This window comes from Paraburkholderia rhizosphaerae (assembly GCF_004366595.1).
Lineage (GTDB): Bacteria > Pseudomonadota > Gammaproteobacteria > Burkholderiales > Burkholderiaceae > Paraburkholderia > Paraburkholderia rhizosphaerae.
In genome coordinates this window covers 56,937-112,098 of sequence record NZ_SORE01000011.1, presented here as the reverse complement: position 1 = coordinate 112,098, position 55,162 = coordinate 56,937, and the positions used below count along the sequence as shown (strand labels likewise).

Sequence of the window (55,162 nt, the reverse complement as noted above, 5' to 3'; positions counted from 1 at the left end):
GTAATTTTCCACCAGATATGCAGACCACCGCGGCGACCACGCCCAGGACGCAGGCGAGTGCAGCGGCGCTCGCAAACCCGCTGTTAGGCGCCCGCGTCTGCCTGCGTCCGCACCTGAATGCAGCCTCGTGTCCAACCGAGGAAACGATGCTCACGCAGATTGACGCCACGAACAGGAAGACGGCGGCACCGAGTGCGCTGGCCGCGACGGCGCTCGCGCCGAGTTGTCCGAGTAGCACGGTATCGATGGCAATCGTTGCGACCACCGGGACTTCCGTTGCAGCGATTGGAAGCGCAAGTCGAAAGATGCGGACGAAGCGCCCCTGCATCCGGATAGGCGTCGATTCAGGGCGGATCCCCGCAAGAGTTCGGAATGGCTTCGAATCCTCACCCGCTTCGACTGGTTGGTCATTCATTGCTAACAGACAGCCAGATGAGCGTCGTTGCGAGCGTGTTGATACGGATGAGGTTCAACGCGGCGCGCGCGCGGCGCGCAAAAGTGCGGCACCAGCGAGACCGGCGGCAAGCGCCACGTACACTCCGGCAAGCGAGCGTTTCGACAGGTGTATGTCGAAGCCCGGTGTAATCCTCTCCGGAACGACATGGTAGTCAACGACGTAGGCGGCCGCCGCAGTCGCCGTCGCCGCAGTTACTATCGCTACCGGGCTAACAACCTCGGCATCGCGCGATAGTCGAGCGTTGAGAGCCTCACAGAGAACCGCCCAGAAGATCGCTGAGGCCTGATGGATCGCAAGTCCTGTGAGGGTAAAGCGGGCACTAAACCGCGTCTCACGAAGCGCGCGCCGTGGCCACAGGCAGTGGGTAACGGCATTGAGCGGTGCGAATACGGTCGAGCCTTCCGCTGATGCTCGCCATCCCGCGACAGCAGCGGCCGCCGTTCCAGCGACGAGACCCGTAGTGAGCGCATGTCGCAAGACGGGTGAGGGTGTCGCGACTACAGAACTGCTGACAGTGCGAGCATTCGATTTCATCGTAAGGGCCCGGTAAAGGCACGTTGAGGTGTGCGTCCCATCGGAAGGAGCATTGTGTCCATCATGAAACGTGATGGAGACGTGTACACGATGGCTGACGATGATCGGATTGATGATGGAGTGGTGCGGGCAATAGAGCGTCGCAAACACAGCCGGGAATTCAAGGAGATGGTGGTGCGCGCGGCGATGCAACCGCACGTGTCGATTGCGGCGGTGGCGCTGCATTACCGCCTGAACGCAAACCTGCTGCGCCGATGGGTGGTGGCAGCGCGACAGCATGTGGGTGCCCATCCGGCGCCGGACGAAGCGCAGCCGCCACCGACGACGGCATTCGTGCCACTACAACTGCAAGCGCCAGTTGCTGCAACTGATCGGGGCGAGATCCGCATCGAGGTTCGCCGCGGAGCTGCCACGATTACGCTTTACTGGCCGGTGTCGGCGGCCGATGATTGCGCGGCCTGGCTACAGGGGTGGTTGCGATGATCCACATCGACGCGATCTGGCTGGCAACTGAGCCCGTGGACATGCGTGCGGGCGCCGATACGCTGCTCGCACGCGTGGTCAAGGTATTCGGCGCGGCGCGCCCGCACCATGCTTACCTGTTTGCCAACCGGCATTCGACGCGAATGAAGGTACTGGTCTACGACGGCCTGGGGATCTGGCTGGCCACGCGGCGCCTGAATCGCGGGCGGTTTATATGGAGCAACGGCGAGCAGGCCGTTGCACTGCCGCTGAACCAGGAACAGTTACGGGCACTGGTCACGGGACTGCCGTGGCGCACGCTGGCCAGCGATCACGCCATTACCGTGGTGTGAAGGCGACGCGCACGTAAACAGTTTCGCTTCCTGATGCGTGGTGTGTCTGGCAGACTCGATGTCATGGACCTGCCCGTCGATCTCACCACGCTCAGCCCTGACCAGCTTCGCGCACTGGCCGCACAGCTGGCCGTCCAGCTTGCAGACAGGGAGCGCGAAGTCGGTGAGAAGGAACGGGAGCTGCAATATCGGCAAACCCGTATCGACCAGCTCACGCATGAACTCTCGGTCATCAAACGGCAACAGTTCGGCAAGCGCAGCGAGCAGCTCAATACGGAACAGATGAGCCTGCTCGACGAAACGGTCGATACGGATCTGGCCGCGATCGAGGCCGAGCTCGAGCAGCTTCAGCCAGATACGCCCGAACGCAAATCACGACAGCAACGTGCGCGACGCGCACCATTGCCGGCGCATCTGCCGCGCACCGACATTCATCACGACCCGGATACCACGACATGTCACTGCGGCTGCGAGCTCGAGCGCATTGGCGAAGACATCAGCGAGAAGCTTGACTACACGCCAGGCGTGTTCACAGTCGAGCGACATATCCGCGGCAAGTGGGTGTGCCGTCAATGCGAGACGCTGACACAGGAACCCGTGCCCGCGCACATCATCGACAAGGGCATCCCGACGGCCGCGCTGTTGGCCTGGGTGCTGGTATCGAAGTTCGCAGATCATCTGCCGCTGTACCGGCTTGAACGCATCTGCGCCCGCGCAGGGCTGGCGATTCCTCAGTCGACACTGGGCGACTGGGTGGGCGTGTGCGGCGTGCGACTGCAGCCGCTGGTCGATGCACTGCGCGAACAGATCCTGCGTCAGGATGTACTGCATGCGGATGAAACGCCTGTGCAGATGCTCAGTCCGGGCAAAGGCAAGACACATCGTGCGTATCTGTGGGCGTATGCCACGACCCAATACGCGTCGCTTAAGGCGGTCGTGTATGACTTCGCCGACAGCCGCGCTGGCGAGCATGCGCGCGCCTTCCTGGGCGACTGGCAGGGCAAGCTGGTGTGCGACGACTATAGCGGCTACAAGAACAGCTTTACCCGGGGCATCACGGAGATCGGCTGTGCTGCACATGCGCGACGCAAGTTCTTCGAGCTGCATGCAAACCATCAGAGCGAGATCGCCGGGCAGGCATTGAAATACTTCGGCACGCTATACGAAATCGAACGGGAAGCCGCGGTGCTTGATCCCGATGCACGGCGTGCGTTGCGCCAGAGCCGTTCGAGGCCGGTGATGGATGCTTTGCATGCGTGGATGAGCGCGCAGCGGTGCCTGGTTCCAGAGGCCTCAGGAATTGCGAAAGCCCTGGACTACAACCTCAATCGCTGGGCGGCGCTCACGCGCTATCTCGACGATGGGCACGTGCCCATTGATAACAACTGGATTGAGAACCAGATCCGTCCTTGGGCGACGGGGAGGAAGAACTGGTTGTTCGCGGGCTCGCTTCGCGCCGGCGAACGTGCCGCTGCCATCATGAGCCTGATCCGCTCGGCACAATTGCACGGGCACGATCCGCTCGCCTATCTGAAGGACGTGCTCACGCGCCTGCCAACACATCGCGCTTCAGACATCGAACAGTTGCTTCTTCACTGCTGGGCTCCCGCGTTGCCCGATTGCAGCTAGCCAGCTCGCTCCCGTGCCTTCACCGGGCGCTTACGACCGATGCGGTGTTGTGCGGCCAAACACTTGGTGGAAACGATGACATCGGAATTCACCTCGGCGTGCAATCGATACACGGCGAAAAGCGGGCGTCCTCATCGTCGGTGCATGCCTGCTGACGCTTTTTCGTGGAATCAGCGCGGCATGTCACGTGAGGCGCAGGTAAGGTTGGAGCACCGGGGGCGAGGAAGGTGGCGTGTTTGACGCAAATATTTCCGGATGACAATTTGCCACGCAACATCAGCATGCCTGGCGGTTGATTGCTATGGGTACGATTAGTAAAATTACTGACAGCAAAACGTAATAAAGACAGGCAACGCAACGAACTCACCTTTCGGCATGTCTGGTTTTGCCCTGTCAACTTTATGGTGAGCTCTATGAAGTTAGTAAACCTATTTAATTGAGGAAACGTTATGAAAAACACTGTCAAAAAATTCGGCGCAGTCCTTATGGTTGTTGGCATGCTCACAGCCGTGCCTGCAATGGCCCAGCAATCGGCCGTCGTGTCTGAGCACTCAACCGCGACAATCACTCATAACGATCCAATCGTTCAAAAGCGGATGGAGGTTCGCGAGGCTAACCGGGAGCATCGCGCAAATCGGGCCGAAGCGAGACAGACCTTCAGGGGAGAAGTCAGCGAATCAAGAGCTGAGCGCAATCAGTCCGTACAGGACTCCCGTGCCCGCGCGCAGGAAGCGCTGAATGCCGCCAATTGATGTTGTACAGCGCCTGGATATCCGGTGGGTTCGCACCGGAGTCCAGTGCTGACTTCGCGTCAGCTCTGGATACGCATGCGGACAATTACATTGGTCTCCACCTCTACTTTGTAACGCGGACCGAGAACGCATCCGCTTCGTGTCGCATTGATCGCCGAGCCTTCGTCCAGCAAGGGCGCGGGGAGATGCCGAATCGCAACCCGAAGCGAAAAGCTTCAACGAAATATATCTTCCTTGTCCACCACGTCCATACCTGCGGTGCCACCTCCCTCACATGAGACTCATCGCCTCCGGCCGATATTTTTCTTGAGAAAGAACGTAAGGGCGGCAATCACGAGCGCCAATGCGCCACCAAAGGCAGCAAGGTCACGGGTACCATCCCAGGCTACGGCCTCACGCAAGAACAGTACGGCGAGAACCGCAATAACGACGCTGACCAGATGTCCCTTCAGGTCATCAAGGTCGTTGATCTCCAGCCAGTTCGGCAACGCAAACTTGTCATCGACGAACAGCGTATAGAGCCCAATACTGATGATGTAGACAGCGATTGCGATCAGAAACACATCAACGGCCTCAACGATTCCGACCGCCAGATTTTTTGCCGACTTGGCGGAGAATGAACCGCCTATAAGGACCTCCCCATTTCTGCAAGCAGGTTTTGATGATTCATTGGTCAAGCACCGATATCACTCGAGGCGTGAGTGGCATGGATGGCGAAGAGACAGACTGCATGCCTATAAACGGCCTTTCTGGGCGTGATGAGATCTGCTTCGCCCGGGCCCTGATAGTAACCGCGCAGCGGGACTCCATCCCCGGGTCGGCGATTCGATGCGCTGTGGCGCCTGACGGTTCATCGAGTTCGCCCGCTGCCGGTCTGACCTGTTCGCTATCCTTTACCTATGCGTCTTCGAGTGGGAAGTAACTTCTTGTCGGCTCCTGGTTCACATGTCTGTTGCGCGATTCACCACACGCGGAACACCGTTTACATGCGATGGATCGAATTTTTCGCCCTTCGCGAGCACGGCCCAGAGAATGCGCGCATGCTTGTTGGCGACGGCGACCAAGGTCTTGTAATAGCCGATGCGGGCCTGCAGTTGAACGATCCAACGCGAGAGCCTATCGACGCGTCGCGGTGCAGTAAGAATGGCCGAACGCGCGCCTTGATATAGCAACGTTCGCAGATAGTCGTTACCTTGTCTGGTGATGCGCCCGAGCCGTTGTTTGCCGCCGCTGCTATTCTGCCTGGGTACGGTACCGATCCAGGCTGCCATCTGCCGACCATTTTTGAATTGCCGTGCGTTGACAACGGTTGCGACAGCGGCAGATGCGGTCAGAGGGCCTACGCCACACACCTCCATGCAGCGTTGCGCCTGTTCGTCGTGGACGGCGTGTTCAGCGATCTGTTTGTCGAGCCAGGCGATTTCCTGATCGAGCACCTGGCACTGCACCCAGCCCCGCATCAGCGCTTGGCGCGCAGGACCTGCAAGTTCGTTGCTACCGTCCTCGAGACGGTCGACGAAGTGCTTGTGTAACGAACCGATGCCTTGCGGCAGAAACACGCCGAACTCGGCAAGAAGCCCGCGCAACCGATTCACCAGTGCGGTACGCTCCTCGACGAACCCGGTCCGCATGCGGTGAAGTACAAGCACACTTTGCTGGGCAGGTGACTTGATCGGCACGAAGCGCATCTGTGGGCGGCTTGCCGCCTCGCAGATCGCTTCGGCATCCTGTGCATCATTCTTCACGTGTGGACCTCCTTTGCGATAGGGGGCAGCGAATTGTGGTGGAATGAGCCGGACATCGTGTCCGAGCGCGCGTAGCTTGCGGGCCCAATAATGGGCACCGCCGCACGCTTCCATCGCGACCAGGCAAGGCTCAAGATTGGCAAACCAGTTCACAAACCGTTCGCGAGAAATCGCCTTGCGTGCAACTACACGTTCGGCACCGTCAACTGCGTGGACCTGCATGACATTCTTCGCCAGATCTACACCAACGCGAGTAATCCGTTCCATGACTTCCCCCTTCACTGAAGGTTGCGTAGCAACAGCCATGATGACACCGATAGATGCCGCTCTGGCGATGGGGGAGGTCCTTACCAATTTCCGGATTGTATTTACCGTGCCCAGGACTAAAACGATTACCTCATATAAAGTCAGCGCCACGGAACACAACAACATCCCGACGACGGGAATGATCATGATGTAGCGGCTCGGGGCCAGGATACGTCGCAGCATCAGCGGAACCTCCGTTAGGGGCCAGCGTGCATCGGTGGACATCGCGTGCGTGCGGCGTATCCCGCCAGAGCCTGCTGATGGAGTGCAAGCCGAAGTCCTGTATTTTCACACATCGGTGCAGGGCGTTACTGGAAAACGCACCAAAGCCGCAGGCGTAGTCCGTATTGAATATGTCACCGTAGATATGGCTTGGGCTTGTACGACAAAGCTAAGATGCGAAAAATAGCTCCCTCTGAAAAATTTGCATCGAAGATTGACCCACATGTTCAAATACCTGCTTGGACGCCCGCAGTGACCCGCCTGATTTCTTCGGACGGTTTCAATCCTGGAGTACGGCGTCGATTGCTTCACCTGAACAATACCGCTGCTTGAACGCGTTGGGTGTCAGATGGGCCAGACTCGAATGCGGCCGGACGGCATTGCAGTCGTGCATCCGCGATGATGAAGCGGGCAGGCAAAGGTTGGTATTCGCAGGATGTGAGGGCTCATGTGGGACGCCGAAAACACCCAAAATGGAAGTTTTCTGGTTAAGTTTCCGGAAGCCAATCGAGGTCGCCCACATCTATAGTCGATGCTCGCGCGCGGCAATCCACCCGCTGTCCAATAAAGGGATCGTCAAGACACATGGAGAATCTTCTCGTCGAAATCAGTCCGGACAGATGGGCCTTCCTGCTGGATGCGCTCACCGTGTTTTCTATTCGTCTGTGCGCCGCTGCGGCGATACTGGTGATCGGATGGTGGATCGCGCGCCGCGCTTCGGTGTCGCTGAGCCGGCTGCTCGCGCGTCAATCACGCATGGACGCCACGCTGCGACCGATCGTCTGCGACATTGGTCTGTGGGGCATTCGCATTGTCGCGATCGTCGGTGCGCTGTCGCAGTTAGGCATCCAGACGGCTAGCATCATTGCCGTGCTTGGCGCCGCCGGTCTTGCGATTGGTCTCGCGCTGCAAGGCACGATGCAGAACATCGCGGCCGGCATCATGCTGCTGGTGTTGCGCCCGTTCAAGGTCGGCGACTATATCGAGGGCGGAGCCGGCAGTGTCGCGGGTACGGTCTTCGAAGTCAATCTGTTCACGACGCGCCTCACCAAACCCGACGGCATCTGCGAATACGTGCCGAACAGCGCGTTGTGGAGCAATTCGATCCGCAACTTCAGCCGCAATCCGATGCGCCGGCTCGATCTCGAAGTGGAGATTTCGATCGGTGACGATGTGGATCGCGCGCTTGAGGTGCTGCGCACCCTCGCCGCGGCCGACCCGCGTGCGCTCCGCGATCCCGCACCGCAGGTGATGGTCATCCGCTTCGACGACAGCACGGCGGTGCTGAATATCCGCGTCTGGTCGAAAACGGACATGTTCTGGACCATGCGATGGGAGCTCGCGCGCCAGGTGCGTCAGACACTGACCGACGCGCAATGTTCGCTGCCGTTGCGCACGCGAGAATTGCACATCGTGTCGAGCGCGACGGCTGAGACGGCCACCGATACAGCCGCAGGTCAGGCAGGGTCATCCGCGATCAGAAAACCGGATCAGGGGCCGTAACTCCAATTCTTCGAACCCGTGGATTGTTGACAAGCCGGCACCTGTCTTCAAAACAGGTAACGCGCATAACGTATTAAACGTGTCTCCACATGTACCGGCCGTATCTGTTGGTGATCTCTTCGACTGCCGACGAAGCCGCGTTACACGAGGCCGTTCTCAACTGGCGCTTCTATCCGGCGGTGCATGGGCCTGCAGACCATGCGGGGCGTGCAGTTTACCACCGCGGTGGGGATGTTCGCGGAGCTGGGCGATCTTCACGCTTCGCACCCCCACCAGTTGATGACCTGGCCAGGCGCCACGCCGGTCCGAACACTTCTCAGGCGAGAAGCGGCAACAGCTATGCCAGAAGGCTGCTCGTCGAAGCAGCCTGGAGCTACCAGCACCCAGCCCGCGTAAGTCCTGACATTCAGCGACGCCACGAAGGGAGCCCACGCCCGTCGTTGACCACGCCTGGGATGCGCAGGCGCGCCTATGCCTACGCTATCGCGAGCTCGTCGCACGCGGCAAACAGGTTCCAGCTTGCTACCGGCCAGAGCTCCCACATCGGGTCGACAGGCAGTTGTGGGGTCGTTCAGCGACATTCGGAATCGCCGCCCAGGCGCTTAACGTACGAAAAAGTCCGAATCTTGAGTGCACTCCACCACGCGCTCTTCGTAACGCATGAGCGCCCCGATTTTCGGGCAGACCGCCTTCCGTCGCCCGCGTCCTGTGCCGCTCATGTCTTCGCGCCGCGTTTTCGAGCAGCAGCTTTCGCCGGGCTGGAGGACTGCCGGGCCATGCGCCGCGGGGCACGTCGTGCAGCACCGTCCGCACTGGACGCTTTCTGTCGCACGGATCTAACTTCCTGCGCCTGGGCCGCATGGCTTGCGCGCATCGCTTCAAGCCGACCTTCCAGCACGCCCGCCTGATGACGCAGATCGCCCACCTGGGTCTGCAGCGACTGGATCTCGGCCTGCGCCCGCTCGACGTCGCGGGCCGCGCGTTGCTGCGCGCTTTCCATGGCGCGTTGCAGACGCGTATTCGCGCTGCGTTCCCGCTCGATCTCTAGTAGGGCGCGCCTTTCCGCCGCCTGCAGACGTGTCTCGGCCAGATCCGTGCTGGCACGCTGCTTCTCGAGTTCGGCCGCGAAATCGGTGCGGGCCTGCGCCAGGGCCATGTCCCGCTCACGCAATACCTGCTGTACGCGCGCCAGCTCGCCCTCAAGCGCGTCACGTGTGGCCGCAGCCGCCGCCTGCGCCTGCTCGAGTTCCTGAATGCGAACCTGCGCGGCGAGCAGCGCATCCGTATGCTGACCCAGCGCCGACTCGGTACGCGCCAGATCCGCCTGCAGGGTCGCGACCGAGGCCTCGGCCGCGAGCCTGACAGCTTCCACTTCGTCCCGCAGGGTCGTTAGCGCATCCCGCGCCGCGCCGGCAGCGCGTTTCCACAGCATGGCCACCAGCTCGCCAGCGGCTTCGCGCAGTTCCTCGGGGAGATCGGCGTGCTCGATGCGCACGCGGCTTTTCTCGCGCAGGTCGGCCCAGAATCCGGCCAATACCGCGACGGGCGTGCTCATGCTGCCCCGCCGGACCAGCTGGTAGAGGCGGTTCGCCGTCGGCGTGACGCCATAGCGGAAGAACAGCAACGCACAGACTTCCCGATACAGGTCGCGGGTCCCCGGGAATTCGGCCTTGAGCTGCTCGATCTCGGCCCGCAGGCCGGCTTCGTCAGGAATGGCGTCGGACATGGGCATGCAGGGTAGAAGATCGATAATATTACTGTATAACTCATGAATTCCCTACTCTTTTTCGCCGGAATTTTGACATTAATCCTGTAATGTTGAAATAAACGGGGCGAGGTGCGAAAATCACCGCGCCACATCCTCGTAGCGGCCCAAATCCATGCAAACGACCCTGATCGCACCGCGCCCGCTGGACGTACTCGACCTGCCCGATGATCTCGACGGCCGCACCGGCGTGAACCGCGCCACCGGCCGCCGCCAGATCACCGCCGATGACGATCTCGCGGCCGTGCGCGCATGGCTGGCCCGTGTTGCCGATACCCGCACCACGTTCGAGAACTACCGCAAGGAAGCCGAACGGCTGCTGTTATGGTCGATCGTCCAGCTCGGCAAGCCGCTGTCATCGCTCACACACGAGGATCTGCTCGTCTACCAGCGCTTTCTCGCCGATCCGCAGCCGCGTGCACGCTGGGTCGCCACCGGGCGCAAGTTTGCCCGCGACGATCCGCGCTGGCGACCGTTCCACGGGCCGCTCGCCGCGACCAGCCAGCGTCAGGCGATGGTGATCATCAACGCACTCTTTTCGTGGCTCGTCGGTGCGGGCTATCTCGCCGGCAACCCGCTGTCGCTCTCGCGCCAGCGCGCGCGGCGGGCGGCGCCGCGTGTCACGCGCTTCCTCGGGCGCGACCTGTGGCAGGAGGTGAAGGCGTACATCGACTCGCTGCCCCGCGAGACGGACCGGGAGCGCGAGCGTTACTGGCGTGCGCGGTGGCTCTTCACCCTGCTCTACCTGGGCGGCCTGCGCATTTCGGAAGTCAGCGGCAATTCGATGGGACACTTCTTCTGCCGGCGCGACGCCGACGGGCACGAGCGCTGGTGGCTCCAGGTACTCGGCAAAGGCGACGTGGAGCGGCTCGTGCCCGCCTCCGCCGAAATGATGGTCGAGCTGGGCCGCTACCGGCGCGAACGCGGCCTGTCCGTGCTGCCCACCCCGCATGAGGACACGCCGCTTGTGCTGCCCCTCGGAAAATCCACGAAGCCACTCACGCGCTCGGCGTTACACACGATCGTCAAGGACATTTTCGCCGGCGCCGCCGGAAAACTCCGTCTGCGCGGTGACGAATATGTCGTCCGCGCCGCGCAGCTCGAGCGGGCGTCCGCGCACTGGCTGCGCCACAGCGCAGGCTCCCACATGGCCGACGGCGACATCGATCTGCGACTCATCCGCGACAACCTTGGTCACGCGTCGCTGACCACGACGAGCCTCTACCTGCATGCCGACGACGACCAGCGGCATCAGCAAACCGAGGAGAAACATCGCATGGACTGGTAGATGAACCTGCTGTGATCGCGACGAGGCGCCGGTCGGAAGGACAGGCTAGACGTCACAAAGTCGAGGTCCTTTACACCGCCGCCGCGGCGTTCCTCAACAATAGTTATTTTCCTTTGGCCCAAGGCGAGCGACGCATCAGAGCGCTGAAGTCCCGGCGAACGAACCGTGGATCCTTATAGGCCATCACATCGGCCAGACCCGTTCCCTGTGTAGTTTCAGGACGATGCTTGAGGCTGTCGTAGAGCGATTGCATAAATTCCTCTGCAAATCCGGGAGGATGTGGGTAAGCGGCCTCGACCGCGCTTCTCTGTGCGCTCGTGAAGTCGTCATATCCGGTGCCCACCAGGTCCATGTTTGCACCATCCGCCACAAGCGCAGCGAGCGGGAACAGATTTGCCGAGATCCCGTTCGTCGTATGCAAAGCAATGGCAAGCCAGACCGTCTGGCTATCGGCTTCGGGAATGGCGTGACTGCGCAGGAAATCACGAGCTGCATTTGCTCCGTCGACTTCATATCGCAAATGGCTTTCCTGATATCGCTGAGTCAGGCCAAAATCATGAAACATCGACGCGACATAGAGAAGTTCCGGATCGATTGCGAAGCCCTTGCGTTTCCCTGCCATCGCGGCCCAATAGTAGACGCGCAGGGAATGGTCAAACAGGAACTCGCCCTCAGACTCCCGAACGAGCTGCGTTGCATCGCGCGCGAGCTGACTATCAGGAACAGTTATGCCGGCAAGAGCATCCTCTGCATCACGATGAATCGAATTGGCGGCTGAAGGTAGAGGCGCCGCGCTTGCGGATGCTTGAACGGTGCTGGCAAAGGCGGCCGCGATGATGACAAGCCCGGCGATGATTGTGGGTCGGATTTGCATGTTTATGCTCCTAATGAATACATGACGAAGAAAGCGTCGTTCTCGACAGCGACGTCATTAAAGTAGGAATGCTCATCGCTACATCAACGCCAAGTAAACATGCAATTCATGCCACCTTTGGCACGAAACACCTGGGCCCAGAAAAGCAGCTTTTATTTATCGACCTTCGTCTTCCGAACACGCTGGCCGGATTGTCAGCTAATACGCCAGCGTCCGGCGCCTCACCAGACTTAGCGACGGAGGCACACCGACAAACGGGATGTCAGCGCCGCCATGCGATCACATGCGTCATTCAGGAAATGTCCCGACTAGCGCCGAAGTGTAGGTGGACACTGCAATGGAAGATAATCCGGTTGCAAACCGGGGCAGCTATCCCCCATACCGTCGGCCAGTGCGCTACATGAGCACGCAACCATGATGCCTTTCCGCCCGGCATATGGCCTGCGACCCAGACGCTCTGCCTTGACCCAAGGTCGCGCCATGAGAATTCCATTCCGGTCGTGTTGCATCTCTCCGACCGTCGGAGCGGGTATCCACAGCGGCGGGGCGCAAGCCGGTAGCCCGCAGGCTCCTGCGGTTTGCACCTCGCAAGTGCATTGCGCCGCAGGATGTCTGTCACACCGTTGATCTGTGATCTGTCTCTCAGACGTACTCGCTCGCTCAGTCACAGCGCACGATCCTGACCTTTCTGAAAGAAATTCAGTCCCGCATCAGCTCACATCTCGAGCACTGCACGTGGTGTGTTGCGGAAGCTTATCGCCATGCGGTTGTACACGTTCATGAGGCTAATAGCGATCGTAAGGTCAACGATTTCCTGTTCGCTGAACACCTTCCTTGCGGCGTCGTACTCGTCGTCCGGAACACCGGTATCGGCCACGAGCGTTACCGATTCAGCCCACGCAAGCGCCGTGCGCTCCCGCAGGTCGAACAGTTCCCCGGCTTCGCGCCATGCCTGCAACAAAGCAAGCCGCTCGGTTTTTTCTCCGCGCTCCAGAAGGTCACGCGTATGCATGTCGAGGCAGTATGCGCATCCATTAATCTGCGACACCCGTAAGTAGACGAGGTCAACCAGAATTGGCGAGAGCGTGGTGCTTGACACATATCCGTAAACGCCTGCCAGGGATTTGGCGCCGGCAGGGGAAACCTTGTTGTAGTCAAGTCGCTGTGACATTTCGCTATCCTCTCATTTCAAAGGTACAGTCAATTTCTTGTCGACGGTGTCGACAAGAAACACGGCCAGCATCCTGGCGGGCTCGCTGGAGCTTGCATTGCGACTTACCGGATGGCGCGACCCCGGTGCCTCGTAGAAGCTTTCGCCGGCATGCAAAACGCGCACAGGCCCATCGTCGACCTGGCTTTCAATCGTGCCCGACAGCACGTACGCGTAGACGAACGCAGTCGGCGCATGGCGATGAGGCAAAGATGCGGCGCCGGGCGGATAGTCCACGAACACAGCCGTAACAGACTTGCCCGGCATATTGGGCACTGCGTGCGAAAAGGCGAGCGTCACTGTCTCGTGCTGTTGCTCAACCGCTGCAGGCACCGCGGCAGCGACAGTGATCGTCGCGGACAGCACCATAAGCATCCATCGAACGTAAGTCACGTTGTTTCCTCCTATGACAGACCCTACTTGGCGCATTCAGCAATTGAGTGCCGGCCTTGGAAATACCTAAACAATAGGGACGTTGATCGTGGCAGGAAATGACGTTTTTGATATATTTTCAGGACATCGCGCATCGGAGATGCTGAGCGTCGAGGTCCGGATGCGCAGATGATGCTTCGAGAGCGACGCGAGCTCCGTTTCTTGTAGCGACTCGCCGCGATCCACGATCGTCGTGGTAGGCGAGCCTCGCCTTCAATCGAATATGCTGCATCCTCGCGAGAATAACGCTGTTAAGGTGATCTGCGCGACTATGGCCCGGGCGAATGGGTTAGTGCTGCGGACCATCTCCTCGCCATGGCTTGGCACGACGGTGATACTTGCGGGACTCATCGGTCGAAAGCATCACGTCGAAGCGTACCATTCGCGCGCGCACCAGATCTTATGATCGGTTCAGAGAACTCAGTCAAGCAGTAGTTTGTATAGCAAGCGGCGCAATTCGTCGTGCTCGGCAGGGGAAAAATTCCGCAGCCGCGCATTGAGGACGTTCGGCGCGAGTTCCGCAATTCGCCGGGAGGCAGCACGTCCTGCGGCGGTAAGCTGCAGATTGACTACCCTGCGGTCCATTGTATCGCGCGAACGATCAAGCAAACCGAGTGCATCCAGCCTGTCCAGCATGCGAGTCATGAGGCCCGAATCCACGCCCAGCTGTCGCGACAAGCCTGCCGGCGTAGCAGTCGGCTCGCGCATTAGCGACATCAGAATTCCAATGTACTGGGCTTTCACGTTCAGCTCCGCCAACGCGGCATCCATGTCCGCGACGATCTGGTTACGTGCCTTGTTGAGCAGAAACCCGACGCTGCCAATGTGATGGAAATTCTCTGCCGTGTAAAACGACATCTTTGGCTCCTCGTACCATGTAATGGATAGACTGCGTCCGCCTGGCGGCACCCATTCGCAGCAGCTATGCGCGACTCGAAAAATTCTCCGATTCCTATTCAGGCAGTCAGGGGTAGCCTCGTCACCGCGTGTGGCTCGCCTGACCCTTCGCATGTGGGACAAGACCAGTCACCGCCCGGACGGATTGGCGACTTTCCGGCGCGACGCGATGCCGTTGTTCAGATGCGAATCCCGGCAGACAATACGAGGCACTCACGGACCCTCAAAGAGCGTGGCGAAACTCCTGATCGCAACTTCCGCGCATAGGCCAAGCGTGCGTGCGTCTCGCCATCTCGACTGCATCTCAATCTGGTCGTCGTCCGTCTTGCCATGGCAGATGCTAGCCAGCGAATCGACCGCCGTCAGAATCAGGTGGCCAGCTAGAACGGCGGTGCGACGGATACCCCTGCATTCATCCGTTACCAGTGGCACATTGCAGATTGCACGTACCTGCATCCTTTGGAGCAGCCCTGAAAGCATGTGTGTGGCCGCGTCGATGTTGCGTAAAGCTTCGAGAGTCACACGAGTATCCCTCCGTAATACCTGACGCCCTGAAGCGGGCGCTCTCGCAGCGGCAGCCACGCCATAAAGAGGCAAGACTGCGTGAATGGTCAACAAGGCTGCAGCGGATAGCCGATATTGCCAATAACCGGCCTGAGCGTTCCCATCGCCTCGCATCAGTGCTTTCAAAGATACGGTGCGGTGTTTGGGTACGAATACAGACCGGATAAGAATTTCGGGATTCGCGCCGGCATCGAATCCGAATGTTTCCCGGCCGCCACGCAGCATAATGTCAGAAATGGGAATGAGCACAATCGCCACTTCTTCGTGTTTTTTTCTCTTTCGTGGGTTCGGTATCACCAGGATGTTCCATCGAGCGCGCCAGTTCCAGACGACTGGCTTCCAAGTCCCATTCTTTATCAGGATGCCGCCCGTGGCGCGTTCGGCGCTAGCATCATATGGCAAAAGGGCCATTGAGACGAACGGGCGATGGAATTCGTCCGCATGTGCACTGCCTATCTCATCCGGAAAATATTTGTGCGCGAGCCAAACCGCGACGTTGCCCCACCCCGCTTCCCACGCCGCGCGGCCGCCATCACGGTGGCCGATCCCCGCGATCTCTTTCGCGTAGTCGCCCAGGGACAACTGCGTTTTCCGATCCTTCTTCGGAAGAAGCATGTCGAACAGGCCTTCGCTACAAAGATCTGTTGAACCTGCACACACTTCTGCATGTTGACTTGATCGGCCAGATCTCAAGAATGAGAACGCAGCGATGTTGAATCCACCTGTCCTGTCTGCCATGAGCTTCCGACATCGTGAAAGATTGTGCTGAAGCTGAAACCCATGCGTTGCGATTGCAACGACCGGAGTCAATCACTGCAGCTCCGGCTCGCCAGGGCATCCTGTTTTATCAAGTTTACCTTACTTCTGACCTGTCAAATATACATCCAAAGTGCGGCGCTCGGATTCAAATGCTGTTGATATTTGCTGAGCGCGCGTCTCTTGTGAAGAGGGAGTGGATGATTCAACGCGAGGCGCGAAAAGGCAATATTGATATTTTCTGGACAGAAAAGCCGATTGTGGTCGAACGGCTATGGACCCTCGCCGGCTCCTCCAGGAGATGCCGTGAATACCCCGTATCGCACCGGTGGCGCGATCCGTCGGCGGAATCTGGTAGCTGGCGTTGCGCGTAAATGCCATCTTCGCGATGGCCCTGTACGGTGACTGGCAACGCGTCGTGCTCGTGATCGCGGCTGAGACGGAAGTGAAACCGATCCTGATCGACTCGACATCTTCGTCGCCACGCTTGAATTGGAGGCGCGGCTCAGGATGAAACTAACAATTCGGCACTTACATTCGAGGATTTACGAAAGCGACGCCTGTTGACGCATCTTTGCTCCCTGAGCTTCAGCGGTCGATGCCGTTCACTCTACGCCTTCAGGTTTGGGGCTGGCAGCCGGCTTTACCTTCTCTCCGGAGGTTTTAGAAGCTGTGCAGCTGGCACCTCGTACCAGCCCCAGTGAATTGACGAGTTGGTGCGCCGTGAATCCGCACAGCTTGCTGCTTCGATGTAGGCGTTAGGATGCGATCTTCGCAGCAAGCTCTGCGACGTGCTTGCCCTGATAACGCGCGATTTCCAGTTCGTTCTCGCTGGGGCGGCGGCCGCCGTCAGCGCCTGCAAGGGTCGTTGCGCCGTAAGGCGTACCGCCGGTAATTTCGTCCATCTTCACAAGACCCGGGCATGCATACGGCACTCCAACAATCACCATGCCGTGGTGCAGGAGAGTCGAATGGAACGACGCTATGGTCGTCTCCTGCCCGCCATGCTGAGTGCCGGTAGACGCAAACACACTGCCAATCTTTCCGACCAGCGCACCTTTCATCCACAGACCTCCCGTCTGGTCCAGAAAGTTGCGCATCTGGGCAGCCATGTTTCCAAAGCGCGTTGGAGTTCCGAAGATGATGGCGTCGTACTCCCCAAGTTCTTCAACAGTCGCAATCGGAGCGGCCTGATCAAGCTTGATGCCGGCGGCCTTCGCCTGCTCGACCGGGATCGTCTCCGGCACTCGCTTAAGCGTCACAGTCGCACCGGCTGCCGATCTCGCGCCCTGGGCGACGGCGTCCGCCATCGTCTCGATATGACCATAGGACGAGTAATACAGGACCAGAATCTTTGCCATTTGGGTTCCCCAAGTCTTGACAGGAAAATTTGAGAAGACGCTGACCGAACAGCAAAAGCACGAAGGCGCCCTGCAAACCGTACATCCCGAGAGATGCGCCCGACCGGAGCGCGGCCAGCGGACAACAGGCGAAGCTTATACGAACCTGTTGTGTGATCAATTCCGTGTAAGGAGACATTCCGTCACACTGTTGTTGACGATGACGATTAGAACGGACTTGCGAGAGAGCCTCGAACTCTCTGAGTGGCGGCGTTCATTTGTTGCCACCGCCAGCTCGTAGATCCGGGCGAGGCTAGTACGCCGCTTTTTCATGGTCGTCGCGTAGCGGGTGGGTGCGATTTCCCGAGGAACGCAGCCTTGCTGTCCCGGCTCAGCCGAGGGTGGAAAGTCGACGTTGTCACCGTCGCTTCAGGAACATATCCGCGTGTAAACGAACTTCGACGTGAAGAGCCCGCCTATCGAACGAGGTTGCTCTACGTCGCAGACTGCCAGTCATAAAGTGCTGGGACAAGTCGCCGGTTCAGTATGCGCGTCCTGCGGACGGCCATTATCTCAACTGGAACGCTCATGTCCCGAAACTGACGCAAATGTGTCGTCTTCCTAGCGCGCTTGGCCCTTATGATCTGCAGATCGGCGTCTTTCCGACCCGAACGGGACGGACTGTGTACAAGCAGATCTTCATTGCGCAGTGCATTGCCGCTGAGCCAGTGCGAACGTGCCGCTGAGAAATACCCGGGTGGATGCCCGCCATCCAGGCGAACATCTTCCGGTGACTCGCCGTAAGAACCTTGCAGCGATTGCGCTCGCTGTTTGCGGTGATTGCCGAAATTACATTTCAAGGGAAGCATGAAAGTTCTCATCGTTTCTACGCCCGCTCCGGGCCTGTTCAACCCGCTGCTTGCTATCGGGCGTATCTTGCTCTCCGCTGGTCACGAAGTCGCTTGCTTGACGTGTAGCGCGTTTCGCCAGCGCGTCGAAGGCATTGGTGCAAAGTTCCATCCCCTTCCTGCGCAGGTCGATCTCGATCCGGGAAATATCCACGCGGTGGCTCCTGAACTGAAAGACATCCCTCCTGGGCCGCAGTGGCTGCGAGTTTCTCTGGAGCGAGTGTTTGTCGATAGCATCCGCGGCCAGCACGACGGAATACAGCAGGCACTTCGGGACTTTCCAGCGGACGTTATCGTGGCTGACGACATGTTTTTTGGCGTGCTGCCGATGCTTCTTGGGCGGCGTTCGGACCGGCCTCCCGTTATTGTTTGCGGGACCTCCGTTCTGCACTGGCGCCGCGAAGACGGAGCGCCAGTATTTTCCGGACTTCCGCCTGCAACCACCAAGGCTCAGTTCGATAAGTACGCAATCATTGCGCAGGACTATGACCGCATTGTCAACCAGCCATTAGCATTCCGGTTAAATCAGGTACTCGCCGGCCTGGACCTCGGGCCCGTATATACCCCTCTTCTGGAATCCGTTGTGGAACTCGCAGACGTTGATATGCAGCTTTCCGTTCCGGGTTTCGAGTTTCCGCGTGCCATGCCGGCTACGGTAAATTTCGTCGGCGCCCTGCCGATCGTCCCAGACCAAGCCCCGCTTCCTGCCTGGGCTCATGAACTGGACGGTTCGCGCAAGGTCGTTCTGGTTACGCAGGGCACGGTGGCCAATCGTGATTTTGGTCTACTGGTTGCCCCAACGCTGGCGGCCCTCGCCAACGAACGCGATCTGCTCGTAGTAGCCACAGCAGGGGGCCGGTCAATCGACGCGATACCTGGCCCCATTCCTGCCAACGCGCGCCTCGCGAGCTACTTGCCGTTCGAATGGATCTTGCCGAAAACCGATGTGTTCGTCACCAACGGGGGATATGGCAGTGTCAACCAGGCGATGAGCTACAGCATCCCTCTCGTCACTGCAGGCCTGACCGAAGACAAAGCCGCTGTGAACGCGCGCGTCGCATGGTCGGGTGTAGGGATCGATCTGGAGACAAACCAGCCGTCGCCCGAGGCACTGCGCGAAGCAATCCGGACTGTGCTCGAAAACCCCCGGTACCGCGGACGCGCGTCGCTAATGGCGGAACAATTTGCCGCGATCGATACACGATCTGAAATCCTCAGGATCGTCGCAGCCATCGGCTCCCGTTGATACCGATCGTTACCATGTACCGATGGCAAGTTGAACTCGGTGAACAGCGCCCATAATGCGGCAAACAGATTGTTGGTGCATGGCAAAGCGCTGGCGGTCCGTTTCGATCGTATTGGGCGGCTTGAAGGTATAGGCTTTTCGGACACGATAACTTCCTCAGTCAGTTTAACACATCGCCAATACAGACAATAGCTCGCATACCTTATCAAATCACTCGATCCCCGGTACCTTATATTCCCCGGGGCTCGATACGTAGTGACCATGGTCGCACGGGAAGTCCACTTGACAGGATTTAGTTGTTTCTGCCATGGCACGATAAGAAACGATCAAGGCTTCGTCCCTTCGCGACAGCGGTCCTACGACCGGATTTGTGCCGGCATTCCCCGCCCGATTGAGGCATGAGCCTTGGAATACTCCCCGCCATGCGAGTGTTCTACAACATATAAACGCAATCGCAAAATGTAGCCGCGAATATCTTCGCACTACTGTCTCAATGTCTGAATTCTGCGTAATCGTCCGCTGAACAAAATGCACGCGGAGCGCCTTCGCTATACGGATTTCGGCCTCTAATTACAGGGTATGCATGTATGTCTTTGAACGATTTGTCACTGCCTCCAGTATCTCCAGCGGATGCCGCGTCCCTCGCGGTCATGGTCACGGGCTCGGTTCTGCTGCCGGGCGACGCCGGCTTCGATGACGAACGCGCGGTCTGGAACCTGAATCACGAGCTGAGGCCCGCGATAATCGTAGTGCCGCAGAGCGCGGCCGACGTCCAGGCCTCCATTCGTTTCGCAGCAGAGCAGCATCGGCCGGTCCTCGTGAAAGCCACCGGCCACCAGATAGTCGGCCAGGCGCACGGCGCCGTCGTGATCGCAACCCGACAGATGAACGATGTCACCATCGACGTAGTTGGCCGCACGGCCCGGGTCGGTGCCGGCGCTGTCTGGTCGGAGGTCGTTGAAAAAGCGGCCAGAGCCGGACTGGCTCCGCTGAACGGGTCGAACCTGACCGTGGGAGTTACCGGTTACACCTTGGGTGGTGGGCTCAGCCCTACCCTCGGCCGCTCGTTCGGCTATGCCGCCGACCATGTGCGATCGCTCGATGTGGTGACTGCCGACGGCGAAGTGCGACACGTCGATGCGCAATGCGAGCCCGACCTGTTCTGGGCGCTACGCGGGGGCAAAGGCAACTTCGGGGTGGTCACCGCCCTGGAATTCAGCCTGTTTCCGGTGGCTCGGCTCTACGGCGGCGCAATATATTTCCCGGGTGAACGCACGGCCGATGTGCTGCGCGCCTGGACCGAGTGGCATCCGGGCACGCCGGAGTCCATGGTTACGTCCATCGCCGTGATGCGGATGCCGCCGATTCCTGAGGTGACCGAGCCCCTGCGCGGCAAATTTCTGGCGGCGGTGCGCATCGCCTACAGCGGCACGACTGCGGACGGCGAGCGGATGGTAGCGCCGCTGCGGGCGGTCGCGCCTGCAGTCTTCGATACAGTTCGGGACATGCCGTACACCGAGGTCGCGTCGATTCACGACGAGCCGACCGACCCCGTGCCCTATTACGAACGCGGCCTCACGCTGCGAGCGTTCCCCGCGCAGGCGCAGGACAAGCTGATCGAACTCGTCGGGCCACAGGCGGATACCGCGCTGGTGATCGCAGAGCTGCGCGCCCTGGGCGGTGCGTGGGACCGGGAGCCGGCAGTACCGAACGCCGTAGCGACCAGAGGCTTGCCGTACAGCCTGCTGGGCGTCGCGGCGGGTCCACTATCGCAGGAACAGCACCTCAAGAGGTCAGTCGCCGAATTGCTCGACGGCATGAAACCCTGGCAGGGTGACCGGCGGTACGTAAACAACGTCGCGCCGGAAGAAGCTGGCGACGCCATTGCGATCTACGGCCCGGAGCGCTACGCGCGCCTCGCGTCCGTCAAAAAGACCTACGACCCGGCCAACATGTTCCGGCTCAACCATAACGTGATTCCCGCCGCCTGACCAGACATTCGCTTGAAGCTGCTGTGCAGAAACGTCTATGTATCCGGGATCACGCGCTCCCGTCGTTTCTACTTGCGGTTCGTAGTTGGCGGCCGTGCCGTCTATCAGAGCAGGAATCGCGGGCAAACAACGCTCGGCGTTACGCTCGATAAGCGCGCCGGCGTGCCGGATGAAGAACGCAAGCGACGGAAATTCGCCATTCGGAATAAACCGTTCAGGTTGAGTCAGCTCCCTGGCTCGATCGGCTCGATCAGAGAGACGCAAATGCACATCGGGCGGCGGAGGAGGCACCGATTAATCAGGATGTCTAATGACATGTGATCAGCGGTATCGAATGACACGAAACCGAAGCTCTCGGATTTGCATACCGCCCCAAGCGGAGGCCGCCCCGATTTCCATCGCGGCACCGCCCAGAACCTGCAGATAATAGCGATGGCGACCCAAAACATATCCCGCCCGGTTCGGATGAAGAGCGCTTGCCGGGTATTTCGCTTCGGCGAGCGTTCTTCCGGAGTAGCCAGTCTGTCGCCCAATCGCGACCAGCGCTCAGCCTCCGTATAGCGAACGCGATCCCAGCGCTATGTCTGGCAGCCACACCGGGGGAAACGTCTCATCAAACAAGTGCACCGCCTTCTCGCGCCTTATGGAAGCCAAGGGAGGCAATGCCTGCAGCTTATCGCCCTGCCGACAGGCGAGCGATGCGTCAAGTCCTTCGTCGGTCAGGAACGGGCGATTTTCCCGTAAAGTCCACGGGTCGCGGTATCCTGGCATCGATAGACCACGCCTGAAAGTCCCAGTTCCTCATTCGGACTCTCCTCTCGCCGAAACTACAAGCCAAGAATCATTGAGCACACGTTTGCCCTCTGAAATCCCGGATCCTTATAAGCGAGGAAGTCGTCGTTGAACGTGCCGAGTGTGCTTTGCGGCCGATGCTTCATACCCTCGTAAAAGGCGTCGACCATGTCGTGCCTGAACGTTTCCGCGCGCGGATGACCTGTTAGCACGGAGACACGCTGTTCTTCGGTCAGTTCATCCGCGCCCAACCCGATGAGATCCATCGCCGCTCCCGCCTGCGTCAACGCGATCTCGGCGTGCATATGTTCGGGGATGCCAGGGGTGGTGTGCAACGCGACCGCTGACCAGACGATCGAGACATCCTGCACGGAGATGCCGCGGCGAAGCAAAAATTCGCGCACCGCATTCGCTCCATCCACTTCAAACCGTAGCTGGCTCTGGCGATAGGCTTCGGTGAGCCCGATATCGTGAAACATCGCCGCAGCATAAAGAAGTTCGGGATCGAAACTGAGACTGTTAGCCTCGCCTTTCATGGCGCCCCACAAGTAGACGCGAACAGAATGATGAAACAGGATCTCATTTTCGGTATCGCGAACAAAATCTGTTATCTCGCGAGCCAATTGACTGTCGGGAATCCATAGGCTCCAATCTTTTCTCGCTATCACTTTAGCGCTCCATCGTTCGATTGAATACAAGCCGCTGTGCATCGGAATTGACGCGTAGTGGGAAATCCGTGCCCTCTATATCCGCACCCATGATTCTGTTAACTTTTTCCGCACAGGCAGGAGGCACCTGCGATCGAGAGCCGACGTGCGCCCTGTGTGAACTCGCAAACCGCTCTGGCCGGGGACGCGCATACAGGCGCTCGTCATCACCCCTTTCCAGAAAGCCGCCTTTGCAGCAAGAAGGCTTCGACTTGATGGTGCATCCGCACAGATTCATTTGGTTGGGTTGCCGTTCGAATATCAATGGAAGCGCTCTTGTATTTCATCAGCCGAATAAACGCCCTACACCTGAATCGTGCTATCGGCTTTCTCCAACATCGTTACACTTCATGATTAGTACATCTGCGCGGATAACTACGACTAGATGCACGCACGCCGGGAAACGACGCTTTCATGCGAGGCGACAATCCGCCATCCGCCATGCAATCCAGCCTCAGGCTGCGAATCGGGACCGACACGCGCCCATACCAGAGTCCGCCTGCCATAAAGCTCCGAATCTTCACATCCAAATTCCGTGCTTACGGTGGCATTGTCATGCCCGAACGTAGTGATTGTCGTGGATGCAGCCACGACTCCGTTGTTAAACGGGTGGCGGAGCGCGTTCAGTTTCCGGATTTCGGCGCTGCCGTATTGCATATCGTCGAAGCCGTAATGAACCGTATGTGGACTTTCCCATGTCAATGCGTAAAGCAGTAAGACATCGTTGTCCGCTAGAGCTTTTTCGTATGCGGCGTAGGCAGCGGCCACTTCCACCACGACGTGAGCTATGTTGACGTTCATTGAAGGATCACAATGTCGGAAATGTTCAAAGCATATCTTTCGCCGGACCATCCCGGAACGCCATAATTGCGATGCATTCAGGACATGCAAAGCGCGCTATTCGCACCTCCTCGCGATATTTGTATAGAACCTGCAACGCTTATCGGCAGCCGCGTAGGCCCGTGCCGTTTCAATTCGAAAGCCGTTCTCCGTGAGGAGCTTCGGCATCGCGCGCATGACTCTGTCCTGAATGGGCCGGGTCGTTGCCCACAGGAAATCGGCACAACCAGTACCTTCGTCGCCGCTGCGTGGATCGGGCTCCTGCGCAAGCGAATAGTTACGGTCGAACACGACTACGCGGCCAGCCGGTCGAAGCACACGCCGCGCTTCCTTAAGAACCATTCCAGGATCGCCTACGCGGTGCAGCACCATATGCAGGATCACGACGTCGAATTGCCCCTGTGGTCCGATGATCCAATGCGGGTCCCCGGTCAGAAAGCGGATGCGCTCCGTTACCTGCTCCTCACGGGCGAGGCGCTTTGCGGCTGCGATAAGCGTGGGACTGGAATCGATCGCCGTAATGCGCGCTTTCACGTCGCCTCGTCTGGCAACGGTACGGGCGACAATTCCCGTGCCGCATCCAAGATCGAGAACAGCCGCGCAAGCGTCAAGCGACAGCGCGTCGAGGTAGTCCGAGATGGCCCGCCGGAAAAGCATATGCTTGCCGCGGACCTCGGGCGCAGATGCCATTGCTGTCTGCACACGCTCATCCGCACCGAAACCCTGTGTATCGGCGTCGTTGCATGTCATCCTTGCCTGCATAACCCGTGCTCTCCTGAACCGCACGACAAACACGCGCGCCGCGCCTGAGCGTTTGTTGCGCTAAATGCAAAACGTCAGTGACCGTGTGAGCAACAGGCGGTCATGTCGTATCTGGCGACCCTCTACCGTCAGGAAGGATAAGATCAGCCAGGCGCGGTTCAAATGTCAGATATACGGTCGATTTCGGACGCACGTCCAATGTACGGCCGCTGACCAGCCGGGTTAAGCGTCGCTCAGGGTTGCCGGGACACCGGAACGCCGCTATCGTCTTCCGCTTCGAGTTCCGCGGCCGCACGGCCCTCTCTTCCCTTGCGCCGGACCGATTGCGGCGGCTGGCCCAGGGTCCGGACGAACGCGCGCCTCATACGCACGCGGTCAAAAAAGCCCACCTCGTTGGCAATGACATCCATCGAAAGGCGCCCCTGCTCGAGCATCAATCGGGCGGCTTCCACACGCAGCCGTTCCACGGCCTTCGCGGGTGACTCGCCCGTTTCCGCAGTAAATGCCCGGCTGAACTGTCGCGGGCTAAGACTTGCCACCTCGGCCAGTTCCTCGACGGACAGCGCATTGCGCAGGTGCGCAACTGCATAGTCGATCGCTTTCTGGATCCGGTCGGATTTAGGCTCGAGTTCGAGCAGCGCAGAAAATTGCGACTGACCGCCGGCACGCCGGTGATACACGACGAGCTTGCGCGCGACCGCACGTGATACTTCCTTGCCGTGATCTTTTTCAATCATGGCAAGCGCCATGTCAATCGTGGCCGTCATGCCCGCCGATGTCCAGATCGAACCATCGACGACGAAAATCTGATCTTCGTCGACCGCCACTTCGGGAATCTGTATTCTCGCCGGAGGCAATCATGCTGCTCTACCAAATTCAATCTTCCATGGATGGAAAGACACATGCGGAAACCGAGCGCATCGTGTCCGAAAGCGACTTGGCTCAACTGAAGGCGTGTGTTCATTTGGCGACGGTAACGCCGCAGCAGCGAGCGATGGTGGAAACTCTCTCGAAACGACCGCTGTACTCGTCGACGCCGAGCAGATCCCGCCTGACGTTGTCACGATGAACACGACCATTGAGTGCACGGTTGTCGGCAGCGCTAACACTTATCATTGGACGCTGGTATATCCCGATAGGTCGGACTACCTGATGGGGCGTCTGTCCGTCCTGTCGCCTGCCGGCATTTCACTTTTGGGTGCGCGATGTGGTCAGACCGTGGTGTGCAGACCACCAAGCGGCGCGCAGATCCGTTACGTGATCAAAGCGATACTGCTGCAGCCGGAGAGTCGCCACCTGGCTCAGTGACGCCGTGGGCTACCGCCTTGCTCGGAAGGCGGTAGCCCGGCAGTTGCAACCATCAAGCAGCTAACCGTTGTGGATGGAAGCGCACACACCCATAGTCGGAGGTTCAACGGCAAGTCCCCTTCCGGCCACCGAGCAAAGCGAGCGACAGCTTTCCGCATAAGAGTCGTTTCAATGTCCGGCCGCATGAGCGGGCGAACGGCTGAACATGGCCGAACCCGGAAGAACATCGCCCGTTGGTTCAGCGGCGGATGCGCTGAATCGTCGCCTGTGCTGTCGGGATAGCCACGTACTGAGCGGGACGCGGCACCGCGTCCGTGCCGACCGTTGACAAATTTATCTCGCTCCCCCGAACCCTCATGCGGCAAGACTCTGTGGGCGCTGACCCGCTGCATGGCCATCGATTGACAATTTCATTGTCGCAACGGTGACGAAATTAATACGGTCTACGATCGTCCGAAGGTTCTCCATCATGTTGTTCTCTGCAGCGATGTCCTTGATCCAAGGAAATAGCTTCCTCCGTCACTCAGAAAGTCGTTGTACAGATCCACGCAAAGAACTGCTGTGATCTTGGGGTCGTAGCTGGTCATCGAAATATCCGCTGTTGAACTGCGAGCCGAACCGGCCAGAGGCGACGCCGGCACTTGCTGCAAATAGAATTAGCAGGCGATCTGTACGGCTGCTGCCTTTTTTACACGTGTCATGAGAACACCTGTGTCAAAGAAATTGGTCAGATCGTCGTCGGATCGGCCCTCACCGGAATATCGAGCGTTTATGCGAACTTGAGTCCGATCACGCCACCGAGAATCAGCAGGATGAAAAACACCCGCAATGGTGCGGCCGAATCTCCGAGCAAAGCGATACCAAGAATTGCCGTACCCGCCGCCCCGACTCCAGTCCACACGGCGTAGCCGGTGCCGACCGGCACTGTACGAAGCGCCACGGAGAGCAGAATCACGCTCGACAGTCCGGTCGCGACCGTAAGCAGCCCGGGCGTCAGTCGCGTGAAGCCGTCTGAGGCCTTCATCGCAAAGGCGAAAGCGATCTCAAGCACGCCTGCCAGGCTAAGTAGTAGCCATGCCATCAGTGAAAACTCCGTACAAGGTGTGCAATGTCAGGCTTTAGCGTAAGCTGCGGCTGGAACGGTGCGGAAGGCGATGCCAAGACGATTGAAAGCGTTCATCAGGCTGATCGCATAGGTGAGGTCGGCGAGTTCCTTGTCATTGAATTCGGCCGCCGCCGCTTGATAAGCGTCATCGGGGGCGTGCGTTGCCGCCACATCCGTGACCACTTCCGCCCAGGCGATCGCTGCTTTCTCGCGCGCGCTGAATAGCGTGCCGGCGTCGTGCCAGACCTGTAGAAGGGTGAGTTTTTCCTCCGATACCCCGAGCTTCTTCAGGTCTCGCGTGTGCATATCGATACAGAAAGCACAGCCATTCATCTGCGAGGCGCGCAGGTACACGAGGTTGATTAGATCCTTCGCAAGGCCGCATGTCTGAATTATGGAATGTACGTCACCGAACGCCCGATACGCGTCCGGCGACGCCTTGCTGTAGTTGATGCGTTGTGTCATGAAGAACCTCTCTGATTGATCGTTTAAGAGGCTTCATCTTGTCTCACCTTGGTCCAGTTCAAAAGGACCATGAACCTGCATCCGTGCTATGCCATGATTTTTAGCGTATGCGTTGTTCCGGTCACATCAGCGACAGGATTCGCTTGCCGAGTTGCGCTGCGGTTGCCTGACTGTCAACGTTCGTGAACCCGACGAGCAGCGCCGATCCGACTTGCCGTCCTTCGCCCCAATCCGAAAGTGCTTCGGCGTACAGGCCGTTTTCACCCATACTCGCAACGAGCCGGCGGTCTGACCGGCGGCCGCGTAAGCGCAAGATCAGATGCATGCCGCCAGGTTGTGCATCGATGTCCACGTAATGGCCGAGAGCGCTTTCCAGACCCGCGACTGTTGCCTCGCGTCGTTCGGCATATAGCCTGCGCATTCGCTGAATATGCCGTGCAAAGTGCCCCTCTCTCATGAACGATGTCACCATTGCCTGAACGAGGTGGGACGTGCCTGTGCCAAGCGTTCGAACGACCTGCTCGAAGCGTTCGACGAGCGCGTCGGGGACGACCAGATACGCCAATCGAAGGCTCGGCATCAGCATCTTGCTGAAAGTGCCTGCATAAAGAACTCTTCCGTTTCCATCCAGACTTTTCAGCGCTGGCAAGGGCCGGCTGATATAGCGATATTCGCCATCGTAGTCATCTTCGATGATCCATCCTTTGCTTTGCGCAGCCCATTCCAGCAGGGCTAGCCGGCGGGGCAACGAAAGTGTTACGCATAAAGGGCTTTGGTGGGCGGGAGTCACGATCGCCGCCCGTGCGCGGGGTGCGAGTTCGATGCCGCAGGCTACATCTATCCCTTCTTCGTCCACCGGAATGGGAACACCGTTCAGATTCAGCATACGCATCAACTGCCGGGTCGGCGGGTATCCCGGATTTTCGTACCACACCTGATCGCCCGCGTTGAAAAGCGCGTGAGAAATGAGTTCGACTGAAGCGCCGTCGCGCACAATCAACTCCATCGCCGTTTTCTGCGGCTCGAACTTCGGTGCTTCTGAACAATACGCACAGGACGCACGCAAGCTTGGCCTGGCCTTGGCAGGTGCGTGCATAAAGGTAGTGTATGGCGGGACGACCAAAGGATTGATGGGTGCCGTAGCCGATGCGGCAATATCGGCAGGAGGCCAGGTGCACGGCGTCATCACAGAAAGCCTGCATCGGCGCGGCCATTCGCATTCGGCGCTAACTCATTGCGAGATCGCATCCACGCTAAGAAAGCGCAAGGAGCGGATGGTCGAGCTTGCCGACGCATTCATTGCACTTCCCGGAGGAATCGGAACGATTGAAGAAGTGATGGAATCCTGGACGATGAATCAGTTGCAGGAAATCGACAAGCCGTTAGGCTTGTTGAACACTGCGAACTTCTTCATGCCCTTCATGGGTTTCATCGATCACATGGTCGAGCAGAGATTTTTACCCTTCGAACATCGTGAATCCATAGCTATCCATAGCGACCCAAACGAGTTGATTGAGTCGTTACGTCGCCAGCCACGTATCGATGTGCCCAAATGGATTTAGCGATGAGACCGTCATCTGCAACATGAATATGATCGGATGGCCGCTTACGAGTCTCGAAGAGGCACTCGCATGATCTAAAAGCGGAGGAACTATACGACCGCTTGTGGCCGAACCCGGAAGAACTGCAACACGAATTTGGCTAACGCATCATCGTGCGCATCGCCCGACGGCTTAGCCTGGCGCAAGGCCAGAATGGCTTCACGGTCAATGCCGATCTTTTTGCTCAGCACAGTGTGGGCGGCGAGGCAATAGCTGCAGCCGGTCGTATGGCTTACGACCAGTTTCACGACTTCGATATCCCGCGCGCTCAAGCTGCTCTTTTTGAGCGATGCCTCGAGATTCAACACGGCCTCGAGTGCGACGGGACTATTACCGCCGATGCCGATATAGGAATTCGGAACTCTGCCGACCGCGGCTTTAACGCCTCTGAAAATTCCGGCTGCGTGACCGGTGGCTTCGGACATTTCGATGGTATGGAGACGAGGCATGATGTTGACCTTCAGGTTGAAGAAAACCGGTGAATGACGCGCGGTACGGCGCCTGCAGATTAGCGAGCCTAAGCAGCTTCCTCGCGTGCCGCGAGGGACTCGTAGCGACATGTATCCGTCGCTCTATCTTCTGTTCGCCGAAGTCCGCAAGACCTCGACGGTCGCGCTCTCCGGCGAGGCGGCCGCCGAGGTGTTCGGCGGCTATCGCTGGTTCCACTCTCCCGAAGCGGTCAACGCGGCCACGTTTCCATGGCTGAGGGGCCGTGACAGCGTGCCGTCAATGTGGTCGGAGAGCGTTAAGAAAGAGCTCTGCCTGTCCGAGTACGTGGCCGATTTCTACACCCACGCGATCGACGCGACACCGCTGCTGCCCGGACAAACCGGACACGAGAAACGCATGCGGGAGATCTGCTTCCTCGGCCTGACCCACTGGCTGCCTATCTTGCTGGACCGCAAGGACAGGCTCAGCATGGCCGTGGGCCATGAAGACATTCGACGGACGTGAGAAGAGCCTGCTTCGCGCTGAAGCTGCGCATAACGTATGCAACGGAAATCCTGCAACGCGCAAAAAGCCCTTAATCTCCCGGCAGACGATCGTCGACAAACGGTTCGCCGTCGGCGTAAAAATGATTGCTGTCAAAGCGCAACGGCCCGGTATGCGGGCACCGCGACGACGGGTCGTTCATGCCCGACTGTTGCCCGACGGCGATCCGCGCTCGCCGATGAAACCGCTCCTGCCTGGCGGTCCCAGTTACCAGCGATCCCGATCCGGTATGCCGTCCACAGCTAGCGCAGTCCGAATTGGGCAACGGGTCGAACGCGGCGCACGCGGGCATCGGTCAGAATATGGGGCTGTTTGGAACGGGCGTACTGGATCTGGGTCTGCGGTTCATGTACGGCAAACGCATCACCTTCGGCATGCCGGGTGGCGACGATTTCTCGACGGGCACGCAGCCGTTCTTTGCGATTCAGTCTTGATCGGGCGCTTGTAGGCGGGTGCTAAAGCGATAGTCGGCTTTCGTGCCGGCTATCGCTTTTCGCCTGAAGCGCTGACCCGGGTGAACAGGTCACTGTGCGGGCGCGTCGGGAGACGTTGGCGATGTGACCTCCAGTGTTGGCTCTAACGGCAGGGTCCAACTGCGCATAGGTGAGCCGACCGGAGCGTCGGACTGCGTCGGCACCGATAAGAATGAGTTTTGAGGTGAAACGGGAATTGCCGGCCCGAAAGTCTGCCTGCGAGATCTATCGGCGAGTCCTACATCCGTCGGTGCGCGCCGCGCCAGTGGCGAGGGCGGCAGGCTGGCACCCTGAACCGAAACAGGTGATTGCGACGTCGACGCCGCCGATGATGGCCCCCGGGATATGGGCAGTCGCGGTGATTTTCCGCTAACGCTCGTTGTGTCCACCGATGGGCGTCGCGACAACGACTGCGGGTTGCTCGCACCTCGTGAAAACAGCGCCGATTCCGGGTATGGAGGCGGCACCCGGGGAGACGACGAAGCAATGGAAGGGCGCCGCGACCCGCCATTGCCGCTTGCGTCCACGGACGAGCGTCGCGACCGCGGCGAATCATGCTGGCTGACGCTAGTGCGCGGTGATGCCCAGGACTCCTTGAGGCGCATGCCGAAACTCTTGTATGCTTTAACGAGACCTTCCTCATTCTCGATGATGTTCCATTTCTTATTCGCGTACAGCGCGCAGGGAAGGCTTGCCTGTGCCGCCTCTGGATTTATTGGATCGCCATGTTCCTGGAACAGCTTGAATGCGAGGTAGCTTGCCTGTGCACCGTGTCTCACGACGTTCGTTTTCACGGCACCGGCGGGCCGCGCCAAATCGGCAGTGCCGACCGCGCTATTTATCGCTTTTAATGCTGCGGCTTCCTCCCCACTTCCCTGAGAAACCGGTGCTCTTCCGTTGATCGAAAACAGGTGGTGCAAATCGTAGTCTCCGGTTATCAGTAGCGATTGATATCCGTCAATTGCCTTCAGCGGATCGAGATCCTCTTTTACGCGGCTGAAATTGATGGGCGACTACGTCCATTCGCATCCATTGCCAAACATGCGTTCGGCGCCGAACGCGCTGAGGTCTGCCGGATGTGCGTGCTCCGGCTGCGGATCCCAGCTGTAGCAGTTCGTTAATTCCGCGAGCCACGTTCACGGCGGGAAGCGCCGTTCATGGATAGGATGCCTGAAATTCGAAGGCCCGCTTGCATGTCAGACGAGGGCCGCCCTGACATGGCTCGTGCCGTAGGCACATCTGCGGGTCCTCGGTGTGGTGGTGACAGTTCTGGAACTGCATCGGCAGGGGTTGAGTATTTCGGCGGTCGCACTCGACAGCGTATCGCTCGCAAGACGGTTCTCAAATACATCAGGAACGAAGTACAGGCGCTGCCTTATGGTCCGCGTCCGCTGCGGCTGTGCGTTAAGGTAATTAAATGCATGACACAATCAATTACATTGACGGGCCAGGTACTTCACAGCGACGCCTTCCCAATCGAGCCTCCCCCGTCGACAAACAAGGTTTGACCGGTGATGAAACCTGCATCCTCAGACAGCAGAAATTCAATCGCAGCAGCCAGTTCATGCGGCTTGCCGAGTCGCTTCATCGGGATCAAGGAAAGAAAGCGCCGTTCTGCTTCGCTTCCGACGGGGGAGTTCTCGCGAAACATTTCAGTTTCCACCGGTCCTGGCGCGACTGCGTTTACAGTGATGCCGGCGTCTGCCAGTTCCAGCGCCCATGTGCGTGTCATGGTCACCATCGCTGCCTTCGCGGCTGCGTATGCGGAGCGCCGAGGCATTCCCAGAATAGTAAGGCTAGACAGATTAACCACGCGCCCCCAACCCTGCGCGCGCATGTTGGGCAGGACTGCCTGGACAATCTGGACCGCGGGGGTGAGGTTGATCCTGAAACTCTCCTCGAACTCGTCGGGATTGATTTCTCCTATGCCTGCGAGCCGGACGAAGCCCATGTTATTGACGACACCGTCGAATGAGAAGCGCTCGGCGAGCGTCTTCAGGCATGCGTCAGTTGCGACACGATCGCCGAGGTCGACTGACACCAGAGTGCCGGGAAACGGAACATCGTTGGTACGGCGGGCAAGTCCGACCACATGGTGACCCGCGCCGGCAAGCCTGTCCGACAACGCGCGGCCAATTCCCTTGGTAGCACCGGTGACGAGAAAGGTACGTTTTGACATATCGGTATCCTTAGTTTTAGAGAGGGAAAGACTGGATTCTTACGATGCTCAGCCAGTCTGCGAACAAGAGGGCATAGGCCGGTTCTGAGAGCGATGCCGTCTAATTTTTAGCGCAGTCGGCGCTGAGAGACCGAGCATCGCCATCGCTTGTGCCACCGCGCCCGTAAAAAGCTCAGGTTTCGGATCAACTCGAGCAAGTATGCGCAGGCCAAGAGCAACGGCCAGCAGGTTGGAAGCCGCATCGTCGGGTGACACTGTCGCTTTTATCTCCGAATTTCTCTGGGCTGCCGTGATGCAGCGCATGAAAAATGATCGCAACTGGCGCAGTTCGGACGCCACTGCCTGTCGGAGTTCGACATCGTCGCAGGTTGCTTCCAGCGTCGAATTGACAAGCAGGCAACCCCTTTGCTTGTCGTCCGAAAGCGAGCGACCGATAATTTCCTCAAAGAATGCCGTGATGGCCGCCGCTGGAGGTAGTTCAGCCTCCATTCGCGCGATTTTGTGCCTTAGCGTCCGATCGAGGTAATGATCGAGTGCACGACGAAACAGCACGCGCTTGTCGCCGAATGCATTGTAGAGACTCGGCTGAGTTAGTCCCGTGGCTGCCACGAGGTCACGCGTCGACGTGCCTTCATAACCCTTTGCCCAGAAGGCATCAGTCACCGCGTCAAGTACCTGTTCTTCGTCGAACTCGCGAGGTCGTCCCATGAGTACATTTCCTGGCCTGCTTTTCAAACCTCCCGATGAGGTTTTCGTTGCCTGATTTTATATCCATCGATATAAAATGCAAGCAATGCCAGTAACATTTGTTCCACAGGACGCATCATGCACAGCATCGGCTTCGTCGTCTTCCCCAGGTTTTATATGATGGGTTTCGCGGCGGTCACCGCATTCGAGCTGGCCAATCTCGTGCTCGAAGAGACGGCGTACGAGGTGACCGTCGTTTCCGAAACGGGCGGGCTGATATCGGCATCGTCGGGAATTCGTATCGACAGCGAGCCGTTCGGCGATGCCGTGTTCGATACGGTCATGTTCGCTTCAGGCGTCGAAACTGACCTGCGCTCGCCCGCACTCACGGCCTTTGTCAAACACGCGCTCAAGACGTCGCGGCGCGTCGCGGCGCCCTGCACAGGGGCATTTGTTCTGGCCGAATCGGGTGTGCTCGACGGCCGTCGAGCAACGACTCACTGGCGCTTTGCCGGCGATCTGCAGCGTCGCTTTCCCGTTTCGCTATCACGTAGTCAGCCCCGCCGCTTTTTAAGCGCGGCAGGTGCCGCGCATCAGCCGCGCAACGGGGATCCTGTTGGACTGTTGGACCCGACACACGAGCGCGCGCACTCGTGCGCGACGTTTGCCTCGCCCGTCGTCAGGAGAGGCGCGACAGCATGTCGTCGTGGGCCGTCAGGTCTGGTAGGAGGCCCGGCTCTTCGCTGTTATGCGAAGAACCGGGCAAAGGGAAGTGCTGACTTGTCCGCGGGAATAACGCGGCTCCGTGTGCGTTTCGCAGTCCCCAGGTTTCGAAGCCCACAGGTGTCCTTTTCGACCGGGCACCGAAAATGGAAACACGCAAGGACAGGAGGATTCGGGACGAAACGCACGGCTATGGCCTCAAGCGGGCAGCTCGATGAGCAACCCAGGATGCAGACAGCCTCATTAAAGCTGGTTGTTAGGAATTTGCAAGCTTTAATGAGGCTGTCGTAGACCGCATTAAATGTGTCACCGATGGGAGCCAGCGGGCGAGTTGACACGTTTAATGCCGCAACGTTGACACATTTAATGCGGTCTACGGCAGTTGCTGCCTGGGCCCTGACTAGGTCCGTGTGACATACCGGTCCGAAACGACGGAGCGTTGCTGGATCCATGCGACGGCAAGCTCTAGTGCTTCATCGCGTGCCTCCTGGACGTTGGCGAAGTCCCCATCGACGCCGAGCGTGCGTGTTTCGCCAGCCCGGTCTGTGACGATGGCCGCCGCTGCGTAGCGGCCCTTTCCCGTGGCGGTGACCACCGGCCGTACCTCGCAGCCGTGATACTCCATGACGTTGTCCGTTTGCATATCCCACCTCAGGCAGAGCGTTGTTCCCGAAGCGAGCCCGGCGATGCGGGATTTGCAATTCGACCCAGCATAGACGGGATCCCGCATGGCACCGCAGGCCCGGGGCGTCGGCAAAGCGCGAGGACACGCTACCATGACACCTGTCCCCGCCGCGAGGTTACCGGGAGGTCCCCGGTAACCTCGCGCCCGCTCGTCACGAAGGACGACAGGCCTGTCGTTGCGATCGCGCAGCCATTCAGCCTGCGCGTCCCGGCACCACAATATCCGTCGTGATGCCACCTGGCACGGAGGGCGTTTCCGGGCTTGTCCCACCGTCGTTGCCGGCGGTCTTCCGGCTTCGACGCGGTGCGTCGCCCGGGTGGAGCGCGTCGAGGAACGTTCTGCCCTTCCCGGTCAGGTACGCGCGGCGAGCGCCCTCGGCGCAATGTTCCAGCATGACCATCTGGCGCTCAAGCAGCGCGTCGAGCTCGGCGCGATTCATATCGAGCTGGTCCGGCGCCTGACGGACCAGCATCAGGGTCGCAAATTCGTGTGGACTGAGCATTTTCTTCTCCCGTAAAACAGGTTCCCGAAAGCAGAGGCCCCCTGCAGAAAAACGACATGCAGTGCAGGCCGTTCAGGTGCCGCGCTGCGTGGCAGCGCGGCACCGTCATGTGAGGAAGCGCGCCGGCGAACCGGTATCGTCGAGATAACCCGCGTTGATGGCGCGTATCGCGTACTCGACCGTTTCCCGGTGCGCCTCGTCCGCGCTTGCCCAGTGCTGGGCATAGCGTGGCAAGTGCCAATCCGCGACGGTCCGCTCCGCATGCCGGATGCGCACGATGGCCACGTACGTCTCCGGTCCGGCGGGAGGCAGCGCACAGTGCCGTACCGGAAACGCGCTGGTGTCGATCGTGAAGCTTTTCCAGCTTTGGCTGCGGACGTTGTCCATAAATTGCTCCGCGTGTCGGATGACACGGCGCGGGCCCTGCGCGCCACGCCGTACGTCCAGACTCGCCCCTGTGCATACGCCTAACCAACACCCACCTGGATGCGTCGCGGCTTCGCCTCCTCGCGGCGCGGGATGGTCAGCTTGAGCACCCCATCGCGCAACTGCGCGTCGATGCGCGAGACGTCGAAGTCCGGGCTCAGCGTGAACGCGCGCCAGAAGTGCGGGTGACGCACTTCACCGTGCTGCAGTCGCAGCCCGGATGGCGTGGGAATCACTGCCTCAGCTTCAATGTTCAGACTGCCGTCCTGCACACGCACGTCGAGCTTCTCGCGCGGCACGCCCGGCAGGTCGGCATACAGCGTGATGCCGCGGCTGTCCTCGAACACGTCGACCGCAGGTGCAATGCGGGTGAGCTGCTTCGCGGTTTCCGCACCCTCACGGGCGGCGACTTGGGTGCCCGACGGACGTTTAGCCAGTTCAGTGCTGTCGTACATGATGTCCTCCGTAACGCTCATGACGGGTCGAGGGACTTACTGGACGGTGATGGCACGAGGCTTCAATGCCTCGGAACGCCCGACGCTGATGGTCAGGCAACCGTTCACGTAACGCGCATTGACCTTGTCGTGATCGGCGTGCTGCGGCAGCTCGATCACACGCTCGAACGCGCCCTGGAAGCGCTCCTGCGCGTAGACACGCGTTTCCTCCCGCATCCCCGGTTCTGGCGGCTTGCGATCGCCGCTGATCGTCAGCAACCCCTTGTCGATCGAGACATCGATCGCTGCCGGGTCGAGCCCTGGCGCGAACGCGACGATCTCGACGCTGTCGTCGGTGCTGCCGATGTTGACGGGAGGAAAGGTGTCGCTGCGCATGGCGCGCAGGCTGGCGGGAAAGCCCGCGAAGACGCCGGCCATCTGCCGGTGCAGGCGGTCGAATTCGCCCAGCAGATCGGTGCTGAAGAAAACATCGCTCATGACTGGCTCCTTGAAACCGGGGCCGCCACGAAAGACGAACGGAACCACGCGCTCCAGTCCGCCTGTCCGTGGGAAACCCCGCCGACAAACAAATCGAAACACGCAGCGCTTAATCGCGATTGCCTGAGCGATGCATAAAATAGCGCAAGGAACGGAAATTTCAAGAGGCCCTGCAACATGTCAACCGGGAGGCTTCATGGACCTTTTCGACAGGCTTCAGGAACAGATCGACGCCGTGCGCCTGCCGCTCTTTGCCGTCACCGTCACGGCGGCGGCGCAGGTGAATACGCCGCTCATCGCAATACTCCACTGGCACGGATTCCGGCGCGCGACGCCGCTTGTGCTGCCCGGCATTGAGATCCCGCCACGCCCGGTTCCGGGATCGGCCGTCCAGCTCGATGCACCGTGGCACAGCTTCGAGACCGTGGACGCCATGCTGCTTGATGCCGCCTGGCAATCCGGTGCGTGGGATGTCGAGCGCGTCGAGCGGCGCGGCTGCAACGTGATCGGCGCCAGCGCTGCCGAGACGCTAGCCTGCCGGCGAGCGTTCGGCGACTATGGAGAGGACATGGCCCGCGACCCGCAACTTCTCGATGACGAGACCGATCGCGACGAGCTGATGCAGCTTGCCGCGCGCAGGGGCTACGTGCGCTGGCTATTCCGCCCCGTCAAGGGCGGCCTGTGGCACACGCTCAATGTGCCGGACGACACCCTTGACGTCGATGGCGGACGCCAGCCGCCCTGTCCTGTGTCGCCTCTACCCCGCCGACCCGACGGGCGCGGCCGCACGGTTTATCGCCTCGGCACGGTCCATCGCATCCTGCTGCCACGCTGAAACAATTTGTTACAAAGAGCCATTTCCAGCCCCCTTGAAGCGCGCGGTGGGCGCCTCTATTTCGCTCTCCGCCAGACATTGGCTCGGCTGCAGCGCGGCGCTCCACGCGCCCCGGCACCTGCAGCCGGATTCCCTTATTGGTGATCCTTTAATCGCTCAGGAGATCTGAATGCAGATTCGTCCCCTCTACGACCGGGTTATCGTCAAGCGAATCGAGACGCAGCGGACGACAGCTTCGGGCATCGTGATTCCCGATTCAGCGGCAGAAAAACCAGAACAAGGCGAAGTCGTCGCAGTCGGCAGCGGCCGGCTGTTGCAGGATGGAACGCTGCGCGGGCTCCAACTCAAAGTCGGTGACCAGGTCCTCTTCGGCAAGTACGCAGGCCAGACCGTCAAGGTCGACGGCGAGGAACTGCTCGTCATGCGCGAGGAAGACGTCATGGGCGTGCTCGAGGCCGACGCGGGCGCCGCCTGCAAGGCGGCCTGAAACCTCATTACGGTCGCGGACACCGGACCGGTCGTTCGCGACGCCTTGAGTCAACGACTACTTCCCGGAGCAACAACATGAGTGCAAAAGACGTCAAATTTCATGACAGCGCGCGCGCCCGTATCGTTAAGGGCGTGAACGTTCTCGCCGATGCCGTGAAGGTCACGCTCGGTCCGAAAGGCCGCAATGTGCTGATCGAGCGCAGCTTCGGCGCGCCGACCATCACCAAGGACGGTGTGTCGGTCGCGAGGGAAATCGAGCTGAAGGACCGCTTCGAGAACATGGGGGCCCAGGTGGTGAAACAAGTTGCCTCGAAAACGGCCGATGTCGCCGGAGACGGCACCACCACGGCCACCGTGCTGGCGCAGGCGATCGTGCAGGAAGGCATGAAGCACGTCGCAGCGGGCATGAACCCGATGGACCTCAAACGGGGCATCGACAAGGCCGTGGGCGCCGTGCTCGACGAACTACGTGCGCTCTCGAAGCCCATTTCCACCAATCGCGAAATCGCCCAGGTGGGCTCGATTTCGGCAAATTCCGACGAGGCAATCGGCAAAATCATCGCCGACGCGATGGAGAAGGTCGGCAAGGAGGGGGTGATCACCGTCGAAGACGGCAAGTCGCTCGAGAACGAGCTGGACGTAGTTGAAGGGATGCAGTTCGACCGCGGCTACGTGAGCCCCTACTTCATCAACGATCCGGAGAAGCAGGCGGCGTATCTGGACGACGCCCTGATCCTGCTGCACGACAAGAAGATATCGAACATCCGGGATCTGCTGCCGGTCCTCGAAGCGACCTCCAAGGCGGGCAAGCCCCTGCTGATCGTCGCGGAAGACATCGACGGCGAGGCACTCGCCACGCTCGTGGTCAACGCGATGCGCGGCATCCTGAAGGTCGCGGGCGTCAAGGCGCCCGGTTTCGGCGACCGCCGCAAGGCGATGCTTGAAGACATCGCCGTCCTCACGGGTGCAACCGTCATCTCCGAGGAAACCGGCAAGCAGTTGCAGAAGGCAACGCTTGACGATCTCGGCAGCGCGAAGCGCGTCGAAGTGCGCAAGGACGACACGATCATCATCGACGGCGCCGGCGACGAAAAGCGCATCGAGGCACGCGTGAAGTCCATCCGGGCGCAGGTAGTCGAGGCGACGAGCGACTATGACCGCGAGAAGCTGCAGGAGCGCGTGGCAAAGCTTGCGGGCGGTGTGGCCGTCATCAAGGTCGGAGCGGCGACCGAGGTTGAGATGAAGGAGAAGAAGGACCGCGTGGACGACGCGCTGCACGCCACCCGCGCGGCGGTCGAGGAAGGCATCGTGCCGGGTGGTGGTGTGGCGCTGCTGCGCGCGCGTTCGGCGGTGATGAACCTGAAAGGCGCCAACAGTGATCAGGACGCGGGCGTCCAGATCGTGTTGCGAGCGCTCGAGGCGCCGCTGCGAGTGATCGCTTCCAACGCGGGGGATGAGCCTTCTGTGGTCATCGCGAAGGTGCTCGAAGGCAGCGGCAACTTCGGCTACAACGCGGCCACTGGCGAGTATGGCGACCTTGTCGAGGCGGGCGTGGTCGATCCTACCAAGGTTGCGCGCACGGCACTACAGAATGCCGCATCGATTGCCGGGCTGATCCTGACGACGGATGCAACGGTTGCCGAAGCGCCGAAAGACGAAAAACCGGCGCAGACCCCCGCACCGGAGTTTGACTACTGATCCGGCAGCGTTTCCTGCATGCGCCGGCCAACAGTCGCGGCCCGTGCAACCCGTTCGGCGCCGCACGCTGTCTCCGCCACGCGGCGCCGCTTTTTGTGCTGGAGCGGTCATGAAACTGAAGCTCAACATTGATTCGAAGCCGCTGGACGTCGATATCGACGACGTCGTGGCGGGACTGCTTGCTGTCCGCCTTGACCTTCCCGCCGGTGAGGACCACCAGGACGCCCTCGCGCGCTATCTCAGCGACAAGGGCGCGCCCTGGACGCTCGACGAGGAGCACATGCGCAGGCGCATCCTTCGCCGGCTGATCTTGGACATCGCCGATCCGGCGCTGGTTATCCGCCATCTCATGGCTGAAGAATGAACGAATGAACCGCCCTGACCAACAGGTCGGGGTTGTGGCGACACACGCCCGTGTCACGACCGTCATGCTGTCCCGCAGAATCGGACATCTCGATGCCCAGCGATCCTCGTTCGCCTGTCGGCTCATCGGTCAGGCTTCCTGCCGGCGTGCTCGGGGGGGACTACCTCAAGTTTTTTCAGCTCTCGATTGCTGATGAGCTTTCCGCTGACCAGTTCATCGACGGCCAGGCGCTGGAGCAAGCGATGACCGCGATCCGCTGTGGCTCGATGCGCGCGGTGCGGCCGGCAATGAAGGTCTTCTTTGATGGCTGCCGGTTCTGGCTCGCGAGTCACTTTCACCGCCATGAGGCGGCACGTCGTCTCGGTGTCCGTCATCAGGAATTCTGGTGCGAGATTGAACCAGGCTCAAAGGACGACTCAGTGCGCCATGCGTCGCGTGTCTCGGGGTGCCTTCAAGATTTGGACTTTTTCGTACATCAAGCGTCCGGGCTTGGCGTTTCGTATGTTGCGGCTCGCCCCCTGAGCCACCGCTCGCCTTGACGAAGGATGAACAACAGCTTGCGGTTACGGATCTCCCAGCATGGGCTTAGCGAACCTCAAAAGACGGGTGTCCCGGATTGCCTGGGAGCCACCTTGCGCACGCCGCTCCACACGTCTGTATTTTCGAAGAATCGGATCGCCCGGTGTTTCCTCGTACTCGGCGTTTGCTGATGACATGCAATGACGCGCAATCGATCACCAGCAATCGGCAACATGAGCAGCCTACTTTTGAAGGCGCATGAGCTGCAACGCGGCTTCACTCTCCAGCGACGCCGTGCCGGGAAGCCCGACGTATCTATCTGCACGCCGATTCCCAAAGCATTCCTCTCCAGTTGTCAATGCGGAAACAGAACCCGGCCAAGCCGGACTACAGGCGAAATGGTCGCGCTTCATCATATTGATCGTTTGATGTCGAACAGAGCTGGGCAACGAATTCTCTGGCATGGTGAAGTCGTGCGCTCCGGATGAATGTCGTCGTCACCTTACGCGAGACAGGCACGGGTTGCGGATCCCGGAGGCAAACGTGCGTCAAATGGCGTCGGATTCAGCGCTTCATGTGGGCCGTACTGGATTCGAACCAGTGACCAACGGATTAAAAGTCCGCTGCTCTACCAACTGAGCTAACGGCCCAGTCCTCGTTTTCACGCGCCGTCATAGCGCTTTGCGTGCTTGCCCTAACCGATATCGATCGTGCGACTCGTGGACGGCGTCGGCTCCGTTTTCGGCACGGTCAACGTGAGTACGCCGTTATCGAACTTTGCCAGGGCGCGACCGGGATCGGCGTATTCAGGCATCGGGATCGTGCGCACGAAGCGTCCGTGGGCACGCTCCAGCCGGTAGCAGCCGTTTTCCTCACTGCGCACATCCTGCTTTTTCTCACCGCGCAGCACGATCGCACCGTCCTCGACGCTCACCTTCACGTCTTCGCGCTCCATCCCGGGCAGTTCTGCGGTCACGCGTAGCACCGGTCCCTCATCGACGACGTCGATGCGCGGCTGGAAGCGCGATGAACTGAAGTCGCCGAACCATCGTTCGAGCGCGCCACGGCCTGCAAACGGGTCGTGAAAAAACTCCTCCACTGCGCGCCATGGTTCTCGTGAGAACAGTCGCGCAATGTCGGGCAGGGAGGCGCGCCATTGTTCGTTTTCGCTCGCCAGCGGGCTCTCCGGGCTGTCCGCATCGGACTTGCGCACAGCCCCGCGAAGGAACTTGAAGGGATTCCACTTTTTCGGATCGGGGTTCATCGTTTCCTCCTCTGGTATCTGGTAGGAGAACCGTATTCCGGTCACGGCGCCGGCGCCGCCGCTTTTCTGCCGTCGACGTTTTCAGACTGAGTCTCGGGAGCGGCTGCCGCAGCCGCCCTGCACTCCGCAGTCGCGAAAGTCCCCCTTCCAATCAGCCTGAGGGCGCAAGACAGCGCGTCGCGCTGCATTTCTGCAGCGGTCAGCGAGCGCTGTGCATATCGGCGCAGGGCCAGTCGGCCATCGCACTCAATCCTGGCCAGCGCGACATAGCTACCGGGAACGGCTGGCTCGTGCGAACCTCCGAATGCGGAGGTTCGCACGAGCCAGCCGCCACCCGGTGTTTTCCCTGTCGTTGCTGCCCGACGGCCAACTTCAGTCCGTACGCACTTCGATCCGCCGCGGGCGCGCCTCGTCGCGGCGCGGGATCGTGAGCTTCAGTATGCCGTCCTGCAGGCTCGCCTCGATCTTCGACGTATCGAAGTCCGGGGAGAGTGTGAACGTGCGCGCAAAGCGCGGCTCACGGACCTCGGCATGCTGCAGCCGCAGATTCGCCGGTGTCGGCACGACCGCCTCAGCCTCGATGGCGAGATTGCCGTCATGGACCCGCACGTCGAGCTTGTCCTTGGTGACTCCGGGCAGGTCCGCCCACAGCGTGACGCCCTGAGTGTCCTCGTAGATATCGACGGCGGGAGAAATCGTCATCCGGCGCATGGACGCCTCGCTCTCGCTGCGCGTGACGGCCGACGGGGCGCGCTTGCTCAGTTCGGTGGTATCGCTCATTTTCGGCTCCTCGAACTATTGGACGGTGATCGCGCGAGGCTTCGAGGATTCGCGCTTGCCGATAGCGATCGACAGGCAGCCATTCTCGTAGCGCGCCTGACCCTTGTCGGGGTCTGCGTTTTCCGGCAGCTCGATGACCCGCCGGAACGCGCCAGTGAAGCGCTCCTGCGCATAGACACGCGTGTCCTCGCTGGTATCCGGCTGCACTGGCTTGCGCTCACCGCTGATGGTCAGCAGCCCCTTGTCGATCGATACGTCGAGTTCCGCCGCATTGATTCCGGGTGCAAACGCGACGATCTCGATTGAGTCGTCGGTGGCGCCAATGTTGACGGGCGGGAACGCGCCGAAGCGGCTCGCCCGAAGACTCGACGGGAAAGTACCGAAGAGGTTCGCCATCTGCCGTTGCAGTCGGTCGAACTCGCTGAAGAGGTCAGTTCCAAAGTAGAAATCGCTCATGATGCTGTTCTCCCCAAGTGATGCATGGAGGCGAACGGGCCTACGCGCTCCAGTTCGCCTGCCAGCGTTTGGCAAAACAAATCGAAACACGCAGCGCACGGGACATGGCGACCCGCGCGTCTGCCTGAGCGAAACCTAAGATAGGAACTGCCACGAAAATTTCAAGAGCAGAAAACAGCCATTTGCGCTTGAAAATTGTGGACCGGCTCTTATCGCGGCGCAACAGTGCACCGCGTGGAGGACACAATGGAATTCGACACCAACTGGCTGACCCTGGGCCCTCACCGCGTGCGGCTGCGTTCGCGGTCTGGAACGCTATTTGCCCCTGCCGGAATCAAGACTAACGGCTAGCAAAATGGCTTTCGTCCTGCTCGTCGACGACCAACCCGAGCTACTCGAGGCGTGGAGTCTCATCCTCACCGCCGAAGGGTATGCCGTTTGCTGTGCACGCAACGGCGCCGAGGCGCTCGAGCACGCCCTGCGCCGGCCGCCCGATTTGATCATCACGGACTGGATGATGCCCCTGATGGGGGGCAGTGAACTGTGCCGTCACATCCGGGCGCGACCGACGCTGGCGCACCTGCCGATCCTTGTTGTCACGGCCACGCTCCCGTCGTCGCCGGGGCCGGCGGACTGGGACGACTGCCTCATCAAGCCAGTCCCGACCGACCTGCTGCTCGACACTGTGAAAAGGTTGTGTCCGCCCTGAGGCAGGCCGGAAGTCTTGACGCGCTCCGCTCGAAGCGCGCAACGCCCGGTTTTCCGCCCACCGGTAACCAGCAATGGCTTGCCAGATCAATGTCTCCGCACCCATCGCGGGACCTTGAAATTTTTCATCAGTGAAACTAAGTTATATGCAGCTCAGGCAGTGTGCCTTGACGGATCGGCCGCACACTGCGTGTTTCGATTTGTTTGCCCCGCAGCACGGCAGGCGAACTGGAGCGCGCAAGCCCGTTCTCTTCCTTGCTGCGTCGAAGGAGAAGACGATGAGCAATCTTCATCTGCGCTCGGCTTCGACCGCCATGTTCGAGCGCCTCCATCGCAAGATCAGCGTCCTATCCGGCGCGTTTACGCCTATCGCGCAGCGTGCCTGTCGTACGCTGTCGGACCGGGTCGTCGCCATGCGGCAGACGTTTCGCCAGCACGCGTCGCACATCCGCCGACGTTAGCGGCGCGATTCGCCCGGAAGCGTCGCTCGCGACGGCGGCACGCCGTCGATCATGCTGTACGCCGCCCCGCGCTTCCGTGAAGCGATCGCAATGTAATCGGCGTGATTTGCACCGAGGCGCCGCGCGAACGTTGCAGCACCCGTGTTCGCGCGGGAGGTTAAGGTGATCCGATGAAATCGGTGAGAGTCGAGACGCGCAACGGGTACGAGATCCGTCTGCGAACCGTCACGATACGGCACGGACCCAGAGCGGCGTGTACCGGGGCAACGGCGGCACGCGGATATGTTGCGTTCGTACAGATCGCGAGAGATGGCGAGGTTTTTGTGAACTGGCATCTGCCCCGGCTCGGCCACCGCTGGCCCAGTCGCGAGCAGGCGGAAGCGGAAGCGCTCGACTATGCAATCAGGCTTGTGGAGCGTCGTCCGTTTGAGGGACCGCCGTCGGATGTTCCGGAGGCGGCCTGATGCGGATTGGCGCTCGCGAGCAGAGGTACGCAGTACTCAAGGAGATCACGATGCAACTTCACATGCATTCGCACCATTTCGTTCGCCGCATGCCCGAGTGGCCCGCGACAGTCATCGGCGGCTGCGTGGCGGGTGCGGTTTTTTTGGTGATCGAACTCTTTGCCATGCGGGTGATGGGACAAAGCGTATGGGCACTTGTACGAATGACCGCGGCCATCGTGATGGGGCGCGAGGTGCTCACACAACCCGCTACGTTCGCGGCGGGCGTCGTGCTGGTAGCGCTGGTAGTCCACTTCGCGCTGTCGATCCTCTTCGCGGCCGTTCTGGCGGTGATCATGGCGCCATTCAGCCTGGATTCCAGTGCCGGTATGGCGTCGCTGGTGGGTGCCGTATTCGGCGTCCTCCTGTACGTGGTCAACCTCCATGGCATGACACAGCTGTTCCCTTGGTTTGCCGATGCCAGAGGCTGGGTGAGTTTCCTTAACCACATCGTATTCGGCCTGGCGGCGGCTGACACCTATCTGAGTCTGGAAAAAAAGCCGTCATACGCCGGTGGAACCGAACGTACGGGTTGAGGAAACGCAGTCATACCAATCAGCTGACACGAATGGGAAGAAGGAATGTTGCGCAGGGTGCATTGCAGGACCCGGCGTGCTGCGCACGGCGGCCCTTGGTGGCGTCGCTTCAGATCCCATCGTGGATTGGTACCGCTATCTAGCTACATGCGTAGGTTTGACATGAAAACGGCGATCAGTTACCGCAACATTGAGAAGCTTGCTCGTCCGGAGCTGGAAGACCTGATCGGCCGGCTCACGGAACGGCGCCTGAAGCCACATCTGTCGCGCTTTCCGGCCGAGGTGGCCCGGCTACGTGCAAATCTGGAAAAAAGCCGACATCGCGGTCTCTACCGGGTTCGACTCCAACTGGTATTGCCGGCGGCAATGCTCGCGTGCGGGAATGATTCCCCGGAGCCAGAGAAGGCGATCGAGCTGTCAGTGACGGAGCTGGAGCGGCAACTGGAACGCCACGTCGCGCATCTGCGCCACGAGGATGCCTGGCGCCGCAAGGAACGGCGCGCCGGGTTGCGGCAGCTCAAAGCCGCATTGGCGGAACAAACGGATGGCGGGTCCGCGTTGTTCGGCGAGATCGTGCGTCCTCTGCTCGCGTCGTTCAAGCGCTTTGTGCAGCGGGAACTCGCGTATCTCCGGGCACGGGGCGATCTCGCTGCAGGTGACCCGTCGGTCGACGACATCGTCGACGAGGCCTTGGCTCGTGCCTGCGAGCGCATGGCGGAGCGCCCGCGCCGGCTCGAACCGCTGCAATGGCTCTACCAGATCGTCCTGGAGCTGCTTGCTGAGGAAGTGACGCATCGTCAGATCGAGGAAGGCCGATGCATTTCACTCGAGGGCAGGTTGCCCGTGCAGTTGCGCGAACCGCATGAAGACGACGATGAGCTCCTGTTCGAGTACTGGCAGCCCGACGAAGTCCTGCGCGTCGAGGACGTGGTGCCGGCAACGGACAGTACACCCGAGGAGGCCGTGATCAACAGGGAGCTTCGCGAACTCGTGGCAACGCTTCTCGCGGAGCTGCCGGAACCGTGGCGACGAGCCGTTACGCTTTGCCGCCTCGAAGGGCAGCCGGCAGCTGCCGCCGCACGGGTTCTGGCGATAACGGAGCGGGAACTCGAGGATTGGCTTGCCCATGCTGACGCGTTTCTCAAGGCCAGACTCGGTGACTTGCGGCTGACACCCGAGCCGTCGGTCGAGCCTGCGGGTTACATCGTGCCGGGCACGCTGCCCTTGGCGCCCGGGCTTTCCCGGGAATTTGACGAGGCGACGCGGCGCGATGTTCCCTAGTTAGGGGGCGCAGCAAGACCACGGTTGAACGCCGGAATGTACCTCAACGGAGGGAAGCGATGAGCCCCACCAGACGATCAACGCGAGACCGCATCGATGCCATGGAGAACATGCTTGACGATGCGCTGCAGGAAACGTTTCCCGCGAGCGATCCCGTCGCGTGCACGCACGCGCCTTCAATCCGACCTGCAGCGCCACCGGATAGGCTTCGACAGGCCCCACAGGCGACGAATGCACTTGTCCCACCGGCCAAACCGGCGCGCCGGCGGTCCAGGAACAAGGGCCCTGCGCACGCTGGGTCGGGCTAGCCCCTCGCCGCGTAGCGGGGTTGACCGCCCGCGCCGTTAGGGAAGCCATAACGTGATCCGATCACATCGGGAGCCAGATCATGAAACTCACGCCTTTGCATGACCGGGTCGTGGTCAGGCGTACGGAACAGGAGCGCAAGACCGCGGCAGGCATTGTGATCCCTGATACTGCCGGCGAGAAACCCGATCAGGGCGAAGTCGTCGCCGTCGGCCCCGGCAGGCGGCTCGAGGACGGGCAGCGTTGCGCCCCGGACGTGAAGTTTGCAGACCACGTGCTGTTCGGCAAATACGCCGGCAGCGCAGTGAAGGTGGAAGGCGAGGAGCTGCTGGTGCTGCGCGAAGCCGACCTGCTTGGCGTGATCACATCGGGGTCTGCGCAGTAGGCCACGCGACGGGGAGGCGCTTCGTTTGACTGGTCAGGAGGTACCGGAAAATGTCCGCAAAAGATGTCAAGTTTCATGAGTTCGCACGCCAACATATCCTCACGGGCGTCAACATCCTGGCCGATGCGGTCAAGGTCACGCTCGGCCCCAGGGGGCGCAATGTCGTCCTCGAGCGGAGCTACGGGGCCCCGACGGTCACGAAAGACGGCGTGTCGGTCGCCAAGGAAATCGAGTTGCCCGACAAGTTCGAGAACATGGGTGCGCAGATGGTCAGGCAGGTTGCGGCCAAGACCTCGGACGTCGCCGGTGACGGAACGACTACCGCGACCGTGCTCGCCCAAGCCATCGTGCGGGAAGGCATGAAGTACGTCGCCTCGGGACTGAATCCGATGGACCTCAAGCGTGGCATCGACCAGGCGACGGCCGCGATCGTCGAGGAACTCAGGAACCTTTCCCGGGCGATCACGACCGGCCGCGAGATCACGCAGGTCGGTACGATCTCCGCCAATGCGGACGAGGAGATCGGCAGGATTATTGCGGACGCGATGGACAAAGTCGGCAAGGACGGCGCCGTTACCCTCGAAGAGGGCAAGTCGTTGCAAAGCGAACTCGAGGTCGTCGAGGGCATGCAGTTCGATCGCGGGTGGCTGTCCGCGTATTTCATCACCGATCCCGAGAAGCAATCCGCTGTTCTCGAGGAACCGTACATCCTCGTGCACGACAAGAAGATCTCGTCGATCCGTGATTTACTGCCCGTGCTCGAGGCCGTGGCCAAGGAGAGCAAGCCGCTTCTCATCATTGCCGAGGACGTCGAGGGCGAAGCCTTGACCACGCTGGTCGTCAACTCCCTGCGCGGCATCCTGAAGGCAGTCGCCGTGAAGGCACCGGGTTTCGGGGATCGCCGCAAGGCCATGCTGGAAGACATTGCGACGCTGACCGGCGGGCTGGTGATCTCGGAGGAAACTGGTGGCAAGCTGGAGAACGTCAAACTCGAAGATCTCGGACGAGCGAAGCGCGTGGAAATTGAGAAGGACGCGACCACGATCATCGACGGCGCCGGCGACCGCAAGACGGTCGACGGACGCGTCCAGGCGATCCGACGCCAGATCGAAGAGACGACCAGCGACTTTGATAAGGAGAAGTTGCAGGAGCGCATCGCGAAGCTGTCCGGCGGCGTCGCGGTCATCAAGGTGGGGGCCGCCACCGAAGTGGAGATGAAGGAGCGCAAAGCGAGGGTCGAGGATGCGCTGCACGCGACCCGCGCGGCGGTCGAAGAAGGCATCGTGCCGGGTGGCGGCGTCGCGCTGCTGCGAGCCCGCGCTGCCCTCGGCGAAATACGAGGCGCCAATCCCGACCAGGACGCCGGCATCCGAATTGTGTTGCGGGCGCTTGAAGAGCCGCTGCGTCAGATCGCCGCCAACGCGGGAGACGAGCCCTCAGTCATTCTCAACAAGGTTCTCGCGCAGACAGGCAATTTCGGATGGAACGCTGCGTCGAACACATACGGCGATCTCATGGAGATGGGCGTGGTCGACCCGACCAAGGTCGTGCGCACGGCGCTGCAGAACGCGGCCTCGGTGGCGGGACTCATCCTCACCACCGACGCGGTGGTCGCCGATTTGCCGAAGGACGAAGCAAAAACTCCGGTGCCGCCGCCGGCGATGGACTATTGAACTCGGGTCGCGTATTGGGATGGGCGTGGCGCAGGGTGAATTGCTTGAGCATGGGTGAAGACATCATGGGCAAGATCATCGGCATCGATCTCGGTACCACGAATTCCTGTGTGGCACTGATGGAAGGCACGCAGGTTAAGGTGATCGAAAATTCGGAAGGCGCTCGTACGACGCCATCGGTTGTCGCATATCTTAACGACGATGAAACACTGGTCGGCGCGCCCGCGAAACGCCAGTCGGTCACCAACCCGAAGAACACGCTGTTCGCGGTGAAGCGCCTGATCGGCCGCCGCTTCAAAGAGAAGGAAGTGCAAAAGGACATCGGCCTGATGCCCTATAGGATCGTCGAGCACGACAACGGCGACGCCTGGGTCGAAGCCCACGGCACGAAGCTCGCGCCATCGCAGGTTTCGGCGGAAGTCCTGCGCAAGATGAAGACGACCGCTGAAGACTACCTCGGCGAGCCGGTCACCGAAGCCGTGATCACGGTTCCCGCGTACTTCAACGACAGCCAGCGCCAGGCCACCAAGGACGCAGGCCGCATCGCCGGTCTCGAAGTGAAGCGGATCATCAACGAGCCGACGGCGGCAGCGCTCGCGTTCGGTCTGGACAGGCAAGAAAACCGCGACCGCAAGATCGCCGTATTCGACCTCGGCGGCGGCACCTTCGACATCTCCCTGATTGAAATCGCTGACGTCCACGGCGAAAAGCAGTTCGAAGTGCTGTCGACGAACGGCGATACGTTCCTCGGCGGTGAAGACTTCGACCAGCGCATCATCGACCACCTCGTCGGCGAGTTCAGGAAGGAACAGGGAGTCGATCTCTCGAAGGACGTGCTCGCGCTGCAACGCCTGAAGGAAGCGGCCGAGAAGGCCAAGATCGAGTTGTCGTCGAGCCAGCAGACCGAAATCAATCTGCCGTACATCACGGCGGACGCATCGGGGCCGAAGCACCTGAGCCAGAAGCTCACGCGCGCGAAACTCGAATCGCTCGTGGAGGACCTGATCGAGCGGACGATGGAGCCATGCCGCATCGCGCTCAAGGATGCTGGCTTGTCCACCGACAGGATCGACGACGTGATCCTGGTGGGTGGCATGACGCGTATGCCAAAGGTGCAGCAGACGGTCAGGACGTTTTTCGGGCGCGAGCCGCGCAAGGACGTCAACCCCGATGAAGCGGTCGCAGTGGGAGCGGCGATCCAGGCGGCCGTGCTTTCGGGCGACCGCAAGGATGTGCTGCTGCTGGACGTGACGCCGCTCTCGCTTGGCGTCGAGACACTCGGTGGCGTGATGACGAAGATGATCGAAAAGAACACCACCATTCCGACAAAATTCTCGGAGGTCTTCTCGACCGCGGACGACAACCAGCCGGCCGTCGGCATCAAGGTCTTTCAGGGCGAGCGCGAGATAGCCAGCGGCAACAAGCTGCTCGGCGAGTTCAGGCTGGAAGGTATCGCGCCTGCACCGCGTGGCGTGCCGCAGATCGACGTGACATTCGATATCGATGCGAATGGCATCCTGCACGTGTCGGCCAGGGACAAGGCGACCGGCAAGGAAAACCGGATCACCATCAAGGCCAATTCCGGTCTGTCCGAAACGGAAATCGACGAGATGGTGCAGGACGCACAAGCGCACGCCGCGGAGGACCACCGGCTGCGCGAGCTGGCCGAAGCGCGCAATCATGGCGACGCTCTCATTCACAGCACGCGCAAGGCATTGGGTGAATACGGCGAAAAGCTGGGCGCCTCAGAAAAGGCGAAGATCGAGGCTGCGATCGGAGAACTCGAAGCCGCCCTGAAGGGATCAGACAGGGACGATATCAACGCCCGAATGAGCGCCTTGGCAACAGCCTCGCAGCAGTTCGGTGAAAAATTGTACGCGGAGGTGCAATCGCAAGGAAGCAGCTCCGATGGCCCGACCCGACCGCAGGAATCCAGGGAGTCGGGCCAAGATGACGATGTGATCGATGCCGAGTTCAAGGAAGTGAACACGAAGCGGTGAGCAGTTGAGCCGAGATTCGGCGTTGACGGGCGGACGCTCGGGAAGAACCCGGCGAGCGTTACCGAATGGATCCCGGGCCGCGGTGCGTTGTGCTGCCGGGCCGTGCTCGAGGACCACTCAAGGGTAAGGGGCCTTCGCCATGAAGAGACGACATGTACTACTTGCGGCGGCAGTATTGATCGCAAGTTCGTGGTCAGAGGATGCGTTGTCAGCCAGCTCGCCGCTGCACACATTGCCCCTGCAGGGCGACATCTGGATTACCGGGACAATCCAGCGCGGCAGCGGAAAGTACGCGCCGGGCGACTATACGACGATCCTGCTCGATCGTCCGTCGGCGTCGCCATGCAACGACAAGGTGGTGACCGACATCCTGCTTGGCGAGGGAGGCACGCCATCCCCGACACTGCTGCTGCCATACCTGAACCGGCGGGTCCCCGTCCGGGGGCGGGTTATCTGCCCCAACTCGGGCATTCAGTTTTCGCCGCGCCCTGATGTGGTGTTTCCGGTCTGGTAAGGCACAGTCGACGCCTGCTCTCGGCTCGCCGCGTGCTCGGCACCCTTCTATCGCGGCAAAGTGGTTCATCTCGTTCAACTGAAGACGGTGACCTTGCAATGAACGCGCCCTGCCGCTCGCACGCAAAAAAGCCAGCGCCGCAGCGCTGGCGCGGGACCCGGTTATTCCGGGGGCAGGCCGGATCCGAAAGCCCTCAGTGTCCCGGCAGGCCTTCGGTCCGATTGTGCGCATGCAAACTGACCTCATGGGGTGCATTTCCCAAGAAGGCCAGGTTGACGCCGGCCCGCTCTTGTGGGGCGCTTAGGCCAAAGGGGCACGCAGCCTGGATACCGTTTCTGAAACAGTTCAAGACAAAATTTTCACTTGCGAGCCCTTGAAAACCTCGTTTCGCGACCCATCTTCGGTATCGCTCAGGCAGTCGTTCGCGAATCTGGTTCGCGGGCGCTGCGTGTTTCAACCTGGATTGTCGCGGCACGGGACAACCGGACTGAAACGCGTCGCCGGTTCGTCTTCTCGCCGCAGAGGAGAAAGCGACCATGAGTGACGTTTACTTCGGAACCAGCCTCTTCAGCGAACTGGACCGGCTCCAGCGTCAGATGTCCAGTATGTTCGGCGGCTTCCCATCCAGCCTTCGTTCAAGCCAATTCGGCACATTTCCTCATATCAACATCGGCACGACCGACGACACGATTGAAATCGTCGCGTTCGCGCCCGGTGTCGAGCCCGCGAAACTCGATATCTCCATCGAGAAGGGGCTGCTCTCCATTTCCGGCGAGCGGACAATCCAGGAAGCAGCCGAGGGCACGCGGCAGTATGCGCAGGAGCGCTTCAACGGCTCATTCAGGCGCGTCATCGAACTGCCTCAGCAGGCTGACCCGGACAAGGTGCAGGCGCGCTACGTCGATGGCTGTCTGCTGATTTCAGTCGGAAAGCGCGAAGCCTCCAAACCGCGCGCCATTACTGTTCAATAGCGAGGTGACATCATGAGCGACAACACGCAAATCGCTGAACGCAACCAGGGCGCGGTGGCACGCGCAGCGTCGGACGAAGCACGCTCTCGCGTCACGCTGACACCGGCGGTCGACATCTTCGAAGACACCCACGCCGTCACGCTTTACGCCGACCTGCCGGGCGTGCCTAAGGATAAACTGGACATCAAAGTGCATAGCGGGAACCTGACAATCGATGCCGAATCGGTGGTACCCGTGCCGCCGAACCTGCAGCTATCCCATGCCGAGGTGCGGGCGCCTCTCTTCTCGCGACGCTTCACGGTCAGCGAAGACTTCGACCTGTCGAAGATCGAAGCCGCCTTGAAAGACGGCGTGCTGAAGTTGACCATCCCTCGCCGCGAAGAGGCCAAGCCGCGTCGCATTGCCGTCAGCGTGGGCTGAGGCCTGGTCGGCCCGGGGTCCGCAAGTCCATGGAGCTGGCAGTTGCCTGCTCCATGGCCACTTGCACTCTCGTGTCCAAGGCCAAATATCAGCAGCCCTTCGCGATGGTGTTGCAAACAGTTTCTGGAGCGCCAATCATGACCGTGCCGACTGCGTCGCCCCTGGTAAGCCGCATCCAGCAAGCGGGCGCCCTTGTCACCGCAGAACTGGATGCACGCTCGCATCGTTCACCAGACTACGCTGCGGAAAGCGAGGCCCTGCATGCAATGGCCCAGGCGTTGACGGAATCGGACACGGCGATGCTCCAGAAGCTGGTCGACACAGCGCTGACATTATGCGCAGCGGGCAGTGCCGGCATCAGCCTGCACGAACCCAAGGATGGTCAGTATTCCGCCTTCCGGTGGGCCGCCGTGGCAGGACGTTGTGCGGATCTGGCGGGCCATCTCATTCCGACCGACGACAGCCCGGGGGGCGTCGCAATTGCATTGGGTTCGCCGCAGTTGTTTGTTTTTCCGAAACGGCACTTTCGCTGCCTGGCGCACGTCGTTCCAGAAGTGACTGAAGAACTGGTTGTGCCGGTTCCCGGCACGCCGAAGCCCTGGGGCGCACTATGGGTGATGTCTCACGATGACCATCATTTCGATAGCGAGCATCGTCGCATCCTCAAGAGCCTGGCGGCGTTCACCTGTGCTGCGCTCACAATAGCCCAGGCGAAGGCAGATGCCGAAGCGCGAGCCAGGGAAGCCGAGGAGGCAAGGCGCGCAGTCGCGGCAGCCGAAGCTCACAAGGACGATTTCATTGCCACTCTGGGACACGAGCTGCGCAATCCGCTTGCTCCGATCGACAGTGCGATGGCAGCGGCGCAAAGGCTTGCGGCCGACTGTCCCGCAGTGTTGTCGGCGCTGGCCGTTGCCAACCGGCAGGTGCAACAGCTAAAACGCCTCGTGAGTGACCTGCTCGATGCATCGCGAATCCGACATGGCAAGCTGTCCGTGCGACCCGCCCACGCGTTGCTCGGCGACATCATCAAGGACGCGATCGCTGCCGTGAGCGAGCAAGCCGAGCGACGTCGGCATCAGCTTCATGCCACACTGCCGCCCTATCCGGTGACGGTAAGTGCCGACGCCGCCCGTCTGGTGCAGGTTATCTCCAACGTATTGGGAGACGCAGTCAAATACACACCGCCCGGAGGAGAAATCACGTTGGACGTAGACGCGCCTGACCCTGCTGCGATTCCCGAACATGACTCGGCGCCGCGGGAAGTGGTCATCACGGTACGCGATACCGGCATAGGCGTCCCCCCCGACCTTCTGCCGCGCATCTTCGACCGCTTTTCGCAGTCCCGGTCCGCGAGAATGGGCGCTGAAGGCGGTCTTGGCCTGGGCCTGTCGGTCGTGAAGTATCTCGTCAATGCACACCAGGGCGAAGTGTCCGTCTTCAGTGAGGGCGAAGGCAAGGGAACCCAGGTTGTCTTGCGGTTGCCCATCGTCCGTCATAGCAGCGTTGAACATTCGGCATCCACGACCCACGGGATACCGCCTGCCCGGATCCTGCTCGTTGACGATAACGCGGATGCGACCGAGGCGCTTGCGCTGCTGCTGACACTGGACGGTCACGAGGTGAAACGCGCTCAGAACGGACTGGAGGCGCTCGTGCTCGTCGAATCCTTCACGCCAGACGTCGCGCTGATCGACATCCACATGCCAGGTATGGATGGCCACGAACTTGCCCGCCTGCTTCGGCAGCGGACGCAATGCGCGTCGACGCGACTTGTCGCATTGACTGGCTCTACCGGAGCAAAAGACTCCGCTGCTATGCGCGAATTCGACTGCTGCCTCGTTAAACCACCGTCGCTTGAGGACCTCGCGTTTGTCATGCGTGGCTAGCCACACCGCCCCTGCATCATCAGGGCCGCAATGCTTCGGCACCGACCACCAAGGTGATTCGGCGTACCGTCGTCTTGCGGTCGCGATTGCCACCTGTTTGACGCTCGCCGCGGCAAACGCGGTGAGGCAAATCATGGAGCGTACGGGCCATCGCCTGAATGGAGAACATGCGACTGCAAACACGCGTCAATGGTCGTAATTTTGCCGTTCCCCGCAGACCAAGCGGGCTGCTGTTCGATGGTCGCCACTGCGGGTCTTGTTGCGCGAGGTCGTGCTGTCCCAGTTTACCTGCCAGCCAACGAACGACCACTTGCGCGATGTTTGATCGCCCGAAACGGTTCGTTCAGCGACATTCGGAAAAGCCGAGGCCTTTTCGCTTCGTACGTTCACCGCCCATTCGGGTCGCCCATATCATCAGAGCGAAGCGCCTCGAGCGGCTGTAACACTTCGCGGATAGATATCAGTTCAGCCACGTAATGATCGATCCGGTCGAGCACGTCCGTCAGTTGATCGACAAACGGTGTGTCATCGGACATTGCCATCAGGCTCGCCCCATTCACGATCGTGTGCGCCATGCTGTGCAGATGCAGCAGATCGTTCCGCAGATGCTCCGGGTCGTAAAGGCTCGCACGTACCTCATCCAGCGTACCTACGGCGTCGAGCATGCGCGTCGTGTCGTAGCTAGACTGGAGGGCATCT

The 55,162-nt window shown here is 60.3% G+C and carries 59 protein-coding genes, 1 tRNA gene and 2 pseudogenes (2 of these 62 only partly in view); 32 read left to right on the top strand and 30 right to left on the bottom strand.

Going from position 1 to position 55,162, the window contains the following annotated elements; translation table 11 throughout:
• Positions 1–415, bottom strand: partial view of an MATE family efflux transporter gene (locus tag BX592_RS16150; protein WP_134192825.1) — the beginning only. 458 nt of this gene lie to the left of the window's left edge; 415 of the gene's 873 nt are visible here — the first part of the coding sequence; it begins with the start codon at positions 413–415; its stop codon lies off the left edge, out of view.
• Positions 416–1,054: 639 nt separating this feature from the next.
• On the opposite strand from BX592_RS16150, the gene tnpA reads away from it, so the two are divergent.
• The 4 genes from tnpA to BX592_RS16125 all read left to right on the top strand — a co-directional run bounded on the left by tnpA (position 1,055) and on the right by BX592_RS16125 (position 4,187).
• Positions 1,055–1,474, top strand: a complete 420-nt coding sequence (tnpA, locus tag BX592_RS16140) for an IS66-like element accessory protein TnpA (RefSeq protein WP_243849571.1) — start codon at positions 1,055–1,057, stop codon at positions 1,472–1,474.
• Positions 1,471–1,806 carry an IS66 family insertion sequence element accessory protein TnpB gene (tnpB, locus tag BX592_RS16135; protein ID WP_134192823.1) on the top strand — a complete coding sequence of 112 codons (336 nt, stop codon included), beginning with the start codon at positions 1,471–1,473 and terminating at the stop codon, positions 1,804–1,806. The genes tnpA and tnpB overlap by 4 nt, the downstream gene beginning before the upstream one ends.
• 63 nt (positions 1,807–1,869) lie before the next feature.
• Positions 1,870–3,435, top strand: coding sequence for an IS66 family transposase (gene tnpC, locus BX592_RS16130; protein ID WP_134192822.1), 1,566 nt, complete (start codon positions 1,870–1,872; stop codon positions 3,433–3,435).
• 449 nt (positions 3,436–3,884) lie between these two features.
• Complete coding sequence (locus tag BX592_RS16125; protein ID WP_134192821.1) at positions 3,885–4,187, top strand: hypothetical protein; 303 nt, start codon at positions 3,885–3,887, stop codon at positions 4,185–4,187.
• A 281-nt stretch (positions 4,188–4,468) separates the two neighbouring features.
• Here BX592_RS16125 and BX592_RS16120 read toward each other — a convergent pair whose 3' ends face one another.
• A complete protein-coding gene (locus BX592_RS16120; protein WP_134192820.1) occupies positions 4,469–4,864 on the bottom strand; it encodes a YqhA family protein in 396 nt (131 codons plus the stop codon).
• A gap of 264 nt (positions 4,865–5,128) precedes the next feature.
• Positions 5,129–6,199, bottom strand: a complete 1,071-nt coding sequence (locus tag BX592_RS16115) for an IS110 family RNA-guided transposase (protein WP_134192943.1) — start codon at positions 6,197–6,199, stop codon at positions 5,129–5,131.
• Between the two features lie 846 nt (positions 6,200–7,045).
• On the opposite strand from BX592_RS16115, the gene BX592_RS16105 reads away from it, so the two are divergent.
• Both BX592_RS16105 and BX592_RS16100 read left to right on the top strand, forming a co-directional pair.
• Positions 7,046–7,963: a mechanosensitive ion channel family protein gene (locus BX592_RS16105; protein WP_134192818.1), complete on the top strand. Its 918-nt coding sequence runs from the start codon at positions 7,046–7,048 to the stop codon at positions 7,961–7,963.
• Positions 7,964–8,094: 131 nt separating this feature from the next.
• A pseudogene (locus BX592_RS16100) lies at positions 8,095–8,477 on the top strand (transposase); the annotation flags it as partial.
• A 201-nt stretch (positions 8,478–8,678) separates the two neighbouring features.
• Here the strand turns inward: BX592_RS16100 and BX592_RS16095 are convergent.
• Positions 8,679–9,689, bottom strand: coding sequence for a DNA-binding protein (locus tag BX592_RS16095; protein ID WP_134192817.1), 1,011 nt, complete (start codon positions 9,687–9,689; stop codon positions 8,679–8,681).
• Between the two features lie 154 nt (positions 9,690–9,843).
• On the opposite strand from BX592_RS16095, the gene BX592_RS16090 reads away from it, so the two are divergent.
• Positions 9,844–11,016, top strand: a complete 1,173-nt coding sequence (locus BX592_RS16090) for a tyrosine-type recombinase/integrase (protein ID WP_134192816.1) — start codon at positions 9,844–9,846, stop codon at positions 11,014–11,016.
• 103 nt (positions 11,017–11,119) lie between these two features.
• Here BX592_RS16090 and BX592_RS16085 read toward each other — a convergent pair whose 3' ends face one another.
• The 6 genes from BX592_RS16085 to wrbA all read right to left on the bottom strand — a co-directional run bounded on the left by BX592_RS16085 (position 11,120) and on the right by wrbA (position 17,110).
• Positions 11,120–11,890 (bottom strand): HD domain-containing protein, encoded by a 771-nt coding sequence (locus BX592_RS16085; RefSeq protein WP_134192815.1) that lies wholly within the window; start codon positions 11,888–11,890, stop codon positions 11,120–11,122.
• Positions 11,891–12,605: 715 nt separating this feature from the next.
• Positions 12,606–13,061 (bottom strand): carboxymuconolactone decarboxylase family protein, encoded by a 456-nt coding sequence (locus tag BX592_RS16080; RefSeq protein ID WP_134192814.1) that lies wholly within the window; start codon positions 13,059–13,061, stop codon positions 12,606–12,608.
• A 12-nt stretch (positions 13,062–13,073) separates the two neighbouring features.
• Positions 13,074–13,469: a cupin domain-containing protein gene (locus BX592_RS16075; RefSeq protein ID WP_243849570.1), complete on the bottom strand. Its 396-nt coding sequence runs from the start codon at positions 13,467–13,469 to the stop codon at positions 13,074–13,076.
• 483 nt (positions 13,470–13,952) lie between these two features.
• A complete protein-coding gene (locus BX592_RS16070; RefSeq protein WP_134192812.1) occupies positions 13,953–14,390 on the bottom strand; it encodes a MarR family winged helix-turn-helix transcriptional regulator in 438 nt (145 codons plus the stop codon).
• 252 nt (positions 14,391–14,642) lie between these two features.
• Positions 14,643–15,731, bottom strand: a complete 1,089-nt coding sequence (locus BX592_RS16065) for an acyl-CoA dehydrogenase family protein (RefSeq protein ID WP_134192811.1) — start codon at positions 15,729–15,731, stop codon at positions 14,643–14,645.
• Between the two features lie 776 nt (positions 15,732–16,507).
• Positions 16,508–17,110 (bottom strand): NAD(P)H:quinone oxidoreductase, encoded by a 603-nt coding sequence (gene wrbA, locus BX592_RS16060; RefSeq protein ID WP_134192810.1) that lies wholly within the window; start codon positions 17,108–17,110, stop codon positions 16,508–16,510.
• A gap of 846 nt (positions 17,111–17,956) precedes the next feature.
• On the opposite strand from wrbA, the gene BX592_RS16055 reads away from it, so the two are divergent.
• Positions 17,957–19,243: a glycosyltransferase gene (locus BX592_RS16055; RefSeq protein ID WP_134192809.1), complete on the top strand. Its 1,287-nt coding sequence runs from the start codon at positions 17,957–17,959 to the stop codon at positions 19,241–19,243.
• Between the two features lie 587 nt (positions 19,244–19,830).
• Positions 19,831–21,234, top strand: a complete 1,404-nt coding sequence (locus BX592_RS16050) for an FAD-binding oxidoreductase (RefSeq protein ID WP_208327906.1) — start codon at positions 19,831–19,833, stop codon at positions 21,232–21,234.
• Positions 21,235–22,061: 827 nt separating this feature from the next.
• On the opposite strand, the gene BX592_RS16045 is transcribed toward BX592_RS16050, so the two are convergent.
• From BX592_RS16045 to BX592_RS16030, 4 genes and pseudogenes are all read right to left on the bottom strand, one after another.
• Positions 22,062–22,694: an HD domain-containing protein gene (locus BX592_RS16045; protein WP_243849569.1), complete on the bottom strand. Its 633-nt coding sequence runs from the start codon at positions 22,692–22,694 to the stop codon at positions 22,062–22,064.
• A 420-nt stretch (positions 22,695–23,114) separates the two neighbouring features.
• The gene (locus tag BX592_RS16040) at positions 23,115–23,534 is read right to left on the bottom strand and encodes an AtzH-like domain-containing protein (protein WP_166676371.1); all 420 of its coding nucleotides are present in this window, start codon (positions 23,532–23,534) and stop codon (positions 23,115–23,117) included.
• Between the two features lie 96 nt (positions 23,535–23,630).
• Positions 23,631–24,335 (bottom strand): class I SAM-dependent methyltransferase, encoded by a 705-nt coding sequence (locus BX592_RS16035; RefSeq protein ID WP_134192806.1) that lies wholly within the window; start codon positions 24,333–24,335, stop codon positions 23,631–23,633.
• A gap of 233 nt (positions 24,336–24,568) precedes the next feature.
• A pseudogene (locus BX592_RS16030) lies at positions 24,569–25,168 on the bottom strand (GlxA family transcriptional regulator); the annotation flags it as partial.
• Between the two features lie 26 nt (positions 25,169–25,194).
• Between BX592_RS16030 and BX592_RS34440 the strand changes: the two are divergent.
• Both BX592_RS34440 and BX592_RS34435 read left to right on the top strand, forming a co-directional pair.
• Positions 25,195–25,404, top strand: a complete 210-nt coding sequence (locus BX592_RS34440) for a hypothetical protein (protein WP_243849568.1) — start codon at positions 25,195–25,197, stop codon at positions 25,402–25,404.
• Positions 25,401–25,643 carry a GreA/GreB family elongation factor gene (locus tag BX592_RS34435; RefSeq protein ID WP_243849567.1) on the top strand — a complete coding sequence of 81 codons (243 nt, stop codon included), beginning with the start codon at positions 25,401–25,403 and terminating at the stop codon, positions 25,641–25,643. The genes BX592_RS34440 and BX592_RS34435 overlap by 4 nt, the downstream gene beginning before the upstream one ends.
• Before the next feature lie 769 nt (positions 25,644–26,412).
• Here BX592_RS34435 and BX592_RS16020 read toward each other — a convergent pair.
• The 3 genes from BX592_RS16020 to BX592_RS16010 all read right to left on the bottom strand — a co-directional run bounded on the left by BX592_RS16020 (position 26,413) and on the right by BX592_RS16010 (position 28,219).
• On the bottom strand, positions 26,413–26,724 hold the full coding sequence (locus BX592_RS16020) for a DMT family transporter (RefSeq protein WP_134192805.1): 312 nt from the start codon (positions 26,722–26,724) through the stop codon (positions 26,413–26,415).
• A gap of 30 nt (positions 26,725–26,754) precedes the next feature.
• Positions 26,755–27,213 carry a carboxymuconolactone decarboxylase family protein gene (locus tag BX592_RS16015; protein ID WP_134192804.1) on the bottom strand — a complete coding sequence of 153 codons (459 nt, stop codon included), beginning with the start codon at positions 27,211–27,213 and terminating at the stop codon, positions 26,755–26,757.
• Between the two features lie 121 nt (positions 27,214–27,334).
• Positions 27,335–28,219, bottom strand: coding sequence for an aminotransferase-like domain-containing protein (locus BX592_RS16010; RefSeq protein ID WP_377681663.1), 885 nt, complete (start codon positions 28,217–28,219; stop codon positions 27,335–27,337).
• Between BX592_RS16010 and BX592_RS16005 the strand changes: the two genes are divergently transcribed.
• Positions 28,179–28,775, top strand: a complete 597-nt coding sequence (locus BX592_RS16005; RefSeq protein WP_134192803.1) for an LOG family protein — start codon at positions 28,179–28,181, stop codon at positions 28,773–28,775. The two genes, BX592_RS16010 and BX592_RS16005, sit on opposite strands and share 41 nt — an antisense overlap.
• Before the next feature lie 89 nt (positions 28,776–28,864).
• Here the strand turns inward: BX592_RS16005 and BX592_RS16000 are convergent, their stop codons facing one another.
• A complete protein-coding gene (locus BX592_RS16000) occupies positions 28,865–29,239 on the bottom strand; it encodes a carboxymuconolactone decarboxylase family protein (protein WP_166676370.1) in 375 nt (124 codons plus the stop codon).
• Positions 29,240–29,372: 133 nt separating this feature from the next.
• Between BX592_RS16000 and BX592_RS34430 the strand changes: the two genes are divergently transcribed.
• Both BX592_RS34430 and BX592_RS34425 read left to right on the top strand, forming a co-directional pair.
• The gene (locus tag BX592_RS34430) at positions 29,373–29,768 is read left to right on the top strand and encodes an asparagine synthase-related protein (RefSeq protein ID WP_243849566.1); all 396 of its coding nucleotides are present in this window, start codon (positions 29,373–29,375) and stop codon (positions 29,766–29,768) included.
• Positions 29,769–30,064: 296 nt separating this feature from the next.
• A complete protein-coding gene (locus BX592_RS34425; protein ID WP_243849565.1) occupies positions 30,065–30,241 on the top strand; it encodes a hypothetical protein in 177 nt (58 codons plus the stop codon).
• Positions 30,242–31,736: 1,495 nt separating this feature from the next.
• Here BX592_RS34425 and BX592_RS15990 read toward each other — a convergent pair.
• Entirely contained in the window at positions 31,737–32,459 is a 723-nt protein-coding gene (locus BX592_RS15990) for an SDR family oxidoreductase (RefSeq protein WP_134192801.1), read from the bottom strand.
• A 48-nt stretch (positions 32,460–32,507) separates the two neighbouring features.
• A complete protein-coding gene (locus BX592_RS15985; protein ID WP_134192800.1) occupies positions 32,508–33,167 on the bottom strand; it encodes a TetR/AcrR family transcriptional regulator in 660 nt (219 codons plus the stop codon).
• A 117-nt stretch (positions 33,168–33,284) separates the two neighbouring features.
• Between BX592_RS15985 and BX592_RS15980 the strand changes: the two genes are divergently transcribed.
• Entirely contained in the window at positions 33,285–34,160 is an 876-nt protein-coding gene (locus BX592_RS15980; RefSeq protein WP_134192799.1) for a DJ-1/PfpI family protein, read from the top strand.
• A 109-nt stretch (positions 34,161–34,269) separates the two neighbouring features.
• Here the strand turns inward: BX592_RS15980 and BX592_RS15975 are convergent, their stop codons facing one another.
• The 5 genes from BX592_RS15975 to BX592_RS15955 form a co-directional block, all read right to left on the bottom strand.
• A complete protein-coding gene (locus BX592_RS15975; protein WP_134192798.1) occupies positions 34,270–34,512 on the bottom strand; it encodes a hypothetical protein in 243 nt (80 codons plus the stop codon).
• A gap of 235 nt (positions 34,513–34,747) precedes the next feature.
• Entirely contained in the window at positions 34,748–35,056 is a 309-nt protein-coding gene (locus BX592_RS15970; RefSeq protein WP_243849564.1) for a hypothetical protein, read from the bottom strand.
• Positions 35,057–35,161: 105 nt separating this feature from the next.
• Positions 35,162–35,443 (bottom strand): hypothetical protein, encoded by a 282-nt coding sequence (locus tag BX592_RS15965; protein WP_134192797.1) that lies wholly within the window; start codon positions 35,441–35,443, stop codon positions 35,162–35,164.
• 80 nt (positions 35,444–35,523) lie between these two features.
• The gene (locus tag BX592_RS15960) at positions 35,524–35,937 is read right to left on the bottom strand and encodes an Hsp20/alpha crystallin family protein (protein ID WP_134192796.1); all 414 of its coding nucleotides are present in this window, start codon (positions 35,935–35,937) and stop codon (positions 35,524–35,526) included.
• 36 nt (positions 35,938–35,973) lie between these two features.
• On the bottom strand, positions 35,974–36,414 hold the full coding sequence (locus BX592_RS15955) for an Hsp20/alpha crystallin family protein (protein WP_134192795.1): 441 nt from the start codon (positions 36,412–36,414) through the stop codon (positions 35,974–35,976).
• A gap of 196 nt (positions 36,415–36,610) precedes the next feature.
• Here BX592_RS15955 and BX592_RS15950 point away from each other — a divergent pair, with 196 nt between their 5' ends.
• From BX592_RS15950 to BX592_RS15930, 5 genes are all read left to right on the top strand, one after another.
• Positions 36,611–37,249 (top strand): diguanylate cyclase, encoded by a 639-nt coding sequence (locus tag BX592_RS15950; protein ID WP_134192794.1) that lies wholly within the window; start codon positions 36,611–36,613, stop codon positions 37,247–37,249.
• Between the two features lie 169 nt (positions 37,250–37,418).
• The gene (locus BX592_RS15945; protein WP_134192793.1) at positions 37,419–37,736 is read left to right on the top strand and encodes a co-chaperone GroES; all 318 of its coding nucleotides are present in this window, start codon (positions 37,419–37,421) and stop codon (positions 37,734–37,736) included.
• A gap of 77 nt (positions 37,737–37,813) precedes the next feature.
• Entirely contained in the window at positions 37,814–39,436 is a 1,623-nt protein-coding gene (gene groL, locus BX592_RS15940; RefSeq protein WP_134192792.1) for a chaperonin GroEL, read from the top strand.
• Between the two features lie 109 nt (positions 39,437–39,545).
• Positions 39,546–39,800, top strand: a complete 255-nt coding sequence (locus tag BX592_RS15935) for a hypothetical protein (RefSeq protein WP_134192791.1) — start codon at positions 39,546–39,548, stop codon at positions 39,798–39,800.
• Between the two features lie 92 nt (positions 39,801–39,892).
• Complete coding sequence (locus tag BX592_RS15930) at positions 39,893–40,339, top strand: hypothetical protein (protein WP_134192790.1); 447 nt, start codon at positions 39,893–39,895, stop codon at positions 40,337–40,339.
• A gap of 557 nt (positions 40,340–40,896) precedes the next feature.
• On the opposite strand, the gene BX592_RS15925 is transcribed toward BX592_RS15930, so the two are convergent.
• The 4 genes from BX592_RS15925 to BX592_RS15910 form a co-directional block, all read right to left on the bottom strand.
• Positions 40,897–40,969 (bottom strand) — tRNA-Lys (locus BX592_RS15925).
• A gap of 44 nt (positions 40,970–41,013) precedes the next feature.
• On the bottom strand, positions 41,014–41,583 hold the full coding sequence (locus BX592_RS15920; protein ID WP_134192789.1) for an Hsp20/alpha crystallin family protein: 570 nt from the start codon (positions 41,581–41,583) through the stop codon (positions 41,014–41,016).
• A 372-nt stretch (positions 41,584–41,955) separates the two neighbouring features.
• Complete coding sequence (locus BX592_RS15915; RefSeq protein ID WP_134192788.1) at positions 41,956–42,363, bottom strand: Hsp20/alpha crystallin family protein; 408 nt, start codon at positions 42,361–42,363, stop codon at positions 41,956–41,958.
• 15 nt (positions 42,364–42,378) lie between these two features.
• Positions 42,379–42,819, bottom strand: coding sequence for an Hsp20/alpha crystallin family protein (locus BX592_RS15910; RefSeq protein WP_134192787.1), 441 nt, complete (start codon positions 42,817–42,819; stop codon positions 42,379–42,381).
• Positions 42,820–43,174: 355 nt separating this feature from the next.
• Here BX592_RS15910 and BX592_RS15905 point away from each other — a divergent pair, with 355 nt between their 5' ends.
• The 12 genes from BX592_RS15905 to BX592_RS15845 all read left to right on the top strand — a co-directional run bounded on the left by BX592_RS15905 (position 43,175) and on the right by BX592_RS15845 (position 54,463).
• Positions 43,175–43,528 (top strand): response regulator, encoded by a 354-nt coding sequence (locus BX592_RS15905; protein WP_134192786.1) that lies wholly within the window; start codon positions 43,175–43,177, stop codon positions 43,526–43,528.
• Between the two features lie 277 nt (positions 43,529–43,805).
• Positions 43,806–43,988 carry a hypothetical protein gene (locus BX592_RS15900; protein WP_134192785.1) on the top strand — a complete coding sequence of 61 codons (183 nt, stop codon included), beginning with the start codon at positions 43,806–43,808 and terminating at the stop codon, positions 43,986–43,988.
• Between the two features lie 170 nt (positions 43,989–44,158).
• Positions 44,159–44,452 carry a hypothetical protein gene (locus BX592_RS15895; RefSeq protein WP_134192784.1) on the top strand — a complete coding sequence of 98 codons (294 nt, stop codon included), beginning with the start codon at positions 44,159–44,161 and terminating at the stop codon, positions 44,450–44,452.
• Between the two features lie 50 nt (positions 44,453–44,502).
• Positions 44,503–45,027 carry a hypothetical protein gene (locus tag BX592_RS15890; protein WP_134192783.1) on the top strand — a complete coding sequence of 175 codons (525 nt, stop codon included), beginning with the start codon at positions 44,503–44,505 and terminating at the stop codon, positions 45,025–45,027.
• Positions 45,028–45,189: 162 nt separating this feature from the next.
• Positions 45,190–46,308 carry an RNA polymerase subunit sigma-28 gene (locus tag BX592_RS15885; RefSeq protein WP_134192782.1) on the top strand — a complete coding sequence of 373 codons (1,119 nt, stop codon included), beginning with the start codon at positions 45,190–45,192 and terminating at the stop codon, positions 46,306–46,308.
• Positions 46,309–46,696: 388 nt separating this feature from the next.
• Positions 46,697–46,999 (top strand): co-chaperone GroES, encoded by a 303-nt coding sequence (locus BX592_RS15875; RefSeq protein ID WP_134192780.1) that lies wholly within the window; start codon positions 46,697–46,699, stop codon positions 46,997–46,999.
• Between the two features lie 50 nt (positions 47,000–47,049).
• Positions 47,050–48,672: a chaperonin GroEL gene (gene groL / locus BX592_RS15870; protein WP_134192779.1), complete on the top strand. Its 1,623-nt coding sequence runs from the start codon at positions 47,050–47,052 to the stop codon at positions 48,670–48,672.
• Positions 48,673–48,737: 65 nt separating this feature from the next.
• Complete coding sequence (gene dnaK / locus BX592_RS15865; protein WP_134192941.1) at positions 48,738–50,672, top strand: molecular chaperone DnaK; 1,935 nt, start codon at positions 48,738–48,740, stop codon at positions 50,670–50,672.
• A gap of 139 nt (positions 50,673–50,811) precedes the next feature.
• On the top strand, positions 50,812–51,186 hold the full coding sequence (locus tag BX592_RS15860; RefSeq protein ID WP_134192778.1) for a hypothetical protein: 375 nt from the start codon (positions 50,812–50,814) through the stop codon (positions 51,184–51,186).
• 536 nt (positions 51,187–51,722) lie between these two features.
• The gene (locus BX592_RS15855) at positions 51,723–52,157 is read left to right on the top strand and encodes an Hsp20/alpha crystallin family protein (protein ID WP_134192777.1); all 435 of its coding nucleotides are present in this window, start codon (positions 51,723–51,725) and stop codon (positions 52,155–52,157) included.
• 12 nt (positions 52,158–52,169) lie between these two features.
• Positions 52,170–52,577 (top strand): Hsp20/alpha crystallin family protein, encoded by a 408-nt coding sequence (locus tag BX592_RS15850; protein WP_134192776.1) that lies wholly within the window; start codon positions 52,170–52,172, stop codon positions 52,575–52,577.
• Between the two features lie 137 nt (positions 52,578–52,714).
• Positions 52,715–54,463, top strand: coding sequence for an ATP-binding protein (locus BX592_RS15845; RefSeq protein ID WP_134192775.1), 1,749 nt, complete (start codon positions 52,715–52,717; stop codon positions 54,461–54,463).
• A gap of 386 nt (positions 54,464–54,849) precedes the next feature.
• On the opposite strand, the gene tnpC (BX592_RS15840) is transcribed toward BX592_RS15845, so the two are convergent.
• On the bottom strand, positions 54,850–55,162 hold the 3' portion of the coding sequence (gene tnpC, locus BX592_RS15840; RefSeq protein WP_134192774.1) for a Tn3 family transposase post-transcriptional regulator TnpC. The gene runs 59 nt beyond the window's last position; 313 of the gene's 372 nt are visible here — the last part of the coding sequence; its start codon lies beyond the right edge, outside the window — the gene reads right to left on this strand; the stop codon is at positions 54,850–54,852.

What these genes read in the sequence shown, in the direction of transcription:
- BX592_RS16020 (WP_134192805.1), bottom strand. Translation starts at nt 26,724, where the DNA reads ATGGCATGGCTACTACTTAGCCTGGCAGGCGTGCTTGAGATCGCTTTC.
- BX592_RS15900 (WP_134192785.1), top strand. Translation starts at nt 43,806, where the DNA reads ATGAGCAATCTTCATCTGCGCTCGGCTTCGACCGCCATGTTCGAGCGC.
- BX592_RS16080 (WP_134192814.1), bottom strand. Translation starts at nt 13,061, where the DNA reads ATGTCACAGCGACTTGACTACAACAAGGTTTCCCCTGCCGGCGCCAAA.
- BX592_RS16125 (WP_134192821.1), top strand. Translation starts at nt 3,885, where the DNA reads ATGAAAAACACTGTCAAAAAATTCGGCGCAGTCCTTATGGTTGTTGGC.
- BX592_RS15950 (WP_134192794.1), top strand. Translation starts at nt 36,611, where the DNA reads ATGGACCTTTTCGACAGGCTTCAGGAACAGATCGACGCCGTGCGCCTG.
- tnpC (WP_134192822.1), top strand. Translation starts at nt 1,870, where the DNA reads ATGGACCTGCCCGTCGATCTCACCACGCTCAGCCCTGACCAGCTTCGC.
- BX592_RS15945 (WP_134192793.1), top strand. Translation starts at nt 37,419, where the DNA reads ATGCAGATTCGTCCCCTCTACGACCGGGTTATCGTCAAGCGAATCGAG.
- BX592_RS15850 (WP_134192776.1), top strand. Translation starts at nt 52,170, where the DNA reads ATGAGCGACAACACGCAAATCGCTGAACGCAACCAGGGCGCGGTGGCA.
- BX592_RS15960 (WP_134192796.1), bottom strand. Translation starts at nt 35,937, where the DNA reads ATGTACGACAGCACTGAACTGGCTAAACGTCCGTCGGGCACCCAAGTC.
- BX592_RS16095 (WP_134192817.1), bottom strand. Translation starts at nt 9,689, where the DNA reads ATGTCCGACGCCATTCCTGACGAAGCCGGCCTGCGGGCCGAGATCGAG.
- BX592_RS16000 (WP_166676370.1), bottom strand. Translation starts at nt 29,239, where the DNA reads ATGTCCGAAGCCACCGGTCACGCAGCCGGAATTTTCAGAGGCGTTAAA.
- groL (WP_134192779.1), top strand. Translation starts at nt 47,050, where the DNA reads ATGTCCGCAAAAGATGTCAAGTTTCATGAGTTCGCACGCCAACATATC.
- BX592_RS15860 (WP_134192778.1), top strand. Translation starts at nt 50,812, where the DNA reads ATGAAGAGACGACATGTACTACTTGCGGCGGCAGTATTGATCGCAAGT.
- BX592_RS16040 (WP_166676371.1), bottom strand. Translation starts at nt 23,534, where the DNA reads ATGAACGTCAACATAGCTCACGTCGTGGTGGAAGTGGCCGCTGCCTAC.
- BX592_RS16035 (WP_134192806.1), bottom strand. Translation starts at nt 24,335, where the DNA reads ATGCAGGCAAGGATGACATGCAACGACGCCGATACACAGGGTTTCGGT.
- groL (WP_134192792.1), top strand. Translation starts at nt 37,814, where the DNA reads ATGAGTGCAAAAGACGTCAAATTTCATGACAGCGCGCGCGCCCGTATC.
- BX592_RS15975 (WP_134192798.1), bottom strand. Translation starts at nt 34,512, where the DNA reads ATGCAAACGGACAACGTCATGGAGTATCACGGCTGCGAGGTACGGCCG.
- BX592_RS34435 (WP_243849567.1), top strand. Translation starts at nt 25,401, where the DNA reads ATGAACACGACCATTGAGTGCACGGTTGTCGGCAGCGCTAACACTTAT.
- BX592_RS15885 (WP_134192782.1), top strand. Translation starts at nt 45,190, where the DNA reads ATGAAAACGGCGATCAGTTACCGCAACATTGAGAAGCTTGCTCGTCCG.
- tnpB (WP_134192823.1), top strand. Translation starts at nt 1,471, where the DNA reads ATGATCCACATCGACGCGATCTGGCTGGCAACTGAGCCCGTGGACATG.
- BX592_RS15965 (WP_134192797.1), bottom strand. Translation starts at nt 35,443, where the DNA reads ATGGACAACGTCCGCAGCCAAAGCTGGAAAAGCTTCACGATCGACACC.
- BX592_RS16065 (WP_134192811.1), bottom strand. Translation starts at nt 15,731, where the DNA reads ATGGCAGACAGGACAGGTGGATTCAACATCGCTGCGTTCTCATTCTTG.
- BX592_RS15990 (WP_134192801.1), bottom strand. Translation starts at nt 32,459, where the DNA reads ATGTCAAAACGTACCTTTCTCGTCACCGGTGCTACCAAGGGAATTGGC.
- BX592_RS15845 (WP_134192775.1), top strand. Translation starts at nt 52,715, where the DNA reads ATGACCGTGCCGACTGCGTCGCCCCTGGTAAGCCGCATCCAGCAAGCG.
- BX592_RS16050 (WP_208327906.1), top strand. Translation starts at nt 19,831, where the DNA reads ATGTCTTTGAACGATTTGTCACTGCCTCCAGTATCTCCAGCGGATGCC.
- BX592_RS15955 (WP_134192795.1), bottom strand. Translation starts at nt 36,414, where the DNA reads ATGAGCGATGTTTTCTTCAGCACCGATCTGCTGGGCGAATTCGACCGC.
- BX592_RS16055 (WP_134192809.1), top strand. Translation starts at nt 17,957, where the DNA reads ATGAAAGTTCTCATCGTTTCTACGCCCGCTCCGGGCCTGTTCAACCCG.
- BX592_RS16090 (WP_134192816.1), top strand. Translation starts at nt 9,844, where the DNA reads ATGCAAACGACCCTGATCGCACCGCGCCCGCTGGACGTACTCGACCTG.
- BX592_RS15985 (WP_134192800.1), bottom strand. Translation starts at nt 33,167, where the DNA reads ATGGGACGACCTCGCGAGTTCGACGAAGAACAGGTACTTGACGCGGTG.
- BX592_RS15895 (WP_134192784.1), top strand. Translation starts at nt 44,159, where the DNA reads ATGAAATCGGTGAGAGTCGAGACGCGCAACGGGTACGAGATCCGTCTG.
- BX592_RS16075 (WP_243849570.1), bottom strand. Translation starts at nt 13,469, where the DNA reads ATGGTGCTGTCCGCGACGATCACTGTCGCTGCCGCGGTGCCTGCAGCG.
- BX592_RS16005 (WP_134192803.1), top strand. Translation starts at nt 28,179, where the DNA reads ATGAGTTCGACTGAAGCGCCGTCGCGCACAATCAACTCCATCGCCGTT.
- BX592_RS15915 (WP_134192788.1), bottom strand. Translation starts at nt 42,363, where the DNA reads ATGAGCGATACCACCGAACTGAGCAAGCGCGCCCCGTCGGCCGTCACG.
- BX592_RS15980 (WP_134192799.1), top strand. Translation starts at nt 33,285, where the DNA reads ATGCACAGCATCGGCTTCGTCGTCTTCCCCAGGTTTTATATGATGGGT.
- dnaK (WP_134192941.1), top strand. Translation starts at nt 48,738, where the DNA reads ATGGGCAAGATCATCGGCATCGATCTCGGTACCACGAATTCCTGTGTG.
- BX592_RS16085 (WP_134192815.1), bottom strand. Translation starts at nt 11,890, where the DNA reads ATGCAAATCCGACCCACAATCATCGCCGGGCTTGTCATCATCGCGGCC.
- BX592_RS16070 (WP_134192812.1), bottom strand. Translation starts at nt 14,390, where the DNA reads ATGTCGTTTTACACGGCAGAGAATTTCCATCACATTGGCAGCGTCGGG.
- BX592_RS16105 (WP_134192818.1), top strand. Translation starts at nt 7,046, where the DNA reads ATGGAGAATCTTCTCGTCGAAATCAGTCCGGACAGATGGGCCTTCCTG.
- BX592_RS15910 (WP_134192787.1), bottom strand. Translation starts at nt 42,819, where the DNA reads ATGAGCGATTTCTACTTTGGAACTGACCTCTTCAGCGAGTTCGACCGA.
- BX592_RS15905 (WP_134192786.1), top strand. Translation starts at nt 43,175, where the DNA reads ATGGCTTTCGTCCTGCTCGTCGACGACCAACCCGAGCTACTCGAGGCG.
- BX592_RS16010 (WP_377681663.1), bottom strand. Translation starts at nt 28,219, where the DNA reads ATGGAGTTGATTGTGCGCGACGGCGCTTCAGTCGAACTCATTTCTCAC.
- tnpA (WP_243849571.1), top strand. Translation starts at nt 1,055, where the DNA reads ATGAAACGTGATGGAGACGTGTACACGATGGCTGACGATGATCGGATT.
- BX592_RS15930 (WP_134192790.1), top strand. Translation starts at nt 39,893, where the DNA reads ATGCCCAGCGATCCTCGTTCGCCTGTCGGCTCATCGGTCAGGCTTCCT.
- BX592_RS34430 (WP_243849566.1), top strand. Translation starts at nt 29,373, where the DNA reads ATGTATCCGTCGCTCTATCTTCTGTTCGCCGAAGTCCGCAAGACCTCG.
- BX592_RS15890 (WP_134192783.1), top strand. Translation starts at nt 44,503, where the DNA reads ATGCAACTTCACATGCATTCGCACCATTTCGTTCGCCGCATGCCCGAG.
- BX592_RS15855 (WP_134192777.1), top strand. Translation starts at nt 51,723, where the DNA reads ATGAGTGACGTTTACTTCGGAACCAGCCTCTTCAGCGAACTGGACCGG.
- BX592_RS15875 (WP_134192780.1), top strand. Translation starts at nt 46,697, where the DNA reads ATGAAACTCACGCCTTTGCATGACCGGGTCGTGGTCAGGCGTACGGAA.
- wrbA (WP_134192810.1), bottom strand. Translation starts at nt 17,110, where the DNA reads ATGGCAAAGATTCTGGTCCTGTATTACTCGTCCTATGGTCATATCGAG.
- BX592_RS15970 (WP_243849564.1), bottom strand. Translation starts at nt 35,056, where the DNA reads ATGCTCAGTCCACACGAATTTGCGACCCTGATGCTGGTCCGTCAGGCG.
- BX592_RS15920 (WP_134192789.1), bottom strand. Translation starts at nt 41,583, where the DNA reads ATGAACCCCGATCCGAAAAAGTGGAATCCCTTCAAGTTCCTTCGCGGG.
- BX592_RS16115 (WP_134192943.1), bottom strand. Translation starts at nt 6,199, where the DNA reads ATGGAACGGATTACTCGCGTTGGTGTAGATCTGGCGAAGAATGTCATG.
- BX592_RS16015 (WP_134192804.1), bottom strand. Translation starts at nt 27,213, where the DNA reads ATGACACAACGCATCAACTACAGCAAGGCGTCGCCGGACGCGTATCGG.
- BX592_RS34440 (WP_243849568.1), top strand. Translation starts at nt 25,195, where the DNA reads ATGCTGCTCTACCAAATTCAATCTTCCATGGATGGAAAGACACATGCG.
- BX592_RS15935 (WP_134192791.1), top strand. Translation starts at nt 39,546, where the DNA reads ATGAAACTGAAGCTCAACATTGATTCGAAGCCGCTGGACGTCGATATC.